The sequence below is a fragment of the Mucilaginibacter sp. UR6-1 genome (genome assembly GCF_020880975.1).
In the GTDB taxonomy this organism is placed as follows: Bacteria; Bacteroidota; Bacteroidia; order Sphingobacteriales; family Sphingobacteriaceae; genus Mucilaginibacter.
Window position 1 is genome coordinate 230686 of record NZ_JAJIWP010000002.1, and the last position, 57671, is coordinate 288356.

Annotated in this window: 47 protein-coding genes (2 of these 47 only partly in view); 29 read left to right on the plus strand and 18 right to left on the minus strand. The window is 42.8% G+C overall.

The features are described from left to right. From LJ707_RS06255 to LJ707_RS06270, 4 genes are all read left to right on the plus strand, one after another. On the plus strand, positions 1-99 hold the 3' end of the coding sequence (locus tag LJ707_RS06255; RefSeq protein ID WP_228949954.1) for a FixH family protein. 342 nt of this gene lie to the left of the window's left edge; the window shows 99 of its 441 coding nt (coding positions 343-441); its start codon lies beyond the left edge, outside the window; the stop codon is at positions 97-99. Next, complete coding sequence (locus LJ707_RS06260) at positions 96-782, plus strand: sulfite exporter TauE/SafE family protein (protein ID WP_228949955.1); 687 nt, start codon at positions 96-98, stop codon at positions 780-782. The genes LJ707_RS06255 and LJ707_RS06260 overlap by 4 nt, the downstream gene beginning before the upstream one ends. 96 nt (positions 783-878) lie before the next feature. Further along, complete coding sequence (locus LJ707_RS06265) at positions 879-1226, plus strand: hypothetical protein (protein ID WP_228949956.1); 348 nt, start codon at positions 879-881, stop codon at positions 1224-1226. Between the two features lie 80 nt (positions 1227-1306). Next, positions 1307-3082, plus strand: coding sequence for a hypothetical protein (locus LJ707_RS06270; RefSeq protein ID WP_228949957.1), 1776 nt, complete (start codon positions 1307-1309; stop codon positions 3080-3082). A gap of 70 nt (positions 3083-3152) precedes the next feature. On the opposite strand, the gene hemN is transcribed toward LJ707_RS06270, so the two are convergent. The 4 genes from hemN to LJ707_RS06290 form a co-directional block, all read right to left on the minus strand. Continuing rightward, on the minus strand, positions 3153-4520 hold the full coding sequence (gene hemN / locus LJ707_RS06275; RefSeq protein WP_228949958.1) for an oxygen-independent coproporphyrinogen III oxidase: 1368 nt from the start codon (positions 4518-4520) through the stop codon (positions 3153-3155). An 11-nt stretch (positions 4521-4531) separates the two neighbouring features. Next, positions 4532-5560, minus strand: coding sequence for a 2-hydroxyacid dehydrogenase (locus tag LJ707_RS06280; RefSeq protein ID WP_228949959.1), 1029 nt, complete (start codon positions 5558-5560; stop codon positions 4532-4534). A gap of 80 nt (positions 5561-5640) precedes the next feature. After that, the gene (locus LJ707_RS06285; RefSeq protein WP_228949960.1) at positions 5641-6690 is read right to left on the minus strand and encodes a response regulator; all 1050 of its coding nucleotides are present in this window, start codon (positions 6688-6690) and stop codon (positions 5641-5643) included. Next, positions 6687-7877, minus strand: a complete 1191-nt coding sequence (locus LJ707_RS06290) for a PAS domain-containing sensor histidine kinase (protein ID WP_228949961.1) — start codon at positions 7875-7877, stop codon at positions 6687-6689. The genes LJ707_RS06285 and LJ707_RS06290 overlap by 4 nt, the downstream gene beginning before the upstream one ends. A gap of 197 nt (positions 7878-8074) precedes the next feature. On the opposite strand from LJ707_RS06290, the gene LJ707_RS06295 reads away from it, so the two are divergent. The 3 genes from LJ707_RS06295 to LJ707_RS06305 all read left to right on the plus strand — a co-directional run bounded on the left by LJ707_RS06295 (position 8075) and on the right by LJ707_RS06305 (position 11930). Beyond that, positions 8075-8389 (plus strand): hypothetical protein, encoded by a 315-nt coding sequence (locus LJ707_RS06295; protein WP_228949962.1) that lies wholly within the window; start codon positions 8075-8077, stop codon positions 8387-8389. Between the two features lie 74 nt (positions 8390-8463). Continuing rightward, the gene (locus LJ707_RS06300) at positions 8464-9231 is read left to right on the plus strand and encodes a GLPGLI family protein (protein ID WP_228949963.1); all 768 of its coding nucleotides are present in this window, start codon (positions 8464-8466) and stop codon (positions 9229-9231) included. Continuing rightward, complete coding sequence (locus tag LJ707_RS06305; RefSeq protein WP_228949964.1) at positions 9231-11930, plus strand: hypothetical protein; 2700 nt, start codon at positions 9231-9233, stop codon at positions 11928-11930. Before LJ707_RS06300 ends, LJ707_RS06305 begins: the two co-directional genes overlap by 1 nt. A gap of 102 nt (positions 11931-12032) precedes the next feature. Here LJ707_RS06305 and LJ707_RS06310 read toward each other — a convergent pair whose 3' ends face one another. The 4 genes from LJ707_RS06310 to LJ707_RS06325 form a co-directional block, all read right to left on the minus strand. After that, positions 12033-12956: a helix-turn-helix domain-containing protein gene (locus LJ707_RS06310; RefSeq protein ID WP_228949965.1), complete on the minus strand. Its 924-nt coding sequence runs from the start codon at positions 12954-12956 to the stop codon at positions 12033-12035. 145 nt (positions 12957-13101) lie between these two features. After that, the gene (locus LJ707_RS06315; protein WP_228949966.1) at positions 13102-13677 is read right to left on the minus strand and encodes a hypothetical protein; all 576 of its coding nucleotides are present in this window, start codon (positions 13675-13677) and stop codon (positions 13102-13104) included. A gap of 357 nt (positions 13678-14034) precedes the next feature. Beyond that, on the minus strand, positions 14035-15588 hold the full coding sequence (locus LJ707_RS06320) for a hypothetical protein (protein WP_228949967.1): 1554 nt from the start codon (positions 15586-15588) through the stop codon (positions 14035-14037). Between the two features lie 35 nt (positions 15589-15623). After that, a complete protein-coding gene (locus LJ707_RS06325) occupies positions 15624-17273 on the minus strand; it encodes a glycoside hydrolase family 31 protein (RefSeq protein WP_228949968.1) in 1650 nt (549 codons plus the stop codon). Between the two features lie 292 nt (positions 17274-17565). Here LJ707_RS06325 and LJ707_RS06330 point away from each other — a divergent pair, with 292 nt between their 5' ends. Then, positions 17566-19812, plus strand: coding sequence for a GH92 family glycosyl hydrolase (locus tag LJ707_RS06330; protein WP_228949969.1), 2247 nt, complete (start codon positions 17566-17568; stop codon positions 19810-19812). A gap of 59 nt (positions 19813-19871) precedes the next feature. On the opposite strand, the gene LJ707_RS06335 is transcribed toward LJ707_RS06330, so the two are convergent. From LJ707_RS06335 to LJ707_RS06350, 4 genes are all read right to left on the minus strand, one after another. After that, entirely contained in the window at positions 19872-20837 is a 966-nt protein-coding gene (locus LJ707_RS06335) for a hypothetical protein (RefSeq protein WP_228949970.1), read from the minus strand. Between the two features lie 185 nt (positions 20838-21022). Beyond that, on the minus strand, positions 21023-22840 hold the full coding sequence (locus LJ707_RS06340) for a RagB/SusD family nutrient uptake outer membrane protein (protein ID WP_228949971.1): 1818 nt from the start codon (positions 22838-22840) through the stop codon (positions 21023-21025). 22 nt (positions 22841-22862) lie between these two features. Continuing rightward, on the minus strand, positions 22863-25976 hold the full coding sequence (locus tag LJ707_RS06345; RefSeq protein WP_228949972.1) for a TonB-dependent receptor: 3114 nt from the start codon (positions 25974-25976) through the stop codon (positions 22863-22865). Positions 25977-26006: 30 nt separating this feature from the next. After that, positions 26007-26558 (minus strand): discoidin domain-containing protein, encoded by a 552-nt coding sequence (locus tag LJ707_RS06350; protein ID WP_228949973.1) that lies wholly within the window; start codon positions 26556-26558, stop codon positions 26007-26009. 797 nt (positions 26559-27355) lie between these two features. On the opposite strand from LJ707_RS06350, the gene LJ707_RS06355 reads away from it, so the two are divergent. Next, positions 27356-27634, plus strand: a complete 279-nt coding sequence (locus tag LJ707_RS06355) for a hypothetical protein (RefSeq protein ID WP_228949974.1) — start codon at positions 27356-27358, stop codon at positions 27632-27634. 19 nt (positions 27635-27653) lie between these two features. On the opposite strand, the gene LJ707_RS06360 is transcribed toward LJ707_RS06355, so the two are convergent. Further along, complete coding sequence (locus LJ707_RS06360; RefSeq protein ID WP_228949975.1) at positions 27654-29954, minus strand: sensor histidine kinase; 2301 nt, start codon at positions 29952-29954, stop codon at positions 27654-27656. Between the two features lie 356 nt (positions 29955-30310). Between LJ707_RS06360 and LJ707_RS20345 the strand changes: the two genes are divergently transcribed. From LJ707_RS20345 to LJ707_RS06380, 3 genes are all read left to right on the plus strand, one after another. After that, positions 30311-32275: a sigma 54-interacting response regulator gene (locus tag LJ707_RS20345; protein ID WP_304610896.1), complete on the plus strand. Its 1965-nt coding sequence runs from the start codon at positions 30311-30313 to the stop codon at positions 32273-32275. 230 nt (positions 32276-32505) lie between these two features. Beyond that, on the plus strand, positions 32506-33360 hold the full coding sequence (locus LJ707_RS06375; RefSeq protein ID WP_228949976.1) for an alpha/beta hydrolase: 855 nt from the start codon (positions 32506-32508) through the stop codon (positions 33358-33360). Between the two features lie 97 nt (positions 33361-33457). Continuing rightward, entirely contained in the window at positions 33458-34372 is a 915-nt protein-coding gene (locus LJ707_RS06380; RefSeq protein ID WP_228949977.1) for a LysR family transcriptional regulator, read from the plus strand. A gap of 104 nt (positions 34373-34476) precedes the next feature. Here the strand turns inward: LJ707_RS06380 and LJ707_RS06385 are convergent, their stop codons facing one another. Genes LJ707_RS06385 through LJ707_RS06395 form a run of 3 tightly spaced genes read right to left on the minus strand, consistent with a single transcriptional unit; the run spans position 34477 to position 36863 of the window. After that, positions 34477-34779: a putative quinol monooxygenase gene (locus LJ707_RS06385; protein ID WP_228949978.1), complete on the minus strand. Its 303-nt coding sequence runs from the start codon at positions 34777-34779 to the stop codon at positions 34477-34479. Between the two features lie 40 nt (positions 34780-34819). Next, positions 34820-35623, minus strand: coding sequence for an alpha/beta fold hydrolase (locus tag LJ707_RS06390; RefSeq protein WP_228949979.1), 804 nt, complete (start codon positions 35621-35623; stop codon positions 34820-34822). A 25-nt stretch (positions 35624-35648) separates the two neighbouring features. Beyond that, positions 35649-36863: an MFS transporter gene (locus LJ707_RS06395; RefSeq protein WP_228949980.1), complete on the minus strand. Its 1215-nt coding sequence runs from the start codon at positions 36861-36863 to the stop codon at positions 35649-35651. 33 nt (positions 36864-36896) lie between these two features. Here LJ707_RS06395 and LJ707_RS06400 point away from each other — a divergent pair, with 33 nt between their 5' ends. After that, positions 36897-37241: a hypothetical protein gene (locus LJ707_RS06400; protein WP_228949981.1), complete on the plus strand. Its 345-nt coding sequence runs from the start codon at positions 36897-36899 to the stop codon at positions 37239-37241. Here LJ707_RS06400 and LJ707_RS06405 read toward each other — a convergent pair. Then, positions 37232-38122 carry an alpha/beta fold hydrolase gene (locus tag LJ707_RS06405; protein WP_228949982.1) on the minus strand — a complete coding sequence of 297 codons (891 nt, stop codon included), beginning with the start codon at positions 38120-38122 and terminating at the stop codon, positions 37232-37234. The two genes, LJ707_RS06400 and LJ707_RS06405, sit on opposite strands and share 10 nt — an antisense overlap. Positions 38123-38342: 220 nt before the next feature. On the opposite strand from LJ707_RS06405, the gene LJ707_RS06410 reads away from it, so the two are divergent. The 5 genes from LJ707_RS06410 to LJ707_RS06430 all read left to right on the plus strand — a co-directional run bounded on the left by LJ707_RS06410 (position 38343) and on the right by LJ707_RS06430 (position 42268). Continuing rightward, positions 38343-39368, plus strand: coding sequence for a proline iminopeptidase-family hydrolase (locus LJ707_RS06410; protein WP_228949983.1), 1026 nt, complete (start codon positions 38343-38345; stop codon positions 39366-39368). Positions 39369-39673: 305 nt separating this feature from the next. Then, a complete protein-coding gene (locus LJ707_RS06415; protein ID WP_228949984.1) occupies positions 39674-40546 on the plus strand; it encodes an alpha/beta fold hydrolase in 873 nt (290 codons plus the stop codon). A 168-nt stretch (positions 40547-40714) separates the two neighbouring features. Further along, on the plus strand, positions 40715-41125 hold the full coding sequence (locus LJ707_RS06420) for a nuclear transport factor 2 family protein (RefSeq protein ID WP_228949985.1): 411 nt from the start codon (positions 40715-40717) through the stop codon (positions 41123-41125). Between the two features lie 24 nt (positions 41126-41149). Next, on the plus strand, positions 41150-41770 hold the full coding sequence (locus LJ707_RS06425) for a pyridoxamine 5'-phosphate oxidase family protein (RefSeq protein ID WP_228949986.1): 621 nt from the start codon (positions 41150-41152) through the stop codon (positions 41768-41770). A 51-nt stretch (positions 41771-41821) separates the two neighbouring features. Next, complete coding sequence (locus LJ707_RS06430; protein WP_228949987.1) at positions 41822-42268, plus strand: DUF983 domain-containing protein; 447 nt, start codon at positions 41822-41824, stop codon at positions 42266-42268. 14 nt (positions 42269-42282) lie between these two features. Here the strand turns inward: LJ707_RS06430 and LJ707_RS06435 are convergent, their stop codons facing one another. After that, positions 42283-42462 (minus strand): hypothetical protein, encoded by a 180-nt coding sequence (locus LJ707_RS06435; protein ID WP_228949988.1) that lies wholly within the window; start codon positions 42460-42462, stop codon positions 42283-42285. Positions 42463-42968: 506 nt separating this feature from the next. On the opposite strand from LJ707_RS06435, the gene LJ707_RS06440 reads away from it, so the two are divergent. From LJ707_RS06440 to LJ707_RS06495, 11 genes are all read left to right on the plus strand, one after another. Beyond that, the gene (locus LJ707_RS06440; protein WP_228949989.1) at positions 42969-44462 is read left to right on the plus strand and encodes a reverse transcriptase domain-containing protein; all 1494 of its coding nucleotides are present in this window, start codon (positions 42969-42971) and stop codon (positions 44460-44462) included. A gap of 432 nt (positions 44463-44894) precedes the next feature. Then, positions 44895-45485, plus strand: coding sequence for an RNA polymerase sigma factor (locus tag LJ707_RS06450; RefSeq protein ID WP_228949990.1), 591 nt, complete (start codon positions 44895-44897; stop codon positions 45483-45485). Positions 45486-45638: 153 nt separating this feature from the next. Continuing rightward, entirely contained in the window at positions 45639-46832 is a 1194-nt protein-coding gene (locus tag LJ707_RS06455) for a FecR family protein (protein WP_228949991.1), read from the plus strand. 210 nt (positions 46833-47042) lie between these two features. Continuing rightward, positions 47043-50318: a SusC/RagA family TonB-linked outer membrane protein gene (locus LJ707_RS06460; protein ID WP_228949992.1), complete on the plus strand. Its 3276-nt coding sequence runs from the start codon at positions 47043-47045 to the stop codon at positions 50316-50318. 14 nt (positions 50319-50332) lie between these two features. Then, complete coding sequence (locus tag LJ707_RS06465) at positions 50333-51949, plus strand: RagB/SusD family nutrient uptake outer membrane protein (RefSeq protein ID WP_228949993.1); 1617 nt, start codon at positions 50333-50335, stop codon at positions 51947-51949. 10 nt (positions 51950-51959) lie between these two features. Then, positions 51960-53000: a glycoside hydrolase family 18 gene (locus LJ707_RS06470; RefSeq protein ID WP_228949994.1), complete on the plus strand. Its 1041-nt coding sequence runs from the start codon at positions 51960-51962 to the stop codon at positions 52998-53000. A gap of 22 nt (positions 53001-53022) precedes the next feature. Then, entirely contained in the window at positions 53023-54180 is a 1158-nt protein-coding gene (locus LJ707_RS06475) for a BT_3987 domain-containing protein (RefSeq protein WP_228949995.1), read from the plus strand. 8 nt (positions 54181-54188) lie between these two features. Continuing rightward, entirely contained in the window at positions 54189-55187 is a 999-nt protein-coding gene (locus LJ707_RS06480) for a BT_3987 domain-containing protein (protein WP_228949996.1), read from the plus strand. 210 nt (positions 55188-55397) lie between these two features. Beyond that, positions 55398-55787, plus strand: coding sequence for a hypothetical protein (locus tag LJ707_RS06485; RefSeq protein WP_228949997.1), 390 nt, complete (start codon positions 55398-55400; stop codon positions 55785-55787). 100 nt (positions 55788-55887) lie between these two features. Then, on the plus strand, positions 55888-57030 hold the full coding sequence (locus tag LJ707_RS06490; RefSeq protein ID WP_228949998.1) for an efflux RND transporter periplasmic adaptor subunit: 1143 nt from the start codon (positions 55888-55890) through the stop codon (positions 57028-57030). A gap of 88 nt (positions 57031-57118) precedes the next feature. Continuing rightward, a protein-coding gene (locus LJ707_RS06495; protein WP_228949999.1) for an efflux RND transporter permease subunit crosses the window boundary here: on the plus strand, positions 57119-57671 show its start. It continues 2609 nt past the right edge of the window; only the first 553 of its 3162 coding nucleotides appear in the window; the start codon lies at positions 57119-57121; its stop codon lies off the right edge, out of view.

Below are 57671 nucleotides of genomic sequence, written 5' to 3' on the forward strand. Positions count from 1 at the left end.
CCATTAACTGATTTTAAGCAAGGGCGGTGGCAATTGGTTATTAACTGGCAGCAGGGCAACAGGCAATACCTATACAAGCAAGAGATCACCTTACCATGAGCGACTGGCAGGTAGCGTTTTTTATAGGCCTTTTCGGCAGTGTGCATTGCATCGGTATGTGCGGACCGTTAATGCTGGCCGTGCCTTTTAAAAGGCGTTCGGCATGGCTGCTTGCTTTTGATAAACTGCAGTACCAATTGGGCCGTACCATAAGCTATGTTGTTCTCGGTTTGATTATCGGGCTTATAGGCAAGCAAATATGGCTGGCCAACATCCAGAACGGGTTGAGCATTGTAAGCGGTATACTCATCATATTGGCGGCTTTATCCCGCTTAATTAAACACTCATTTAAAAGTACAGGCATCGCCATAAAGTTGATGCAGCCGTTTAACAATATGCTGGTATGGGCATTGAAAAACCGTGCCGGGCATTTAATTACCGGTATGCTTAACGGCTTGCTGCCCTGTGGGTTTGTTTACCTGGCGCTGGTAGGCGCTGTTAACACCGGTACGGTTTTAAATTCAGCCGGGTTTATGTTTTGGTTTGGAATGGGCACCCTGCCGCTGATGTTCGCTGCCGCGCTTGGCAGCGGTTTTTTCACCGTATCATTAAGGCGAAAGTTGAATAGGGTGATACCATATTTTATGCTATGCCTGGGGGTATGGTTTGTACTGCGGGGCTTAGCGCTTAATGTGCCTTACCTTAGTCCGCCTGCAATGGATGCACCCGCATTATGCAAATAAAAAATGTGCGTAAGGTCACTTTTTGTTATGATGGCTGTCATGGTGCAGGTACGCGTTTATCCACAATTTTGAATTGTAAACAAAACGATAAATGTTATGGCAACTATAAAAACAATAACCCCGCATTTTGTAAGTGATAACCAACCGGCAACCCTGCATTTTAACTTGTGGGCTAAGTTTAATGAGTTTGCCGACGCGCAAAAAAGCAACCAAACCTTATGGTTTTTTTTAGTACTGATGGTGCATGGCGTGGTGTTTTTACCCATCCCGGCGGTACTGAGCTACTACTTTGACGGCTCTGCCGCGGTGTTAGCCGTAACCATGATCTGCTTTTTTGCAAACCTGATCGCCAATATGGCCGGTGCCGGTATACGTACCGTGCTCAAGCTGTTCGCGGCCAGTATTTTAATTCATGTGGCAATGATCATCATTGTAATAGTTTAACAAACAGGATTTAGTGTGGATGAATAAAAAAGCGGTTATCAGCCGCTTTTTTTATTGAATAATAATTGATTTAAATAACGATGCATAACTTTCATATCCCCGTTTTAGGGCTGGCCTTTTCCATTGATACACCGCTTAAAGTAGCTCGCTACGGTATATCCTCCACGGTTTCAATAGTTGATGATGAATTAACAGAACGTATGCGCGAGTTTCATATCCGCGAGCATAATGATGAGTATATATCCATCCATAAAAACGAACACGATCATCGTGCCCGGCGCATAAGGGCGTACCTTGATATGCTGAATACCTATGTTGCCCGGCAAATGGTAGCGCTAAAACAGCAGCCATTTGGCCGGGGTTACGATATTGACCGTTATTTTGATATGCTGCCCGATGGCTCACTTTTAAAGCAAAAATATGCTTTGATGCAGCACACCCATGATGCCGAACTTAAACACAAACTGGAGCAGCAACTGCGTAACGAGATGCAGCCCGGCAGCATCGATGTAAATATTATGGCTAAGGTTGATAAATTGAACTTTGATAAGGACGGCCACAGCACCGGCGAGGTTAATACCGATGCTTTAGCCGCCATGCGTGGTTTTGCACAAAGTGGCCTGAATGCCTCGGTCATACTATCAGCCGGCATGAACCCACGGTTGTATAGTTACCTTGAGGAGTTCCGTGATTTTTTTCCGGATGCTGATGGCAACATCCGCAAGCGGGTGATACTGAAGGTGAGCGATTACCGTTCGGCATTGATACAGGCTAAGTTTCTGGCCAAAAAAGGTATCTGGGTGCATGAGTTCCGTATCGAATCGGGGCTGAATTGCGGCGGACACGCCTTTGCTACCGATGGCTTACTGCTTGGCCCCATTTTGCAGGAGTTTAGCGAAAAGCGGGAGGAAATGTTTAACGAGTTGCAGGCCATGTATCTGCACGCACTGCATGGTAAAGGCTACAGCGCTATCAACAATCCGTCAACACGCATCAGTGTGCAGGGCGGTATAGGCACCGCTGCCGAAAATAGCTTTTTGCTGGAGCATTACGCGCTTGATGCCACCGGCTGGGGCAGTCCGTTTTTGCTGGTGCCCGAAGCTACCAATGTTGATGAGGAAACATTGCACCAATTAACCCATGCACAGCCGGATGACTTTTACGTGAGCGCGGCATCGCCGCTGGGCGTGCTGTTCAACAACTTTAAACCTGCAAGCATACAGCAGTTGCGGTTAAAGCGCATTATGGCCCATCGCCCGGGCAGCCCATGTACTAAAAAGTACCTGTGTACCAATACCGAGTTTACAGCCGAGCCTATCTGTACGGCATCGCGCCAGTATCAGCATTTAAAAATTGAACAGCTTATGGCCGCTGACCTGCCCGGAGATGAATTATACCGGCAGATACAGGAAGTGACCGAAAAAATATGCCTTTGCGAAGGACTGGCAGTATCGGCATATATTAAAAACAACCTGCTAAAACCCCGAGAAAACAAGGCGGTAGCTATTTGCCCGGGACCGAACCTGGCTTATTTTAAGGCCACATACTCGCTGGATGAAATGGTAAAGCATATTTACGGTAAGCTTAACCTGCTTAAAAATGTGAGCCGCCCCAACCTGTTCATTAACGAGCTTAACCTTTACTTGGAGTACCTGAACAAGGAGGTTGCCCGCTCGGTAAATAATATGACTGCCAAAAAGGAGAAATACCTTGACAAATTCAGGCAGCAGCTACAGCAGGGTATTGATTATTATAAGGCGCTGATACCGCAGATAAGCAACCAAACCCGCGAGTATTTGCAGGAGATGCAAACCATGCTACACACTTGCGAAGCGCAACTGAATGCCATAGTATAAACACAAAAAAAGCGGCCAAAAGCCGCTTTTTTAATTGTTAATTGATTGGGTTTGGGTTTTATTATATGTTTTATCCGTTCATGCTGAATAGTTGGGTTGATGGTTTATTTTGCCATATCTTTTCATCAAACGCCATACATATATTGCGTAAAAAGCGTTTGCCAAGCGGCGTAACTTTCAGGCACCGGGAGTTCAGTTCTATCAGGCCGTCATGCAGCAATGGCTCCAGCCGTTCAATGCTGTTCAGCAAACCCACAGATGGTTGGGCATCATGATTCCAGCAGGTTTGGCCCTTGCACATAATGTTCAGTATATGGCGGCGCAGCAGCATATCCTCGTTGGTAGATTGATGCAGTTTGATAAGCGGCAACCGGCCGGAATTGACAAGGTCAAGATACTCATCTATTTTTTTAGCATTCTGCGCGTAAGCATACCAGGAGTCGCTTATGGATGATACGCCAAGGCCGACAAGTAATTGGGTGTACTGATGCGTATAACCCATAAAGTTGCGATGCAGGCTGCCATTTTGCACGGCATGATACAGGCTGTCGGTACCCAGGGCAAAATGATCCATCCCAATATCGTGATAACCAATATTGGTGAACAGTTCGCAGCCCAGGTCGTACAATTTACGTTTCAAAAATGCATCGGGCAGATCCTTATCGGTGTAGCGGCGCTGGCCGGGTTTTATCCAGGGTACATGGGCGTAGCTGTAAAAAGCAATACGATCGGGCATCAGCAGGGCAACCTGTTGCAGGGTATCCGCCATGCTTTCTACGGTTTGCAAGGGCAAGCCGTATATCAGGTCGTAATTTACGGAGGTGTAGCCGATAGCGCGTGCCTCAACGGTTACTTTTTTTACCTGTTCAAAGCTCTGTATGCGGTTGATGATGAATTGCACCTTCGGGTCAAAATCCTGAATACCGAGGCTCAGCCTGCGGAAACCCAGATCATACAAAGTTTGCAAATGCTCCATCGTGGTATTACCCGGATGTGCCTCAAAACCAAATTCAGCATCCGGATGAATTACCGCATCATCAAGTAATCCTTCAATCAGCACCTGTAAATTTTGCGGACTAAAAAAGGTGGGGGTACCCCCGCCCAGGTGAATTTCCCGTATTACGGGTTGCGCATTAAATAGCGCTTTATACATGCCCCACTCCTTCAGTACAGCCTCAATATAAGGCAGCTCAACACCATGGTTTTTGGTAATGCGGGTGTTGCAGCCACAATAGGTGCACAGGCTTTCGCAGTAGGGTAGGTGTACATACAGGCTGATACCATCGTTGTGGTTAGTTTTCACAAATGATGCCTTTACGTCATGTTCCCAGTCAGCAGCATCAAAAGGTACATTATCCCAGTAAGGTACGGTAGGATAGCTGGTGTAGCGTGGCGCGGCAACATTGTATTTATCGGTAAGTGCTTCGGGTACGGGCATGGCTTAACATTTTAGGCGATGGTTTTAACAGGTATAATTTCGGCACGGCAGTTATTGGCGCAGGCACAGGCATTGCCGGTACATTTGTTTTGCTGCCACAGGTCGAGGTTTTTGATGGTTTGATCGCATATCTGCTGCAAAGCCTCATTGGTTAAAAATGCCTGGTGCGGTGTAACAATCACATTAGGATGAGCCATTAAACGGGTAAGCAGGTTATCCTTCTGCGCATCGTGTGTATGATCCTGGAAGAACAGACCTTTTTCGTTCTCATAAACATCTAACCCTAAATAGCCTATTTGTCCTTTGGTAATTGCCTGCAAGGCGGCCTCGGTATCTATCAACCCGCCGCGTGAAGTGTTAAGCAGCATAACGCCCGGTTTCATTTTGGCGATGCTTTGGGTATTAATAATGTGAAAAGTATCCGGTGTGAGCGGGGCGTGCAGTGATATAACGTCAGATTGCTTAAGCAATTCATCCAGCGATGCAAACTCAATATCGGGCAAGCGGTCGGGTTTGCTTACATCATAACCAATAACACGGCAACCCAGGCCTTTAAAAACAGCGGCTGTTGCCAGGCCGATATGTCCCAAACCGATCAAGCCCACGGTTTTGCCATAAAAGTTAAAACCGATCAGGTCATCCAGCTTAAAATCAAAATTAAGGCTGTGCCGGTGGGCTGTGGTAATATGCCTGCTAAGTGCAAGAGCAAGCGCCAGCGTGTGTTCAGCAATGGCTTGCGGTGAGTAGATGGGGACGTTGGTCAGTTTAATACCCCGTTCACCTGCGGTAATTTTATCAATATGATCGGTACCTACCGAGCGGGTGGCGATATATTTAATACCCATATCGGCCAGTTTATTGATAACCGGTGCTGAGGCATCATCATTGGTAAATATCACCACGGCATCCTTGCCTTGTGCATAGGCCGCCGTTTCAATACTTAAAGGATTGGATATAAGCGTTATATCATGCTTTTTTTGATTGGACTTTGCCAGAAATTCCTTTTCAAAAGCTTTTATACTGTAGGCTACAACTTTCATCTGTTAACTGCTTTGCTACAAAGGTAGGCTTGCGGTTACAGCTAAAACATGCGTGCCGTCAGCACAAAAAATGATATTCGTCAGTTTTTCATTTTTACAAGGCGGTTCATATCCAGTATGGTAATCTGGCTGCCTTTTTTTTCTATTGATCCTTCCTCCTTAAAATCGGTAAGGGTACGGCTAACCGTTTCAGTAGCCATGCCTGCCATAGCGGCCAGCTCATCGCGCGATACTTTGAACTGTGCCGGATCAGCCGATTGTTTGCTCAGGCGGATAAGCACCTGCGCCAAACGCTTGCGTACCGAGTTGTAAGCCAGTTCAATTAACTGTTCCTCTTTTCCGCGTACGTTATTGGCCAGTATGCGGATGAATTGCTGCCCGACATCAGGATATTTGTTGAGCAGGTTAAGCGTCATATCCCGGGGCAGCAGGCATACCGCCGAGTCTTCAACAGCCTCGGCGGTATCGGTGTAGTTTTCATCTAACAACAGGGCATGTATGCCCAGGTAATCATCAGCACGATACAGCCCCGTAAGCAATTCGCGGCCATCCTCGGCCATTTTAATGGTTTTTACACTGCCTTCCAGCACCAGGTATAAGCCTTGCGGGGCATCGCCATCATAATATAATATTTGTTTTTTCTTGATCTGACGCACTTTTCTGCCCGCTATCATGCCCTTTAATTCGGCCAGGCCCTGCCCGTTGCCGCTGGCCAGTTTTTCAAGCTTATCTATCGATTTGTTGTAGTATTCTTCCTGCCGCTGCTTCTTTTTCAGGCGCGATTCAATGGCGTTCAGCAACTCAATATCATCAAAAGGTTTGGTGAGGTAATCATCGGCACCCATCTCCATACCTTTCCTAAAGTCTATACGCTCAGCCTTGGCGGTCAAAAAGATAAATGGCGTGCCCGCTGTATCGGCGTTTTTACCCAGCATGTACAATACGCCGTAACCATCCAGCTCGGGCATCATAATGTCGCACAGTATCAGGTCGGGCTTATGCTGAAAGGCCAGGTCGATACCGGTTTTGCCATTATTGGCCTGTAAAACTTTAAAGCCGCTAAGCTCCAATATCTCGGCGGTACTCTCCCTGATGTCGTTGTTGTCTTCTATGATCAATATGGTTGTCATGCTTTTACAGGAAATGCTAAAGTGAATGATGTACCCTGGTTTATCTTGCTTTCAAAGGCAATTTTTCCGTTCATCAGCGCGGCATACCTTGCCACAATGTTAAGCCCCAGGCCGGTACCCGGTATGTTGCCGGTATTGTGCGCCCTGAAGAAAGCTTCGAACAAATGTTTCTGGTCGCTTTCGGGTATGCCGATGCCGTTATCTTTTATAACGATGATGAGCTCGTTATCAGTAAGCTCGGTATTGAATTCGATAAAAGTATGCTCGCCGCTGTATTTTATGGCGTTACTGATGAGGTTGATAATACAGTTGCGCAGCAAACCCTGGTCGAGGCTTACCAAGCTGGTGGTGCCGGTATGCTGATAAACTATGTTTTGCGCCTCTTTGGCTATGAGTTGCATCTCCTCGGTTATCTCTTCGGCAAACTTTACCACGTCAAACGGGGTAAACACAGGCTCAACCTTCCCGGCTTCCAGGCGCTCAAGCGACAAAAAATCATTCAGGATGCTGGTTAAATTGCCTATTGATGCCTTTATTTTGTTGATGTGCTTGGTAATGTTGGGATTATCAAACTGCGAGGCATATTTCTCGATCAATACGGCCGAAAGCTGAATTGCGCTTAACGGTGTACGAAACTCATGCGATGCCATGGATACGAAGCGGCTTTTTAGCTGCCCCAGCTCTTTTTCTTTTTCAAGAGAGAGGCTAACCTCCTCTTTGGCTATTTGCAGGGCATCAACTGTTTGTTTTAGGGAGAGCGTACGCTCCTCAACCTGCTGTTCAAGGTTGGCGGCATATTCGCGCAGGCGGTCTTCGGCTTCCTTTTCGCGGCTCATATCATGTATAAAACCGGTATATATTTTTCGGCCGGAGTACTGCACTTCGCTCACCGCCAGCCTGAAAGGGAATACCGAACCATCTTTACGTAAGCCCTTTACTTCGCGGCCAATTCCAATAATGTGGGGCTGGCCGGTATGTTGGTAACGGTGAATATAACTATCGTGCTGCTCCCTGTCGGGCGGGGGCATCAGCATGGCAATGTTGTGGCCAATCACCTCTTCTGGCTCGTACTGAAACAGCTTGCATGCCGATGGGTTGATCGACTCGATCCTGCCGCGATCATCAATGGTGATGATACCGTCAATAGCGTTTTGAATAATAGCGTTTAACAGGGCGGCGTTCTCCATGCGGTTAAAATATGATATTGCTCACAAATATCATAATAAGCAAGGTTATCCTGAAATGATAATGCTCAGCCCAAAAAGTGACCACGGTCATATTTAGATTTTAGGCATTCCTTAAATATGTTAATTATCGCCTATTACAGGGTAATATAATGCCATATTTTTTGGTTAGCCTGTTTTATCTTTAAAGAAAAAATCTCATGAAAAGAAACCTTATCATCGCAGCGCTTTGCTTTTTAAGCATAGGAGCAAGCGCAAAAAACAAAACTGACAAACACCGCAAAGCAATAAAGCCAGCCTGTACCGCTACTGTAACCAAAACCGGTACAGTAACGTATTTTTGTGAAGCTACAGGTGTAACAACAACATATAATATTTCACTGTCATGCTCCAGAACAAGCGAACAAAGCTGTGATAAAGCCAGTAAATTAGCTACTGAATGTGTAGAAATCAATTATGCTATAGCAGAAGTTATTAAGCTGGCAGAAATGGAAGATGCTTGCACGCCATTGTAATATAAAGGCACAAGCCGTAATTGTGCTTGTGCCTTTTATATATATAAAATCAAATGTTTATATACCTGATTTTTATGAAAAAAGCTATATTAAATGTAAAAATAATTTTTACATTTTCTTTTTTTATTCTTTCGATGAAGCTGCAGGCACAGAATATTAGTGCACGATATACTATAACTAAAAATGTATCTATTACAACCGGCGACAAAAAGAAGGAAGTATCTTTAAATTTAACAGGCAACTACTATCGCAAAGGGAACCGATATATTTTTTGGGAACAGGCTGACTATTTGAGTAAATATCAACAAGGAACTATATCTGTTAATATTGATAACGATTATTATATCTATAACTTAAACACCGATACTATTCAGGCACTTTATTATCATGACTATGACAGCCTGATCGTAAGGTACGGATTAAATACAAACGTTAAACAACCTAATGGGCTAAAGCAGCCCATGCGAGAAAATCCCTTTGAAAAAAATTATTCATTACCCTGGGTTATTTCGCAGGAAACAAAAATTATAAAAGGATTTAAATGTCAAAAGGCTACAGACAGGGACCAATGGGTGGTATGGTTTTGTCCTGATATACCGGCCGATGTCAGCCTTCATCGCCTGCGCGGATTACCCGGTTTGGTTGTTGAGGCTTATTCATTACCTACCAATGAAACCTTTTTGCTTACGGATTATAAACTGACAGCGAATATTGATGATAAGGTATTCGCTCGTAACGAGCTAAAAGGTCCTTTCAAAAAAGGTGCCCTACTTAAAAGTTTAAAAACCACCCCGGAAAAAACAAAAGCAGAAAAGCAACAGGAATTACTGAATCAAAATTAGTGATATTTAAAAAACTGCTGATCGTATTCGTTCTGTTCGTTTCAGGGCCTACTCTGAAGGCGCAAACCTGCACACTTAAATTCAGTGTGGTTGATACGGCTAATAATTCCATTCAAGATTATAATATTAAGATTAGTGGTAATGTAAGTAAGGTGATTTATCTCTTTTCATCCATTAATTCAGCAAATTATTATCTTAAAGATATTAAAACAAAAGCCGAGGATGATAGCCTGCATATCGCTGTAAGCCACGTTTCATATCAGGATACGGTTGTAAAGGTACCCATAACTAAAACAATAAATGTAGGTGCCATTAAACTCCATTTAAAAAACTATTCCCTTAACCAGGTGCAGGTAAAAGGGCCGAGTGTATGGCAGCAGGGCGATACAACCAATTATCGTGCTGATGACTTTAAGGAGGGCGATGAAAAAAAGCTAAAAGATGTATTAAAAAGCCTGCCAGGTTTTACTGTAAAGGATGACGGCTCATTGTTGTTCAGAAACAAGCGTGTTGGTAAAATTTTTATTGACGGGCAGGAAATCTTTGCTGATAATATCAGTTTACTCCTTAACAGTTTTCCGTCGGGCGTAATTGAGTTGGTTCAGGCCCAGGAAAATCAAAACAATAACCGTTTGCTTAAAAAAATTGGCGGCACAGAAACCTCTATAAATTTAACATTGAAAAAGGGCACCTTTAAAGCTGCTTTTGGTGACTTTGAAGCCGGAGCAGGGCAAAAGGGACGGTATAAGGTTACACCGGTAATATTTTCAATAAGTAAACAAATTAAGGGAGGATATATTGGTAATATAAACAGCCTTGGCGAAGGTATAGGATGGTCAATGTTGCGAAACATAAAAGGTGGGCAGGAGTATGAAGCCGAAAGGCTTTTATCACCTGATCAAACACCCGATCCGGTTAAAAACCTGCCCGAGCGCTATTATTTAAAAAACAGGTTGTTTGATAACCGGCTTGATCTGAGTACCAAGCTATCTGACAAGCTTTTGCTTAAAACTACCATTACCTCTATTTTTGATCGCCAAACACAGGGCACAGCCAGCAGCTTTAACTACTTTACCGGCTCCGTATATTCAACCCGTTCCGAAAGTAAGTACATTGAATTCAAACCGTCTATATTCAATTTTGGACAGGTTTATGATTATGGCATCAATGACAACAATACGCTACAGTTTAAAATAAACTTATTTGTTGACCGTAGCAAAAGTGTAAGTTCTTCAAAATTTGATGAAAATAATATAGCGCAAGCAATAAATGGCGCTATCAATAAAAACTGGTATAGTCCCACCTTGCAGGTTACACATACTCATTTAACAGCAGATAACAAGGCAGTAGTAACTTCTTTTTCATTTAACAGGCAATGGATACAGGAAAACGGAATGTTTTATTCAAAACAATGGCCACAAATATTTGCAATACCCGACTCGTTGTATAATAATCTTAGTCAACTTCCCCGGCATAGCACAAATAACTGGAAACTGCAGCAATCACGTTTTTTTAAATTTCGGAAATGGTCTGTTAATACGTTATTTTCAATTACCCATTCACAATTGCGGCTTGCGCCTAATTTGATCGTAAACGATTCTTTGAACTCTAATGCAAGTATTGCTCCTGCTTTTGTAAACAATTCCGGCACTTATAAATCAAGCAGTGTAACGGGGCAGCTTAACGGACGATATAAATACAGTAATAAACGTCAGCTATCATATAGAATTACCTTCGGGCTGAACAGGTTGCAACGTACCGAAGCGTTATCAGCACGTACAAACTTTTACCCGGAGTTTAACATGATCCTTTCTGGTGCTACAAACTTCTTGAAAGAACTAAACGATTATCTTACTATAAGTTATGATTATGTTCCACCGCAAGTTTATGAATTGTTTAGCATTAATTTACCCCAATTGCCCTCATTGATCCGACGAAATGCTGCTAACCGCCCCGGAATTAAATCATTTACCGCAAACTATTCATTCTCGTTATTAAAAAAGCAGGACCTATCATCGTTAAACATTAATACGTTTTATACAAGATATTTTAACAGTCCGGTTTTTGCTGTGGGTTATAATAATTTCTTGCCAATTATAACAGATTCTGTGGTTAATGATGGCAGAAATGAGTACGGCTTATCAGGTAATTTTAAAGTCCCATCTTTAGCACTCATGGCTGTAATTGAAATGGATGCCGGCTTTTCATCTGCTTCTTATTTTTTTACCAGCAATACCAGGATAGCACAGGGTACAAATTATCAGTTGAGCTTTAAAACATCTTTAAAAAAAAGCTGGCACAAAATGTATTATATAACATTAAGCGGTACCTATTCAGAAACAATTAACAGAAGTAGGGGGATAGCCACAGCGTCACTGCAGTACAATCGTTTCGGTACTCTTATTGGTGCAGTAAAGCAGCGATTGGTTTATAGTAAAAACTTTAGCGCCATTTTTAATGTGCAATTTGCAAATACCGGCCTATATGCCGACCGGCAAAAAGGTAGTTTTCTTTTGCTTGACAGCGAACTGAATTATAAGTTCAAGGCAACATCGCCGGTAACAATTACGCTGATAGGTGAAAACCTTACAGATCAAAGATATTATAACATAGCAAGTAACGGTGTAGCAAGCCAGTTAGTGAGTGCGATACCCTTGATAGGACGCAACTTTTTTGTTTCAGCAAAGTTTGTATTTTAAGTTGTTTGCCAACGGCTAATTATAGTATTGTAAATGTGATTAAAGATGCTTAACCTGAAAAGTGACCGGGAACATATTTTCCAGACTGAGCATGCGTGGTGCTTAAATAACCACATGCATCAATTGATATGATGTAGGATTGTAGCCCGTATATTGTTTAAAAAAGCGACTAAAGTGCGATGGGGTATCAAAGCCTAATTTATCCGCTACATCTTTTATTGACAGGTTTGCCGATACCAGCCAATGCCTGGCCTCGTTAAACAGGCGTTGATGAATATGATGCAGCGGACCAAGACCTGTTTCGTTCTTAACCACCTCGCTAAGGTATTTGGCGCTTACGGCTAATTTGTCGGCATACTCCTGCACGGTGCGCTTGGTTAAATAATGCTCATCGGCCAACTCCAAAAATTGTTTGGTTAACTGCACAGCGCGATTGTTGGCGTGCCCCACTACCGGTTGCTCGGTGCAAACACGGTAACCTTGCAGCATCAGTTCAATAAAGGTAAGGTATGCCATCTGCTCGTGAAATATGCGGGTACCATAAAGCTCCTTTTCCAGCTTATCAAAAAGTTCGCGCATCATCCTTAGCCGCTCGGCCGATAGCTCACAGTAGGGTGTAACCCTTTCGCCGGGCGTAATTATTTCAAGTATACCCGCTTGTTTAATCAGGCTGCTGCTTAATAATTTTTTATGGAATGACAGTATAATGATCTGTATACCGTCGGCACTATTCTGATAATCCGGTATTTGTGCGGGTGGGAGCAAAAGCATGCTTCCCGCGGTAAAGTTATGTATCAGGTTGCCTGCAATAATCTCGGTATAACCCTGCTTGCCTAAAAGCAGGTGGTAATGCGTTTCGTGGTAGTGGTGTTGTGCGTTTTCATTGGTATGGTGATGTATGGTCATCAGCTCATCCAGATGGCTTTTTACTTTAACGGCCTGATTATCGCCCGGCGCTATAATAGCGTGTGCGGCATCAGGTAATTTGGTATCAACAAAGTGATCTGTAAGGTAGCTTTGTTTCATATATATTATTTAGCTCAGCAAAAGAAGCGAGTAATACGCATATAAGTGGTAAGCGAATTCTCATAATAAGGTAAGCCAAATGTCATACAATGCAAAAAAGGCCCGCCTTACCGGCGGGCCCTAACTATATTAAACACTATTTAAATTATAAACCGAAGCTGTAAGCTACACGCAGGGCAAGCAGGTTATTGCTTTTGCCGTTATCGGTAAATTTAGAGTTGCCTTCAAAACGTACACCGGCATCAATGTAGTTGTTGCCGCCCACGTTAAACAGGTAACCTACCTGCGGCGCGTAAACAAACGCTGCTGATTTGGTTGCGCCTACATCGCTTTTGTTGGTCAGGAATGCGGCACCGGCTTCACCCTGTACATAAAAGTTTTGTACCGGGAAGTATTTTAAACCTGCCTTTGCTGGTATCAGTTGCAGATCCTCGCCGCTTACGCCATTAATTTCTTTAGCGAAGTAGTTTTGGTAACCGCCGTTAACGGTAACATATAACTGGTCCCTCAGTATCGGAAATTCAGCCTGAACTGATCCGCCTACGCTCCAGTTGTAGCTGTCTTTAAAGCTGCCTACAGGCAAGCCAAAGTCAGGACCAACACTTAAACGGATACCTGAACCTGTGGTGGTTGTTTTGCCGCCGTCTTGTGCGTTAGCATTGATTGAGAATAATGATACTATTGCAAGTGTCAGTGCACTTAGTTTGATTAAAGTTTTCATCTTGATATTATGATATTAGTTGCTGCCCCAAAAATTGAAGCAGGTTGTTTTGACAGGGTTTCGGAGCCGGCTTCGCGTTGCCCTGTCTTGTAATTCTATGGTTGTTTTTTGCTACATAGATTTAACACAACAAAAGTAAAATGAAAGCGGAAGGCGGGCAATTCCTAAAATTCGGTTATGCTAACCAATTTTTCCGGTAAGTGTCAGCAATTGGCAAGTAATGGCGGTTTAAGTACACCTGTTAGGCTTAAAGCGATTATTAGTGATGTATGCAGGCGGTCTTTATGTAAAATAAAATGGCCACCTGTTAGTACAGGTGGCCATCAATAATGCCGCGTTAGTTTGTATGCTTAAATTTTAATAGGCCGATTCATCAGCGCCTATATCAACCCGGTTGTTTACTTTGCGGGCGCCGCCATCAATATCAAATTCGCCCGTTTGTACTACATAAGTAGGCAGGCCCGCGTTAACTGATGCCGATGTGCTGCTTAAATGCAGGTTTGGCGATGGCAAAGTGCCTGATACGTAACCCGGGTTACCGTATGTTGAATTAGCATCGAGCCCTGTACCTGTTTTAAACGCCGCGAAGGTGGTATAGGTAGTGCTGTTTATGCCGCCCCAATCAAACGTTACGTTTGTTGCTGATGCCGAAGCAGAGTAATATTTGTTGTAGTTAAAGCTGAGCCCGGTTGAGGTGTAACCCAATGAGGCGATCACTACAATATTGCTCCTTGAGTGGATGATGTTGTTGATGAAGGACACATTAGCCATATTTTGCATGTGTATTTCGCCGCCCCAGCCGCCTTTGGAGTAATTTTGATAAAGGGTATTATTGCTCACGGTTGAATTGATCACCTTACCGTTTGATTGGTTGGAGCCGATAAGCAGCCCGGCCTCAATATTATTGTAAACAAAATTGCTGCGTATATTTATGCCCTCGGCATTGTTGTTATTGTTTTCGCAACCAACGCTTATACCGGCATAGTTCTCGTAGCTGGTATTGCCCTCAATATTTATCCATTTACCGCCGTCAACATAAATACCGCCCGATGTTGCCACCGGCGATACGCAGCGGTAAACCGTATTATACTTCACGTTACCGTTGCGGGCAAAGTTAACGTTGGCAGGCGCGCCTGTCCACGCGTAATGGCCGGTCATGTCAATACCTATATTTTTAATATCGTGTACCACATTACGTTCAATCAAAAAGTTCTCCACGTTACCGCCAAGGGTAAGGCCTTCGCTGTAGCCGGTATTGCAGTTGTAGATTTCGTTACCGCCAATGTAGATCTCGTTATATGAATTGGCCGTAGTGCCAAACAATACCAGCGGGTTGGCATTGTCGGCACTCGTAGGTATGGCCGATGAGTTAGTGGTCCAGCCGATGTTGTAAATTTTGCAATTGGTAATATGTACATCAGTGCCCGAGCCGGAAACATAAACGCCCGAGGCAAAGCTGCGCGTATTATTAGCTATGCGGATGTTATCTATTTTGATGTGGCTTTTGCTTGCTACGCCTATCATGGCGTTTTGCGCATCGTTGGTAGCGTTTACACCATCCAGTATAACAATGCCGCCGTTGTAATTGGTGAGTGTTATCCTTTCGCTGCTTGATGCGCCCGAGTTGGGCCAGTAAAGCCGCTCTTTGTAAGTGCCTGCCGCTACATAAATATTGCTACCTGCGCCATTGGTAGTTTTGTACAATGCAGCCTGTATGGTTTTCAATGCCGCCGCTGCTGTTAGCCCCGTGTTGGCATCATTGCCTGATGCCCCGTTAACATAGTAATTGGTTACCGCAAAGGTAGTTTTCTTCGAGTCGGTTTTCGCATCTGTTAGCGCAAGGTTTTCGCCGTTCTTTTTACATCCTCCCAGAGCGATGAGTAAAACACAGAGTAGTCGTAAATTTTTCATAATGGTTTATTTGGTTAATTGATGAATTTTTAACGTTACTTGCTCACCAGCTCAAAAACGGGCAACCTGTTCAGCGGTACGTCCTGCTCAATTTTTGCCGGGCCTTTTATGGTCTTGCCCTTGTCATCACGCCACTTGCCTTTGGGCAGGTATATGGTTTTTTTGTTTTCTTTAGTCAACGCCGGGGCTATCAGTAATTTGCTGCCCAGCATAAACTGGCTTTTTACTTCGGCATAACCCTGGTTTGGAAACTCGTACTCCATGCTGCGTACAATTGGCTGCCCTGTTGTGGCCGATTGTTTAGCCAACTGTAAAATATAGGGTGTGTGTTTCGTTCTGATGTCTACTGCTTGTTTTACCAGGGCAAGGTTGGGCTTGCTCAGCACCCGCCATGGCGCTACCGAAAACTGCATCATCGGCATCAGCGCCGAGCATTGTGCCGAGCGTACCACCAACTCCTCGTCAAGCTTATCTTTACCTATGAACGAGCCGTATTCGCCGCCGCCTATCATATCGGGGCAGGTAAAGTTGTAACCCAGTAAACCGGCCACGGTGATGTGGGGTATCAGCTTTTGCAGATCAACCCAGGTATGCTGCTTATCGCGCAGGCGCTGTACCAGCGGCTGACCGGCCATTTTCCACATGGCGCGGTATTCATTCAGCGGGTAATCCAAGCCTATCTCTCCCCATAAACGGCTGTGATCATTTGGCGTAGCTTTTTTGTAGGAGATCGCATCCGCAGGATAAAAATCGGCATCGCCCGCGTCAAATTTAAAACCATCCAAATGGTAGGCGTTCACCATGTGATCCAGGCGGCTTTTAAACCAGGCCTTAGCCTGCGGATTAGTAAAATCAAGCACGGCACTGTAGCCGTTCCACCAACTGATTATGGCAGGGTTAATAGCCTTATCCCAGTTGTTTTTTTCTTTTTGATCGGCACTGTATAAAAGCAGTTTCTTGCTTAATAACTCCCTGAACACCTCTGTATCCGGTGATACAAACGGACTGATCCACAGCATTACCTTAAAACCCATTTGGTGCAGGCTATCCACCATTGTGGTTGCGTTGGTAAACCTGTCCTTCCTGAAATCAAACCTGCCGTAATAGTCAGCCCAGTTATCATCTATCATCAGTACCCCGGTAGGGAAACCGTTGGCAACAATATCATGCGCGTACTTTAATATGTCAGCCTGGTTTTGGTTGTACACCAGCTCTATCCAGGTATTGTATTGTGGGCGACTGAACAATAACGTATCGGGCAGTTTGCCCTTTGTGGGGAAATGCTTTTTAGCGGCGTTTATAAAAGCCTCCTTCAGGCTATGCCCTGCGGAGTCTATTTCTACTATACGGCTGTTGCCCGAGATGAGCAATTGATCGCCTTTTACCGTAAATTTAAAAGGCTCATCGCTCCATATATATCTGCCCTTTGTTGAAAGCAGCAGCGGGCTTGCCTGGTTGGTGCCGGTGTTGGCGAACAAATCAAACGTATAACCATCTTTAAAAGGCATGGTGTGCGCCTCGTTAACCGCGCCGCCGTACCAATGCTCTCCTGCTTTAACAGGTATAGTAACCTCTTGCGCCCACACCATCCGGGTATTTGTTAGCAGGATAATTGATACTGCCAGTAATAACCGGGTAATTTTTAAAACGTTACAAGCAGGGGTAAGTGGTTTGTTTTTAGTCATGCCGATGGGGTTAAAAAAATGGTAGGCTTAATTATTTGTGATACAATAAAGTTGGGCTAAATCAACTGTTAAAAAAAGGCGCAAAGGTTATAATGGCCAAAATAAACGCAATGCAAACGTTTGCATAGGCTACGCAAACGTTTGTTCTATTTTAATAAAAACTGATAAATGCGCTTGCGTCACAAAAATTATATGCAATAGCGTTTTGGTAAACCAATACAGATCATAACTTTGGTTAATCGTTTAAGCAGCAATAAAGGTGCTGATAAATAACCACTGCAAAGCTATATTCATGATCAAACAAATTAAGCGTTGCCTGTCAGCGTTAACTTTACTTTCCGCTTTTGGTATGCCCGGCATGGCCCAGCAAAACTCAGGCGAGGGAAACCTGAAATATGTTGATACCCGTATCGGCAATGTTGGCGCACTGCTGGAACCAACGCGGCCTACGGTACAACTGCCTAACCAAATGATGCGCATGTTCCCGATCCGTAAGGATTACCTTGACGATCAGATCAGCAGTTTTCCGCTGCTTATTGTATCGCACCGTATGGGCGAGGCATTCAGTATAAAGCCCACAACCGAACCGGTTACAGCCAGGGCCTTTAACCAGCGCATGACGTATGACCATGACCTGGAAGTGATACGCCCCTGGTATTATAAAACTTATTTAATAGATCAGGATATCACCGTGGAGTATGTACCGGGTATAAAAACAGGTATCTATAAATTTGAGTTTCCCGCAAAAAAGGACAAGAACCTGCTGCTGGGCACCTACAATGGCGATGAATCAGCATGGAACATTACTTCAGGCAATGAGGTTACCGGTGTTGAAACCTATCATGATGATATTAAGATATACACCTATGGCGTATTCAGTCAAAAGGGTACGCCGGGCATCCTGAACAATGGTGCGCCAGCGGCCGGTACAACAGTTAGCGGTAAAAACATAAAAGCTTATATAAGCTTCGCTAATGCAACAGGTAACATAGTCGAACTGAAATACGCCGTATCTTTTATAAGCGCGGAGCAGGCAAAGGCTAATTTTAATGACGAGTTTAAGGGTGACCGTGGGTTTGACCAGTTAAAGCAATCAGGCGAACAGGCCTGGAGCAAGGTTATAAACCAGATAGACGTTAAAGGTGGTACCGAAGCACAAAAGCGCAGCTTTTATTCGGCCTTATACCGTTGTTATGAGCGGCCTGTAAATATAACCGAAGGCAATAAATACTACAGCGGTTATGATAAAAAGATACATGAGAGTAAACGTACCTTTTATGTAGATGACTGGACGTGGGATACCTACCTGGCACATCATCCGCTGCGTACCATCCTTAACCCAGCACAGGAAGAGGATATTCTGAACTCCTACGTGAACATGTATCAGCAAAGCGGCTGGGTGCCTACCTTCCCGGTGCTGTTTGGCGACCATGCCTGTATGAACGGTTTTCACTCTACCGTAAGCTTTTTGGATGCCTATAACAAAGGCCTGCGTAATTACGATACTAAAGCAGCTTATGAGGGTATGCGTAAAAACGCTACCCAGGCTACCATGATGCCCTGGATGAACGGCCCTAAAGGCCCGCTGGAAGATTTTTATTACGCTAACGGCTACATCCCCGCCCTGCATCCGGGCGAAAAGGAAACCGTACCCGGTGTGCATGGTTTTGAAAAACGCCAGGCAGTGGCTGTAACGCTTGGTGCCAGTTATGATGATTGGGCGTTGGCTCAGTACGCGAAAAACATTGGTAAAACGGCTGATTATAACCTGTTCATCAAACGTGCCGACAATTATAAAAAGCTGTGGAGCGATAAGGATATGCTGTTTATGCCAAAGGATGACAAGGGGCAATTCATCAACATTGACCCTAAGTTTGACGGTGGTATGGGTGGCCGTGATTACTATGATGAAAACAACGGCTGGACATACCAGTGGCAGGTACAGCACGATGTACCCGGTTTAGTAGGCCTGATGGGCGGCAAGCAAAAATTTGAAGCCCGTTTAGATCAGCTCTTCCGTGAGGGTTTAGGCCGGAGTAAGTATGAACTACAAGCCAAATTCCCGGATTTTACCGGTATTGTTGGCCAGTTTTCAATGGGGAATGAGCCAAGCTTTCATATACCATACCTGTACAACTTTACCGATGCGCCATGGAAAACTCAAAAACGCATCCGCTTTTTGCTGGATGTATGGTATAAGGATAATGTATTCGGCATACCGGGTGATGAGGATGGCGGTGGTATGACGGCTTTTGTGGTATTCTCGTCAATGGGTTTTTACCCGGTAACGCCGGGCAAACCGGTTTATACCATTGGCAGCCCGATGTTTGAAAATGTTACGGTTGATTTGCCCAATGGAAAGAAATTCAAACTGATAGCGAACAAAGCCTCGGTTGAAAACAAGTATATACAAAGTGCCAAATTGAACGGAAAGGCGCTAAACACCCCATGGTTTAGCCATACTGACCTTATAAGCGGCGGCACCCTCGAACTGGAAATGGGTCCGAAACCTAATAAGCAATGGGGTGTAGAACCCTGATAAAACAAGAAACGGCGCCCGATAGAGCGCCGTTTCTTGTTTTACTATATGGGCTACAATTAATATTTGATATCAGGAAAATCGGTTTTAGCCTTTTCTAACTGAACGGTCCAATCGTTACCCTGCTCATCTTTATCGCCAAAGGCGGTAAGGGCAAGCTGTTTCAGGTCAGTACCGGCGGCTCCGCTCCAAAAATGGATGAACTCGCCGTAATTCAAGTCGCGTGAATATTCGGGATATGTTTGTTTGCCGTTGTTAAACGTACGTTTCGGAAAGTACTTGGCTAACAAGGTAAAAAAGCCGTTCAGCGTTTTGGTTTTGCCGTGGTCGTTATAAATTGGATAAAACCAATCGCGGTACCAATGTGTGGCCGCGCGCGGAAAATCATCCGTGGTTTGCAGTTTAAGGTTATGCCAGCGTACGGCATCATCATTACGGCCAAGGCCCAGGTACACATCGTACTGGTATATTTCCATCCACTTACTGTCATGCCAAATAGAAAATGCCGGCGAGCCGTGCACACCTTTTGCGGCACCTTCAACAATGTGGCCTATCTCGTGGGTGCTCAGGTCAATATCATTACCCTGGCCGCTTACCCAGGCATTTGCATCGCCCGAGCCGCAATCTGTAACGTTATGAAAGTCATGGCTGTCATCCATATAGGTTGACGGGTGGCCGCCGGAGTATTTACCGGCATGGTATATGGCATACAGGCGAGGGTCATCGCCAAAGGCACCATAGGTTTTCTTGGTATATTCCCAAGCTTCGGCCATGTATTTCTTCGGCCATACAATATCGCGGCGTACATCCTTATCGTAATAGATCACCACGCTGTTATCATATGATATGCGCTCAAGGTTTTGTACATGCTCAAACCAATGCTCTTTCCAGGTAAGGGCGGGTGCATCAGCAGGTTCAATGGTTGCGCCGCCGTTGTTTTTGCTCGGGGTTACCGTTGTTTTTTTGCTGCAGCCGCTTATAACGGCAATGCCCAGCAGGGCGGCAGCCAAAGATGTTTTTTTCATTTTTTGCAGATGTATATGATTTAATTAATTGGTTGCGGTTAAGTTAATATAATGCTTTAAAATAACAGAACACGGATTGCGCTTTCCACATACGCAATTACCGTGTTCTGAAACAAAAATTAACTGTTCTTATAGCTTAACTATATATTAAGCTGCCCGTAAAGTTTACAGGCAGCTTTTTTAAATTACCAACCAGGGTTTTGAACCATCTTCTCGTTTTTCAATACTTCGTTATTTGGTATCGGGAATAGGTAATCACGTTTTTTAAACACACGTGTTTCAAGCAATACTTTATTGTAAAAAGTGTTGTCATTTTTTGTCATGTCCATACCGTAAAAATTACCCCCATCTGTTGTTTCTGCTATCTTCCAACGGCGGGTATCAAAGAAACGTACGTTCTCAAAGGCAAGCTCTACACGGCGCTCTTTACGTATAGCCTGACGAACAGCTTCCTGGCCAATCGGGATTGGCAGATCAGTTGATCCATATTGAGGAACTCCTGCACGCTGGCGTATTAGGTTAACATATCTCAATATATCAGCGTTGCCAGGGTCTGATTCATTCAATGCCTCAGCATAATCCAAATAAATATTTGCTAACCTAAGCAACAAGGCGCCCCGTCCACTTCCTGTAGGCGCAACATCTTTTCTAACACAATATCCGGTTGGAGATACGTCTGATGTGCTTTGTACACGCCCTGAATTGCCATTATAAAAAAAGTTGGTCACAAGTTCATAGCCTGAAAGCGGGTTAAACCAAAGGCTGTTGTTGTAAGTTATGCCCACATAAAAACGTGGCTCGCGATTTACCCACTGGTTGTAAGTGCTCCTGGTTTTAGTGTCAAATGGAGCTTGGTAATCCGAAAAACCTGAGGTTGTGTAGCCTGATGCCGGATCGTCGATACTACGGCCGTTTGCCATAAAATAAGCATCGACCATGGTTTGTGTAGCGCCTAATGATCCTGCTCCTTGAAATGCCTCATTCTCATTTGATGGCGACCCTACATGTTTAGGTATACGGTCATATTGGGTAAAGTTATTACTGTTCGGCCTGGCAAATATCCATTCGCTGTTCCAATCGGTATAAATTACTTCACGGCATGCTCTGTACGCAGCTTTGAATGGATCATCGTCGGAAACTGTATATAATTTGTATTTACCAGATGAAACAAATTCATCCAAAAAGGCTTTGGCTGCTGTTGCGGCTGCAGCCCATTTTGTTGCATCGTAAGTTTGGCTAACTAAAGCCACTCCATCTTTATTTTGCAAGGTAGAAAAATCACTGTTTCCGTTATATAACGGACTTGCTTTTAATAATAAGGCCTCAACTTTATACGCTTTGCAAATGCCTCTTGTAATCCGGCCAAACTGCCCCTGGTAAGGTGTGTTTGTAGCATCTAAAGTTTCGTATGCCTTATCTAATTCTGATACTACAAAGTCAATGCCTGTATCAAATGGGGTTCTTGCTAAACGAAGCTGATCAATAGGGGTATTAACATCCAGCAATTCCTGACCTAAAACCGGCACCGGTCCATACATACGCATCAGGTAAAAATAGTAAATTGCTCTAAGCGCTCTTGCTTCAGCTTCATACGCTGTTTTGGTGCTTTGGTCAACCTCTATTGGGTTAGCACTCTGGATATTCTGTATAAAGAAGGTTGCGTTACGTATTGCCGTATAATAGCGCGTCCAAAAGCCTTCAATTGTACCGTCGGTATTACTCCAGGTACTACTGTTCATATTATTGGCGTAGTTGAAATCCCAAGTGTACTTACCCTCATCAGATGCGGCTATCCACGGGCCTGAATTTTCATTACCTGTAAAGCGTTGGTTATGCTCATTTGGAACAGAATAGTAAATGTTGGCTAAAAAATTCCGTGTGTTTTCTCTGGATTGAAATATCTTATCCGTTGTAATTACATCATCAGGTACCTGGCTTATGTATTTTTTGCAAGAGCTCAAGCCTACCATCAACGCTAATCCGATGTATATATACTTTTTCATGTTGTTGTTGTTTACTTTATTATTAAAAATTAGCCTGTACACCTAAGGTTATTGTTCTGGTATTAGGGTAAGCTGTACCGTTACCTGTATTTAATTCAGGATCCCAAAGTTTAAAAGGGCTCCAGTAAATAAGGTTAACACCCTGCATGTAAATACGTGCATTTTTGAGTCCAATGCTTTTAAGCGTGCCTTGAGGTAACTGATAACCTAAATCGGCGGTTTTTAGACGAATAAAGTCAATATCCTTTACCCACCAGCTTGATGCTACTGAATTGTTTTTATTAGCTGCATTACCGTAAGCTAAGCGAGGGTAAAATGCGTTTGGATCAGGGTTCTCCGGTGTCCAGCGGCTTTCAGCTATGGCAAACAGATTACTACGCTCAGCACCGGTGCTGTTATTAAATGGTATTATACCATCACCACCCAACAATCTGTCAGCGCCTGAAACGCCTTGAAAGAACGCGCCGATGTAAAACCTTTTATATTGTAAGTTAAAACCTAAGCCAAAAACAGTGTTCGGCACATCCCCATTTCCTATGCGAGTAATATCATTGGCATTAATAACTCCATCGCCATTTAAATCACGATATCGTATATCACCCGGACGGACAGCACCTAATGGTGATTGATCAGGAGCGGCATTGATTTCTTCCTGACTTTGAAATAAACCGTCAGCAACATAACCAAATATTGCCAATGAATTTGTGCCGCGGCGTTCCATGTATGAATATGGTTGCTTAGCCTGGTCATTTTCAATAATTTTATTTCGGTTATAAGTAAATGTACCGCGCATATCTAAAGTAAAATCACCCATTTTAATCGGATTTAACTGAATAGTTGCATCGATACCTTTTACAGTCATGATACCAAGGTTAGCTGTTGGCGATTCTACCAAACCTATGTAACCTGGCAGCGATGCTCTTTGTAAAAAGATGCCTGTTCTTCTTTCGTTAAATAGATCAATAGTTACTTGTAACTGTGAATTTAGCGTATAGAACTCTAAACCCAGATCGCGTTTGTGTGATTCAGCCCATGTAACATCGGTGCCGTAGCTTGTAATGGCGGTACCATTATAATAGGTACTTCCCGGCATACCCCAACTGTAACCACCGGCTGAAGTGCTTACCAATGTTAGGTAACCGAAACGGCGGCCACCACCGGCACCATCACCTACTATACCATCTGAGTAGCGAAGTTTTGCAAAATTGATCACGTTTTTAATAGGCTTAAAGAAATTCTCTTCTGAAAATATCCAGCCGAAACCTATAGATGGGAATAATCCGTATTTTTTATTTGGAGCAAAGTTTTCTGAACCATTGTAACCAAAGTTACCTTCAACAAAATATTTGTCGCTAAAAGAATAAGTGGCCCTACCCACTATTCCTTGGCTGCGGAAAGGTAAAGATGAGGTAAGATCACCAGCAAAAGCACCTACTTCTTCGCGGCGGTTAAATAATAACAATCCTGTTATATGGTGTTTTTTGCTAAACTCCCTATCATAATTAAAAGAGGCTTCAGTATAAAATTGACGATCTCCACTATTAGCTCTTCCATATGATAGCACATCAGACCCTGTGCGTATTACTGAAACATTTGCGGAGCCGTCCTCATTATATGGATTAGCCCTGTTTATTACATAATTTGTACGATTACGGGTACGGCTTATAGTGTGATTATTATTTATATCAAACGAATATAGTATTGAAAACGATAGGCCGGGTGTTAATGATTTCAAATCCTGTGTAATTTTGGCATTAGACATGATCTGATTAGTAAAAATATTTTGGTAGCCGGTTTGGGTTATTAAACCATAAGGGTTAAGCTGTGCCCCTGCCGCACTAACACCAGGCAATAAGTTGCCCGGGTACATTTTAGGATATAAAACCGGGTTTGTTTGCATAACGGCGGCAAAAGCGTCATTAGGATTTACACCAGGGTAATTTATATTACCAATGTTACCCTGTATACCCAGATCAAATTTGGTTGAACTGGTCCAGTTCATGCTAACATTTGAGGTGAAATTATAACGCTTGAAACGGGTTGTAGCATCATAAGCGGCTAACGCATCTGTGCGTAATAAGCTTCCCTCATCATAATAAGCTCCTGATACATAAAAGGTAGTATTTTCTGAACCGCCCCTGGCGCTAAAGTTTGCCCTGCGGTAACGTGATGTGTTCTTAAATAATTCTTCCATCCAGTCAACATTCGGGTACAGGTATGGATCTTCGTTTAATATTGTTGAATTAATATAGTTGTTGCTATACTCCTTGGTTTGTCCGCTGGCTAAACGGGCCTCATTGCGTAGCTTCATATAAGTCACACCGTCAGTCAATTCAGGGCGTTTGGTAAATTGTGTAATACCCTCATTGTAATTAAACATAAGGTTAGTTTTACCGCTATTGCCTTTTTTGGTTGTGATAACAATAACACCATTTGCGCCTGCGATACCATATACCGCTGTTGCTGTTGCGTCTTTTAAAATAGTAAAAGATGCTAAATCTTCAGGATCAAGGTTATTTAGATCACGACCAAGTACTCCATCAATAACTACAAGCGGTGAAGAGCTATTAGCTGCAAATGTTGAAATGCCGCGTATCCAAAGATCGGCGCCATTTTGGCCGGGTAAGCCTGATCTTTGCACACCTACTAAACCACTAATACGACCGGCAAGTGTGGCGCTAAGATTAGCTACCGGTTGCTTCAGATCATCAAGTTTTACTGATGATTGTGCACCAACAACGCTTACTTTTTTTTGCTGACCGAAACCTACAATAGCTACCTCATTTAAGCTATTTGAGGCTGCTTGTAATGTGATGTTTAAATTGATTACATCTTTAATTACAGTAGTATATGTTTTAAAGCCAACATAAGTAACAGCAAGTGAATCACCGCGTTTTGCCTGGATGCTGAATTTACCATTTATATCGGTCATGGAGGCTTTATTGGCATTCATATTAGTTACCGTTACACCTGGTAGGGTTACATTTAGTTCATCCTTAACTGTACCGGTTATTTGCAGTTGTTGATCCTGCGCGCTTGCCTTAAAGGCAAGTAGCAAACACACCAGCATAAATGCCAGGCGCTTACCGTCCTTTAATACGGCAAGAAGCATATTGGAGAGTCGATTTAGGGACATAATTTCTTTTTTTGTTTGATGGATAATAGTTTATTGATCAAGTAGGGGGATTGCGATAACTCTAAACTCAGCCAACTGAAACAAGGATGAACCTCCATTGGCGGTAATGTTTATCCGGTAATAAGTATAGGCTGTGCCGTTCTCAAACTCATAGGTTAATGTTTTTCTACGCTCTGAATTAAAAGTCTGATCGGTTTGCGTATCAAGTGTTACCCAATTTTCACCATCGTTTGATGCTGTGATGGTCCAGTTCTTAGGGTCACGTGTTGGCGCATCATTGGCTGATGTTAAAGTGTAAGTAGTAACACATTGGGCTTTACGAAATGCTAACTGAATGTAGAGTGCAGGATTGTAGTTATTTAAGAACTTGGAGTCAAGATCGCCATCAATTACTTTAGGAGATCCCTCGCCTGCTGTTGGGCCGCCCGAATTATCAAAATTTACTGATAATGTGGCCGTACTTGTAACATCTTCCGGGTCAGGTGGCAGCAGGTCATAATGCCTGGCTTCATCCTTCTTACAACCCGAGCAAATCACCAGCGATAAACATAGCATTGCAAGTGCCCGCCTGGTTAACTTCATTAGATTCATAAGTTAATTTGTTAAGTGTTTAATAGTTAATTATTTAGAAAGTATTTGTGCCGAAAAAAAAGCACAAAAAGGTCATCATAGCGCCAAAATGGGCACGTTATTTTATAATGCAGCCTGGTATTTGCGCCAAGCATGCAGTACTGTAATGGTTTATAAGAAATAAGGCCCCATACCGGTCTGCAGCTTCAGATGCATCTTTGTTAAGGATGATCTGTATTATTGATGCCGGGGAGCAAAGTGTTTAAGTTGTTATTTAATCATAAGCAGTTGGTTTTCAAGTTTGTATTGGCGCATAAAATTTCTATATCATTAATAAAATAATTAAAACGTTTTATCAGAAAAAATGAACCAGTGTTGTTTATAGAATATTGATATGCGTAAATATAAAATAGTTTTAACGAAAGATAAAACGTTTAATCAATAAAATTTAATATTTATGTAACAAAAGCATAGCATTAACTGATTGTAGCTTAAATTTTATAGCAAAGCCTTAAAATCAATTGGCTATTTAAGGGATTTTATAATTTTCGTAATTTTATGAAGGGACTTACAGTCTTGATTTATGTAAAATATATCCGGTCGGGATAAATTGTTGTGTTAGGGTAAGTGAAATTCAATGCATTAATGAAATTTTAGTTTCATTTACAATAAGTGTTATCATTTATATTATAACAGTTATTACATGTATTATAGTTTTGGGCAATACATTTGAGGCCGTATTATATAAATTGCGATGATTAATATAACCCTCCATCCATCGTAAACAGAACAACTAAATATCCAAATAAATGATCACGATATATTACAAAGCAGGAAGCCATGATGTTACGGGCTGGAAAGAAAGACTGGACCGGATATCATTAAAATACGATTTTATTGACGACCATGATACAACAACACCACGGTTAGTTGATGGAGAAAAACAAGTAGAAGGCATAAAAGCTATTGATGATTATATTGAAAGCCAGGAGCAATTTGTGAACGGATGGTACGAAGACCGCTGTGACCGTTATGACTTTGACCCTGATGCCCCGGTAAAGATAAGAGGCATCAACCAGGATGAATAGCTTTTTTAATATCTGAAAATCAATTATTTAGCAGTTGTGCCTGGGTTGCGGCAACCTCAACAGGAAACTTTAAAGTAATGGCCAGTCCGTTATTGTTTTTAATTGTAAAAGTACCTTTAAGTTGGGCTGTCAGGCCTTTTAAAAGTGTTAAACCAAGTGTATTCGTTCTTGTCAGATCAAAATCGTTCGGCAGACCGATACCATCATCGCTGATTTGCATTTCTATGTATTGATCTTTTTGTTTAATGATGATCTTGATATTTCCGGTTCGGTTATTCGGAAAAGCGTATTTTAACGCATTGGTCACGGTTTCATTAAGTATAATGCCTACAGGGATGGCTTGTGATACGTCAAGAGATATATCATCAATATCGCAATCAATTAAAATTTTATTAGTTGCTCTATTTAACGAACTATTTAATGAATCTATTAGTTCGTTTATATATATAGAAAGGTTTATCTCCGCTATATGATCCGTTCTGTATAACTGGTCATGTATCAATGCGATGGACTGAACCCGGTTCTGACTCTCTATTATAGCCTGCTGTGCCCGTTTATTATAAGTATACACTGATTGCGACTGCAACAGGTTCATAACAATCTGAAGGTTGTTTCTTACCCTGTGGTTTACCTCCTTTAAAAGCAGGTCTTTTTCAACCAATAATTCATCCTTATCTTCTAAAAGTTCGTTCTTATCCTTTACCAGTTGTTGAAGGGCTGTGTTTTTTTGATCGATCTCTAACTTTTGCAGGGTGAGCAAAGCATTGCTGCGTTGCTTTAACCTGTAACGGCTATAGCTTAAAACGGTAATTATTAAAAGCATTACTGAGCCCGCAATAGTTACTTTTTGAATAAGTTGATTGCGCTTTAGTTTAATATCATTTATCTGTGCTTTTCGGGTAAGCAAGTCAATGTGCCTGCTTTTTTCCTGGGTTTCATTTTCAATATTCAATAATGATATTTGGTAGGTCTTTGCAATATTTTCTATTGAGTCTTTGATCTCCTGCCCTTTAAGATAATGCCCGATAGCGGACTTCATATCACCTTTCAGCACAACCAATTTGTAATAGCGGTTTTCAGCCGTTCTGATACCTGATATATAGTTCAGTTTATGTGCCATGGCGGCATACAAATCAGTATAATGATAAGCCTGTTTCGCCTGGTTAGTTTCTGAATAATAATTGGCAAGCGAATTATAGGCATTCATGATATCTGTAACATTGTGCGGAGGAATTCCTGCCAGCAGTTCCTTAACTTCCCTTGCATATTCGTCGGCCTTTGCAAAACGTTTTGCATAGGCCAGGTTGTTCAAAAAATCCACGTTTACGGAGAGCCTGTCCAGATCACTGTAAGCGCGGCTTTTCATATCATTAAGTATGTTTAAAGCTTTTGACAGGTTGTTTGTATGCGTATATTCTGTTGCCAATGCAGATGAAGCTACATTGATATAGTTCCGGTTATTATAACGTTTTGCTACCCTTAATGCCTCGGTAGAATATGGAATAGCCCGGGCATAACTTTGCATTTTACTATAGGTTAACGCGATAGAATGGTTAATGCCGCAAAATTGTAAAGTGGTATCCCTAACTTCCCTGGCAGTTTTAAGCGCCAGCAGGTTATACTTTAAAGCATTAGGGTAGTCGTTTAATTCGTATGATCTCCTGCCGATATGCCAGTAAATACCTTCAACGGTTCTGCGGCTAACACCTTTTCCTAAATTTAAAGCCTCAAAAAGTAATTTTAGTCCCTCAGTAGTTCGGTCTGCCTGAAATAGCAGATCCGCGTTTGCTGTCAGTAAAAAGGAAAGCCATAGTGCATTGCTGTTTTTCCTGAATATAGCTATTGCCTTGTTGATATAGTATATCCTGTTACTAAGGCTTACAGGGTCAGTAACAGGATAGTATTGAGCGATAAGGTGATATGATCTTGCCTGGCCATCACTATTCCGGTTTTTTTGCGAAAAAGCAAGTGCGTTCTCGGCGGTCTTTAAACCGGTTTCCCGGTCATTGCGTTCGTAAAAAGTTTCCGCGCTGAGCAGCATTGAATTGATGATTCCGAAATGATAATTAAGCTTGCGGCTGAGAGTTGCGGCCTGGGCTGCAAAATTAATTGCCGAATCAATGTCCTTTTTACCCTTTGTAGGTTTATAGATCATTAAATGCCCTATGGCAAGTTGTAGCTGAACTTTATTGGTATCATTAATACTTGTTGATAATTTTTGCCTTAGCACGGGCAATGGCAACTCATCCAGGTAACTGGTTTGCGCCTGTGTTGATATTGTAATAAGCAGCAAGAAAAGGCACAGCAGCGCGTTTTTCATTAGAGGTTTAATTACAAGTTCAAAAATTCAGGGATTTTGTTTTGCTAAGATAATATATAATAAAACAGCATAAGCAAAAGAATAATGTTTATCAGCAACAAACTGCAATTTATACGCCGTTTAAAACATTTATAATATTCCGGCCGCTATCCTGTTCCTGATCCGGCTTAAAGACTGCGGAGTTTTCTGATTGAATTTAGGATAGGTTAACTAATTGAATCTAAGAAAGCAACTTTATTTCCATTGGTGTATATAGCGTGGAGCGGTGCAGCCATTGCAGCCATTATAGTACATATTCAGTATATTCGTTAACTGAGATTTTTAAAGGCCTATAGTACTTGAGAGGTTATAATGCTATGAGTAAAAACATACTTATTGTTGAGGACGAATTTGTGGTTGCCAATGGGTTAAGGTTGACTCTGGAAAAGGCCGGCTACAGCGTAAACGGTATAGCAACATCTGCTGACGATGCAGACAGGATGTTGCATGCGCAGGCCGCAGACCTTGTTTTATTGGACATCGGCTTAAACGGTAAGCAAACAGGCATTGATCTGGCCAGGAAATTAAGGGCGGATAATATCGCTTTCATTTATTTGTCTGCCAACTCCGGTCAAAAAGTTTTGGAGCAGGCAAAAGCTACAGAACCATACGGGTTTTTGGTTAAGCCCTATCGGGAAAAGGATTTGTTGATTATGCTGGATATTGCCTGGTACCGCCACAGGCACAGTCTTGAATCGAGGTTACGCAATGAAGAGTTATTGCAAAAGCAACTCAGGGAGATAGCAAAAGACAGGTTGGATGCGCAACTTAAGCTATCTTTGATAGCCAGGGCGTTACAGGCCCATATTCCGTTTGATCTGTTCATATTCGGGCAAAGGCCTGTACGGCAATCTTTAATTATGGATACTGTCTATCTGCGAACAGGTTTTGATGAATATCAGCTTGTGGGAGAGCAAGGCATCAGCAACAATAAAGGCCAGCAACACAGTTTGCTTTCCCGGATCATAGGCAATGATATTACAGATGCTGACGAACCCGTTTTTCGTCATGACCTTATTGGAAGCGATACTGATGCCGGGTCAGTAGAAAAAGAGTTGTTTGATCGTTTTAAGGTACAGTCGTATCTTGTTTTTCCGCTAAGCTCAGATGGCAGCAGCACTGCATATTGTTATTTTTACAGCCGCCAACCCCAAATTTACAATCCGGGGCATATTGACCTGCTGAACCGCTTAAAACCATGCATCACAAAAGTTATTGCAGACATAACCGATCAGCAAACACGGCAAAATAGCCCGCTGATGCCCGATAGTGAGCAACAGCTTAATAATGCTCATACAGGCTTTTCGGGTATAATTGGACGGCACCCCCTGCTGCTGGCCGCGCTTGATATGGCCTTGCAGGTAGCTCCTTATAATACATCAGTGCTTATTCTTGGTGAAAGCGGTACCGGCAAAGAAAGGGTTGCGCAGGCCATACACAATATCTCACCACGAAAGAGCGGCCCTTTCATCAAGGTAAATTGTGCTGCCATCCCCGGCGCGTTGGTAGAATCTGAACTATTCGGGCACGAAAAAGGAGCTTTTACGGGCGCTGTAGAAAAAAGACCGGGCAGATTTGAGCAGGCAGATGGCGGTACTATTTTTTTAGATGAAATAGGCGAATTGCCGCTGGAAATTCAGGTTAAATTGCTGCGGGTATTACAGGAAAAGGAAATAGATACTATAGGTGGCAAGTCATCCAAAAAGGTAGATGTGCGGGTAGTAGCAGCAACCAGCCGAAACCTTGAGAAAGAGGTAGCGGCAGGTAACTTCAGGCTCGATCTGTATTATCGCCTCAATGTATTCCCGATCACATTGCCGCCGCTATGTGATCGTCAAAGCGATATACCGGCATTGGCCTGCTTTTTTGCGGATAAGTTTTGCAGAGAGTTCAATAAAAAATTTACCGGTGTAGCGCAGTCTATGCTGGATGAAATGTTGAGTTATAACTGGCCGGGCAACATCCGCGAACTGGAGAATGTGGTTGAACGTTCAGTAATTTTACATGAAGAAGGAACCGAACTGGAGTTAAAGCGCAGCCTGCCGGTAGCAGCAGCCAATGTTGCGGTTACGGCCGGCTTGGGCACATTTGATGATGTTAAACAGGTGCAGCGTGAAACAGAGCGCGTTTATATCATATCCATACTCAAAAAAGCGGGGGGCAGGATCCGCGGGGCGAACGGGGCCGCTGAGCTGCTGAACATCAAACCCACCACCCTTGAATCAAAAATGGCTAAACTTGGTATCAAAAAGGAAGATATACCGGGCGCAGGTAATGCCTGATTTTAAACAGCATTACTTTGTTTGAGGCAGGCAATTAACTCTGAAAATAGCCGTCTGCCTCCGATGTTTTAGGAGAACCACCCAGCCAACTCCATTAATTTCGGAGTGGATGTATTTGAATGGATTTATATGTTAAAATGCAAGTTGTTGATTTTCATTTTATTATAAGTATTTTTTCCTGATAGTTATTTATTGGCGGTAGTTGGCATGTTATTAATGCCTGCTACCGTATGGAACACACTTACAACCTTAAAACCTCCACTTTTCTTAACCGCAGCGGCCAGCATATATTTTATCGCAACTGGATACCGGGTGATGGCAAACCCAAAGGAATAGTTATCATCATTCATGGTCTGAACGCTCACAGCGGGTATTATCATAGCTTTGCTTTACAGTTGGTTGATATTAATTACCAGGTGTATGCCATTGATCTCCGGGGCAGGGGGCGGTCACAAGGTGAACGCTATTACATCTCTGATTATAATGATATTTTAAATGATATTGACCAATTGGTTGATATTGCAAAAGGCACCGATCCATCCCTGCCCGTGTTTATGCTGGGGCACAGTGCCGGTGGGGTGTTCGCCTCCGTTTATGCAGTACAGCATCAGGAAAAGCTTGATGGACTGATCTGTGAAAGTTTTGCCTTCCATCTCCCGGCACCAGCCTTTGCCCTCGCCACTATAAAGCTGCTCAGCTACATTTTTCCTCACCTGAGGTTGGTTAAACTAAACAATGCCGACTTTTCTCGCGACCCGGCCATGGTATATAAATTGAACAGCGATCCTTTATTGGCCGATGAAAAACAACCGGCCAAAACAATGCAGCAATTACTTCTTGCAGGCGGGTATCTGAAAAATAACATGTCAGTTATCCGTGTTCCTGTTCTCATCCTCCACGGGCTGGCCGATAAAGCCACCAAACCGGGCGGAAGTGAATATTTTATGGAGAAGGTATCCTCAGCAGATAAGCAACTAAAGTTATATGAGGGGCATTACCATGATCTTTTGAATGATAAAGATAAAGGGATCGTGATCAGCGATATTAAACAGTGGCTGAATGAAAGGGCGCCGGTGCCTGTGTAGTAAGTATCGTTTTATCCGCCTTAAGTTACTCACCATGGTTGCATGGTAAAAGCATATCTATTTACAATTTATATATAAAACCTAATCAATTAAAATTATGCTCAACCTTGAATGGCTCAGAACTTTTAAAGTGATATATGAAGCAGGTTCGCTGTCAGCCGCGGCCCAGGTGCTGTTTATTTCACAGCCCGGTGTTAGCCTGCATTTAAACTCTCTCGAAGCTTATACCGGCTATCGGCTTTTTGACCGCGATACACGCAATATGCTACCTACCGATAAAGGCACCATGCTTTACCACTACGTGATTGACTCCATTGGCCGGCTCGAGGAGGCTGAACAAATGTTTCAGCGGCGGTCAAAAATTGAAAAACCGACCATAAGCGTAGGTATGTATTTTGAAACCTTTCAGCATACGCTCGAGGCTCATGTAGCGCAGTTGCCTTTTAACCTGATCGCTCATTTCGGAGATTCTCCGCAAATTGTGCAGGAGTTACAAAATGGCACGCTTGACCTGATTCTTACACCTCATAAAAACCAGCAAAATAACCTGGAATTTACCCCGTTTTCGCAAGAGCGCCTGATCCTGGTATGCGGCAGCAATACGCCTGTGGAGAAATTGGAAGAGCTGGCCATCATAAGTAATAAAAGCAAGATAATGGACTGGCTGGGTAAACAAACCTGGTATACTACCGCTGATATGGACCCTTTGAAAAAGTTTTGGCATAAAAGTTTTGATAAAATGCCGGGCTTTAAGCCAAATTTTGTGCTTCCGTATTTCAGTTCTATCCTGCGTTGTTTGAGAAATGGTTGCGGGTTTGCCGTAATACCCGATTTTTTGTGCCGTAAGGACTTATGCGAAGAAACCATCCGTATTGCCTGGGAGGATGATAAGCCGCTTGAACAGGTACTTTATTTCGGCAAGCGTAAGAATGCCTATTATGCAGGTGAACTGAAACAGTTAGAAGAACTTTTGATAAAAAACTGGGTAAGCGGTAAGCCAAATTACGCTTAGGTAACATGCATTAAAAATAATGCCCGGTGTTACGGTTCTGATTATTCATGAACGTAACACCGGGCATTACTGCATTTGATAAGACACTAAATACATGGCGCGTTTTAGCGTATGATGGGCGTGGTAGTGATCACCTCGCGCGATTCAAGCAGCGGAACGATCTTACCCAGCATCAACCGTTTAAAATGCGCTGACGACTGATGTATCATTTGCGAAGTTTCATTCAAATATCCCTCAAAAAGTATGATCGTATTGGCATCGCTGTTACACTGATGTGCCTTGTAAAACAAGTTGCCGTTCTCCAAAACACTTTGTGTGGCTACCTTGCTCAGCAAATCGAACACGGTATCAAAATGGCCGTTCTTAACGCGCCATTTTGAAAATATATGGATTGGTTTTCCGTTCATAAAAATCAGGTTAAAAGTTTAGCCCGCTTACCATCAATATTTATTTTTCACCGGCTGCCTGCAATATCAGTTGAGCAACTTTTTGCGGTTGCGAAAGCATAACTACGTGGCTCGCCGGTACAGAAATAGTAGTAGCGCGTATCTTTTTAGCTGTTTCGCGTTCAATATCAGGGGCGATGGTTTTATCGTTCTCAGCAACTACGTAAAAGCTGGGTTTGTTTTTCCAGGCCGGGTTGGTAATGGCAGCCGTAAACGCGCTGAAGTGAAAGCGGCCTTGTCCCGCTGCTATCAGCTTAGCTTCATATAGCGGCAGATCCTGCGCGAAGTATTTGATCACCGCGTCTTCTTTCATGCGTATATACCCGTCAGATACTATAGGCTCGGCCAAACCCGGTACGTTGGGAATTTTCCTGATCTCGTGTGCTTCTTTTTCGATGCTTTGTACGCTTTGGCCTTCATCGGGCGCGTAGGCGGCAACATATACCAATGCAGTAACCTTGTCGTTATTACCCGCTTGGGTTATTACTGCACCGCCGTATGAATGGCCTACAAGTACCACCTTTCCGGGTGCTTCAGCAATAGCCCTTTGTGTAAAAGCTACATCATCAGTTAACGAAGTAAGCGGGTTTTGCACAGCAATGGTTTGGTAGCCCTTTTTTTGCAGAATAGGAATTACCTTATTCCAGGATGATCCGTCGGCAAAGGCACCATGTACCAGTACAATGGTCGGTTTACCGTCGTCAATAGATTTGTCAAGGCTTTTGATCAAGTCATACTTTAGCTTGAAGGACATGCACACAACCGCCAATCCAATGGCGGCAATGAGGGCTGATCTTGTTTTCATTTTCATAACAATTAATATAGAGTGATTAAATTTTTTGAAGTTTTTGATGCATGCCGGCGCGGATAAAATGGCCTCTGCTTTTGAGGTGTATAGCCGGTTGCCGCCAAACAAGGCGTGAAACCACCGCCAGTGCCATCACCAGCACCACCAAAAAGGCCATAGCCGCGCCCATATGGATATCAAGCAACGCAATAATTATCAAAGGGCCGCTGCCATATCCTGCAAATAGCACCGCGCTGCCCGTAGCCAATGGCTTTACAGAAGCAGGCATTCTTAGTATGCCGATGAAAATGGGTTGCGAACAACTGAAGCCGACAGACATGGCCGCCAGCAAGCACTCTGCAAGCCATAAGGGCAGGTTGGTCATCAGTATAATAAGGCCGGCAATGGTTAAGCCTAACCCGGCATACAAAATTTTTAGCACCCTGGTATCAAGGTGATAGCGATACAGCATAAAGGTGACCGCCAGGCCAGGCAAGCCAAATACCATCAGATCGTTAGCGATGTGATACTCGTTTTGACCGTATTGTACTGTAAAGTAGTTGCTGATCCAAACAAATACCCCCGAATGAAAAATGCCAGTTAGGTAAACGAAAAGATAGATGTACCTGCTTTTCCAAATTATTCTAAAAATATCAGTTGCCTTATGAGTTGGGTTTTGTAACTCCACCATAACCTTTCCGCGCTTTTTGTTTAAGCAGGCAGCCAGGATCAACATGGCTGTAAGTATTGCGATGATATGGTATAGTATCCGCCATCCCGCGAGCGCGTTTATCCATCCCCCGAGGCTTGGTCCGAAGGTCATACCCGCGCCTAATGCGAACATCACCATGATCAAGCTTCCTAAAGCTCCGCTTTTTTTACCTGCCGGGGCCAGCATCAGCGCGGATGGCAGCATCATACCTGTACCCAAACCGGTAAATGCCCTGATCAGCAAAAAGGCTTCAGCGGAGCGGGCCAGACTAAGCAATAAGGCGCCGGCGCATAACCAAATTAATGATAGCATGAACCATTGCTGTAATTTCATAAAATGATGAAATAGCACCATGGCTGCTGCAGCCAGCGCGAAGCACAGGGCAAAAACAGGAATAGCAAAAGCCGTTAAAGTGGAATTGAACTCCCTGGTTAGCGTTGGTTGCAACGGGGCAACACCATAGGCGTAAACCATGAGCAGCAGGCAGGCTATACCCGGTATTTGTTTGGGGATTTGAACGAAACTTTTTGTAAGTAAATGCTGCATTGTTTGAGTTGGTTAGCCATTGATATTTGGCTAATGCTCAAAGATAAAGCAGTGATAACCACACGTTATATCATCAAAATTGTATGTGTTATCAGTATAGTGATAAGTATTACGGCGATTTTTTTGGGGCTTGAAAATAGCAGCAAGGGTTCATCTATTTTGCCATTTGAGCACAAAAATCATTTATTAACCTATGGTAATGCCAGGCGTTTTAACAGGTTTGGCTTTGACCTGTATGAACAAGGCTATGAAATACTAAATATCGGCAATGAGATACCCCACTTTAATTTAACGGATCAGCACGGCAATCAATTATGCAATAAGTGTCACAAAGGAGATAAAAGGGCTAATTATTACCGTTACCGGTTTCAGGCGTGATGGATCTTTTTTATAAAAGCCCTTATCAGTTCCGCTATCGCGGTGCCGTATTCTTCCAGAAGAAAATGCCCGCCGTTATACAGATGTATCTCGGCATCAGGCAAGTCTTGCCTGTAAGCAAGTGCGCCGCTGCTCGGAAATATCACATCGTTTTTACCCCAGGTTATAAGGGTAGGTGGCTGGTTGTTGCGAAGGTACTGTTGCCATTGCGGATATTTTGGAAAATTACTTGCGTAATTGTTGAACAGTATTTTCTGAATCTCCTTTCTGCCGGGCTGCTCCATCAAAAAGTGGTCAAGTGTATAACTGTCAGGACTGATGGCATCCGCGGAATTTACGCCACATACATATTGTTCTTTAATGCCCTGGTAAGACATCATGTGGTTTACCGCGGCATCCAGTCCCGCTATGTCATTAGCTCGGGCCAGCGCGCCGATCTGTTGTACGGCGGGCCCTAAACCCTGCATGTAGGCATTGGCATTTTGTATGATGAGGCCCTTAACCAGTTCAGGCCGTTCAGCAGCGATCCTGAAACCGATAGGGCCGCCATAATCCTGCATATAAAAAACAATGTTTGTGAGGCCGAGGCTGTCAATAAATTGCTCCGTCAAATTGGCAAGTTGGTCAAATGAATACTCAAAAGTTGCCGGATCAGGGCTGGCGCTATACCCAAAACCGGGATAATCCGGGGCGATCAGGTGAAAGTCGGCAGAGAGCTGGCTGAACAGTTGGCGAAACATATGTGAAGAAGACGGAAATCCGTGTAATAGTAAAAGTGTTGGCTTGCCGGCTGTTCCGGCTTCCCTGTAAAATATATCAACACCGCCGATGTTTATGGTGCGGTACGCGGTACGGCCGGCATGGTCATTAGTATAAGTCATAAGTTATAAATGCTTTTATTATGGAATGGTCATATTAATAATGACGATGTTCAAAGTTATGGCCTTAGTGCAATTTCAGGTTGGTACAGCCCATCACTAATATGATAACTGTAATTAGATAAGTGATAAATAAACGGTACTGCATACAAAATTAAATAAACAACTTACCGGCTTATGCCGGCTTAATTAATCAATCTGCTTACTTTAAAAAACAACGTTTATGAAAAAACTATTTATTGCCCTGGCCATGCTTACAGTATCAGGCTGTAATAGTAACCAACAGGGCTCAGCACCTGCTGACACCGCGACTAAGGATACCGTTAAAACAGGCGGCAACAAACTGATCACAATTGATGGCAAATACAATGTCTGGACAAAAAAAGCGGGCAGCGGAAAGATCAAAGTGCTGTTACTGCACGGTGGCCCGGGCGTACCACATGATTACCTGGAATGCTTTGACGATTTTTTGCCAAAGGAAGACATGGAGATATACTATTATGATCAACTGGGCTGCGGCAATTCAGACATACCTGCAGACACAACGCTTTGGACCATCCCCCGTTATGTGGAAGAAGTTGAACAGGTACGCAAGGGGCTTGGGCTTGAGCAGTTTTATGTTGTAGGCCAGTCCTGGGGAGGCTTATTGGCTATGGAGTACATGAAAAAATATCAGCGCCACGTAAAGGGTGCGGTGATATCTAACATGACAGCCGGAATGAAAGATTTTACCGGTTACCTGGCTGTTTTGAAAGGTAAACTGTTTACACCTACCGAACGAGCTGCGTTTGACGCGCTTGACAAGGCCGGAAAATACGAGTCGGCTGAATATAATGAGCTTTTGATGAGTAAACTTTATACGCAGGTAGTGTGCAGGCTGCCTTTAAATAAATGGCCGGAGCCACTGTTACGGGCTTTCAAAAAAATGAACCGTAATATATATGTACAAATGCAAGGTGTAGACGAGTTTCATGTTACCGGAAATTTTAAGAACTGGGAGTTTTGGGACGACTTGCCAAAGATCAAAGTTCCGGTACTGGTTTTAGGTGCCGAGCATGATGAGATGAACCCGGAATCAATAAAAAAGGAAGGGTTGCTCATTCCCAACAGCCGTACTTATCTCTGCCCCGAAGGGAGCCATATGGCTATGTATGACGATCAGCAGCGTTATTTTACCGCATTGGTCAGGTTTCTGAAAGATGTTGATGAAGGTGCCTTTACGCCCGATAAAAAACAGAGGGGTAATTGATCATTTTAGTTTTACGATACTGATTGCCCCGTTATGCTGAGCCTGAACTAAAGTGGTAACGCCATATGATATATAAATTAAACTGCCCCTGATTTTTTAAACACGTTAATCCCGCCTGGGTAGCCTTCAGTTAACACAATTCTGATAACTGTTATCAGCCGGCTAATATGCAGGTTAGGATGGCTGATCCTACTTTTGAACAGGCATTGATCACCTCTAATTTGCCGGTTCGGGTACCGCTGATAAACCTGCTTTGCCAAGGATAATGCAAGTGTAAATAACATAAAAATTTAATTTATAAGATCATGAAAAATCAAACCACTTACAATTTTATTGACATTGCCGGGGTAAACATTTTTTACCGCGAAGCAGGGCCGAAGGATGCGCCAACCTTACTGTTACTCCATGGTTACCCGGCATCATCATTTATGTTCAGGAACCTGATCAATGACCTGTCTGACAAGTATCACCTGATAGCGCCTGACTACCCGGGTTATGGCAGAAGCGAGCAGCCACCCATAGCTGAATTTGCTTACACCTTTGATAATTTTGCAGCGATAATTGAGGAGCTGCTGCAAAAGCTCAATATTAACAAGTATAGCCTTTACCTGATGGATTATGGTGCCCCGGTTGGCTGGAGGATAGCTTCTAAACACCCCGAAAAGATAGATACACTTATAGTGCAGAACGGCTGCGCTTATATAGAAGGGTTGGAAACCTTCTGGGACCCATTCAGGGCTTACTGGGCAGACCATAATAATAAAGAGGCAGAAGCTACCCTGAGTACGTTCCATAACCCGGATGGCCTGAAATGGCAGTACACACATGGCGTAGCTGATACCTCAACCATTAGCCCGGATAACTGGGAAATGGATTTGCGCCACCTTGAAAGGCCCGAGAATGGGCAGATACAGCTTGACCTGTTTTATGATTACGGAACCAATCCGCCAAAATACCCGGAGTGGCAGCAATACTTCCGCGATCACAATCCTGAAATGCTGGTAGTTTACGGCAAGAACGATTATATTTTCCCGGTTTCAGGCGCGGAAGCATACAAAAAAGATGTAAGAAATCTTGAATTTCACCTGTATGATGCAGGACACTTTGCCCTGGAAAGCCATGGTGTATGTATCGGGGCAACCATCAAGGATTTCCTGGACCGCAAAGTAAGCCGTTAACCGTTTTTTAGCGTAAGCAGGGTAGGGCATAAGCGTTATCCTGCTTGCTTGTTTTACTAATAATGCATTTTTTGAACATTTGATCACCGGATAATCAGTACCGGCGTTGTATTGGCCTGTCGCTTTATCTATCCATAAATTATCAGTGCATTAGTATAACTTTATATTATGGAACAGAAACTACCGTTACCGCCTTTTAACCTGCAAACCGCACTTCAAAAGGTACAAATGGCCGAAGATGCCTGGAACAGTCGTGACCCGGAACGCGTTTGCCTGGCTTATACCATTGATACCGAATGGCGCAACCGTACCGAATTTATTAACGGGAGGGATCAAGTAAAAGCCTTTTTAACCGGAAAGTGGCAAAAGGAGTTGGATTATAAACTTAAAAAAGAGCTTTGGGATTTTCGTGATAACCGGATAGCCGTGCGCTTTGAGTATGAGTGGCATAACGAGGCCGGGCAATGGTACCGCAGCTATGGCAACGAGTTGTGGGAGTTTGATGAGAATGGCCTGATGCGGAAACGCTACGCAAGTATTAATGATTTGGCTATCAGTGAAATTGACAGGAGATTATAACACCTTTTTTGCTTTGGCGAACATATGAACTATGAAGAAATAGCATTTACCGATGCGGTAAAGAAACTGCAGGAACTACACGGAAGCCGTACAGCCTATGCCAGGATGGAACAAGGCCATCACGAGGACGGGTTTACGCAGGCTGAGGTCAATTTTATAAGCAGTCGCGACAGCTTTTATATGGCCAGCATCAGCGCAACGGGCTACCCTTATATACAGCACAGGGGTGGGCCAAAGGGCTTTATCAAAGTGTTGGATGACTTTACCCTTGGTTTGGTAGATTTTAGTGGTAACAGGCAATACATCTCAGTTGGTAATGCAGTAACCAACGCCAGGGTATCTCTTATTATGATGGATTACCCGCAGCGGGCCAGGTTAAAATTATTCGCGGATATGAAAGTTGTTGAAATTGCAGATGATCCCGGATTGTTTAAACAGCTTGACCCTACAGACTACAAGCACAAGGCTGAGCGGATGCTTGTATTTTCAGTAAAGGGCTATAATTGGAATTGCCCGCAGCATATTACACCGCGATATACACTGGCAGAGATTGAGGCGGCTTTTGCAGAACGTAATGGCTATGTTAAGCAACTTGAGGAGGAGATCAGGCATTTGCGGGCAAATGATTCAACTGATGGTCGGTAAATAGTGGTATATATCACCTTAATTTTTTTTAAAAACTATATCTGCAACCTTATGGAAAACCAAACCGGCAATTTAAATACTGCACAACCTTATGTGCACTCTGCATTCAAGGCTGCATTACACGGCAAGTGCCCAAAATGCCGTACAGGTAATATGTTCGCAGCTAATCCTCTCAGGTTTTTTGGCCAGAAAATGAATGAACACTGCCCGCATTGTAACTTTCAGTTTGAGATAGAGCCGGGCTATTTTTATGTTGCCATGTTTGTTAGTTACGCAATGAATGTGGCTATCATGGTTACATTTGCTATGGCCACTTACCTGCTTACCCATAGTTGGGATCCGTGGGTTTACCTGGCGGCAACACTGGTTCCGGCATTTTTGTTCTGGCCGTTTACATTTCAGTATTCGCGTATCATCCTGTTATTCTGGCTAACACCCGGTGTTCACTTTGAACCAGAACGAGCCAGGCCCGACTATCATCAGGCAGGCCCAAATTAGTTAATATCATTAGGTTATAGCAAGTAGGAAGGGACTGAGGTAACCACGGCGGTATACAGCTCCATTTCGGGCGAAAGCGTAAATGCTTTGGCACCCTCGAGGTTAACCGTTTGGTTTTTTACTTTGCTTAACAGGTTGATTTCATGGTGAACCTCCTTTATTTCTTTAATGTTGATACAAAGAAACAGAGGCACTGCGCAGTGTTTTTGCGCAGGTGAAGTTATTTGTAAAAAAGTTGAGATTTTTGATGTGCCCGAAGAGAGACTCGAACTCTCCCTGAGCTATACGAGTTCGAATCTCGTTTTGGGTATTAAATTAAAAAGTCAGTCGGGAGCTTACGGTAATAAGTATTTTTTTTACTAAGTAGTTGAAAACTTTTGTTTTAGCTGCAAATAATTAACTTTGAGAAATGCAGTCAATCGCAGGGGCCGGTAGATACGTTTATCAAAATTTGCTCAGAACGACATATGGTTCTGAGGGTGTGTAATTTCAAACAAGCAAGCGACTTCAGTAATTTCCTCAATGAGGCAATGAATGATGACCTTGTAGAGAAATGTAACCCAGTGTTGCATAGTATCTGTGTGTAAAGTTAAACAATTGATTTCCCGACGTGAAAGGGCGGTGTTAAGCACCGGTTACAGCATGTATCTGCCCGTAAGTAAGGCGAGCCCGTGTCACCTGTGGTTGCTGCATTTTTCAAATGAAAAAGGAAAAAGATTGGTTTAGATTAAAAAAATACCCGCACATTGGGCTACCCCTAAGAATGAGTGATCGGCCTTGGGTTGCTGGGTATGTGACTAACGAGGCGAAGATCGCGGGCCATGCGTTTTATCCGTTAATCCACCGCAGTAAAGTTGTTAGGAAATATCGTAAGTCAATAGACAAAAAAACTGGTGTACGTTCAGAACTAAGGGTTGCTACAAAGAAACCACGTGAATTATACTATGCCAATCATTTTGATGCATGCATTTATAGCTATTATGCAAAACTGCTAAATTTATCTTACGAGAAAAAACTTGGCCAACTTGCTTTAAAAAATGCTGTTACTGCATACCGCAAAATACCTTTTGATCCGACTAACTCTAATTCACCTAACAAATCCAGTGCGGATTTTGCCGGTGAAGTATTTCGATATATTTTAGATCACGAGGAAGATAAACTTGTGGCTATTACTTTTGACATCAAGGCATTTTTTGATACGCTGGAGCATTCTCGGTTAAAAAGAGCTTGGTGCCAAGTCAAAGACCAGCAATCACTAAATGACGCTGAATATAATATATTTAAAAGTATCACGAATTTTGCCTTCGTAAACGAAAACCAAATTTTCAATGTTTTCAAAAATTCGATTATCACACAAAGTCCTTCAGGTGTCAAAAAAACGAAAGCTGTAAAGCGTTATAAGCATTTGAAAGATGCTCGTGCAATTGCTTTTTGCGACTTAGCAGATATTGATCAATTACGTAAATCTAACCTCATTATTGGTAATAATGCGCCTGCCGGTCGCCCAAAAAAAACTAAAGGTATTCCACAAGGAACACCAATCAGTGCAGCATTAGCCAATGTTTACATGCTTCCGTTCGATTATGCCATAAATAATTTAATAACAGCAATAGGCGGTATCTACCGCCGGTACTCAGATGACATGATAGTAATCTGTTCAGAGCCGCATGCATCTTATGTTATTAACGCTTTTGATAAAGCGATTAAAGAACGGGATTTAGAAATCCAGCTTGATAAAACCCAAATATTTAAATTTGTACGTAAAAACGGCAAGTTTCACTGTGAACAACAATACGAGAAATGTCTACATCTCACAAAAAATCTGGAATACTTAGGATTCGAGTTTGACGGTCAGCGCTCCTATTTAAAATCGGCAAGCTTGGCATCCTACTACCGCAAAATGAAAAAGGCCGTTCAAAGATGTCGCTACTACTCAAAATCTGTGAAGAAGTCTAAAGCTGTAGGTCAAATTTTTCAAACGCGCTTATATAAAAAATTCAGCTATCTTGGTGCCAAGCGTAGGCGCATCTATATACAAGATAAATCCAACCCTACAAATTGGATAAAAACGGAATCCCATAATTGGGGAAACTACATATCTTACGCCCATTTAGCTACAAATAAATTGCCCAATAACAGAATTAAACACCAGATTAGGCGTCACTGGAAAATTTTAAACCAGCTAATTAGTTAATCCTCCGGCTTCTCCCTCGCATCCGCCATTCTTACTATCCTCGGTTCAAACTTGACCAGTACTTCCACCAAGTCATGCTGTGCGGCCATTACGGTGTGTATGTCCTTATAGGACATGGGGGCTTCATCCATATCGCTGCCCATTAAGGTATGTGCTTGTTAACCAGGTTTAGCGAAGTATCCGGCTTGCTTAAGCAGTTTAAGGCTTTTAACCATGTTTGCAGCAGAAAATCAACACTGCTGAGTAATGGTATATATGCTGTTTTTGTAAATATTGAGTGCCCGCACATCTATGTACAGCAAAATATAAATTAGCTTTAATTGAACTTGCACAGCTACAATAATATTTTTAATTTACCAAATCTTTAAATGTAAGTACAGTTTATCGGCGTTTCATTGTAAAAAGATATAGATATTATAATTTAAATTAATAATGCAACGGGATGCCGAAATATATCACAAAATAGAGGATCATGGTTTAATTGATTTATTAAATCAAGGTAATTACAGTGCTTTTAAAGAAGTTTATAATAGGTACAATAGTTTACTTTTTATTTACGCTTATCGCAAATTACAGGATAAAGAAGAAGCTCAGGATGTTGTGCAGGATGTTTTTATCAATATTTGGTCTAACCATGCTACGTTTAACATCAATACTACCCTCTCTGGTTACCTATATAAAGCAGTACTTAATAAAATTTTAAATATCATACGGCACAAAGGTGTTCGTGAAGGGTATATTGCTGATATTCAAAATCTGATAACCAATCAAACCGATACCACTGATTATCTTATCCGCGAGAAAGACATAGCCGCCCTCATTGAAAAGGAAATAGCATCCCTACCATTAAGGATGCGTGAGGTGTTTGAACTGCGTACAAAAGAATACTTATCCAATAAAGAAATTGCAGAACGGCTTAGCCTTTCAGAGCACACCGTAGCTACGCATATTAAAAAAGCATTGAGAATTCTTAAAGCAAAATTCGGAGCCAACGCTGTGCTCTTTTATTTGCTGATGTTTTAATAATATTGAGTTATAAATACACTCCACTTTTATCGTTTATAATTTTCTTAAAAAAAATATCAACCCAATACCCGACAGCCTTTTGTGAAGTGTCTTGTTATAGTAAAACGACGTATAAACCTACGTAATTCAACTATATCTAAGTATTAATTGATGGCGAATAAAAATGCTGCTGAGCTGTTTGAACGATTTAAGAAAGGTAAGTGCACCGATGCGGAGCAACAGCTTATTGAATATTGGGCACATCATTTAAATGAGGAAGGTGAGCATGATCTGACCGAATCAGATTTGGAGGATGCCCGGGTTACAATGTGGGCATCGATAGATAGCTCCCGATCAAATAATGTTAAACGCCTGTATTGGTCAGTTGCAGCAGCGGCTATATTGATATTTGCCTTGTTGGCTGTGTTACTTAAAAATGATATTATCAATAACAGAACAAAGTCATTCCCATCTGCCGAAAGCAGATTGGCTAATACCATTAAAGTTGGTGGCAATAAGGCCATACTCACGCTTTCAAACGGCAAAAAGGTGGTGTTGGATGATATAAAAAATTTCAGCATAACTGATGAGGATGGCATTAGCATTAATAAAACTTCTTCAGGTCAACTTATCTATACATTTACCAAAAAGAAGTATGGTAATGATAACTCCGCCGGATATAATACTATAACAACTCCTAAAGGCGGGCAATACCAGGTAAATTTACCCGATGGCAGCAAGGTGTGGTTAAATGCCGCAACTACCTTACGCTTTCCGCTTAATTTTCAAAAAAACGTAAGGCTGGTTGAGTTGTCGGGCGAGGGATATTTCGAGGTAAAGCACTTGAATGATGCTAATGGCCAAAAAGTTAGATTCATGGTTAAAACCATAGGTGCCGCGTCACAATCGGTAGAGGTATTGGGCACTCACTTTAATATTAATGCTTATAGTAATGAAAATGCTATAAAAACCACGCTGCTCGAGGGTAGCGTGAAGGTAAGCACCCTTTCAGGCACCGCTTCACCGGCATATAGTAAAATTCTGAAACCCGGAGAGCAATCCGTTTTAAATCAGGGTAAGATAGCTGTAATAAAAACAGATACGGAAGACGCTGTAGCCTGGAAAAACGGCTATTTCAGATTTAATGATGAAAGCCTTGAAAGCATAATGCGCAAGGTAGAACGATGGTATAATGTTGATGTACAGTACCAGGATGAAGCTTTAAAGAAATTATCATTTGCAGGAGTTACAACACGCTTTGCCAATGTGGCCGAATTGCTGAAAGTACTTGAATTAACAGGAGAAGTAAAGTTCAGGATAGATGGAAACAGTATAGTCGTACTCGGCAAAAAAAACCTTTTATAAACCAATAAATATTTAAAAATTATGAGCAATCCACCGTGACTACGCATACCCCGTGCCTTATATTGTAGTATTTGATTTTTGATTAAATATTTGATTTTAAGGTGTTTGTATAAAATTATGGAGTAACAAATTAAATTAATTTAAATGCGTACAATATTTACAAATATTTTTTATAATTCTGCTAACCGCCATTGGAAACCCCTGATAATTATGAAACTTATTGCCATTTTAGTTTTGGCTACCCTGATGCAGGTACAAGCCAGGAGCTTTGCCCAGCAAATTACCTTGAGCCAAAAAAATGTAACCTTAAAACAGGTTTTTATTGAAATAAATAAGCAAACCGGTTATAACATACTTTGGGCTTCAAAAAGCGTTAGCAACAACCGTTTGGTAAGCGTAAGCTTAAACCAGGCATCTATTACACAGGCATTAAACCAGTGTTTAAAAGATTTTCCGCTTACCTATACAATCAATGAGAAAACCATAGTGATCAGGGAACGCGATGAAACAAAAATAAATACTAAAGATGAAACCCCTTTTATTAAAATAACCGGTATGGTAACCGATGAAAAAGGTTACCCGCTGCCGGGAGCTACTATAAAAGTTAAGGGCACGGCCAATGCAGCCGTTTGTAATGATAAAGGCGAATACACCATAAATGCATCAAGCGGCGACGTTTTAGTTTACACCTACATTGGCTTTGTAACTACTGAGGTAATTATTGGCACGCAAACCAATATTAATGTAACCTTAAAGGAGATCAAGAACGAATTGGGTGGTGTAGTAATTACTGCCTTGGGTATCAAAAAGGAAAAGCGAACGCTATCCTACAACGTGCAGGAAATAAACAATGAGGAGCTCACCAAAGTAAAGGACCCTAATTTTGTTAATGCGCTTGCAGGCAAAGTAGCCGGTGCAACCATTAACACCAGTTCAACAGGCCCCGGTGGTAGTACAAGGGTTATATTGCGCGGTACAAAATCAATAGCGGGTAACAATAACGCCCTCTATGTGGTAGACGGTGTGCCCTTGCAGGATCTGAGTTCGGCGCAACCCGGTGATATATTTTCTGGCGCGGGCCAAACCGGTGACGGGATTTCTAACATCAACCCGGAAGATATCGAGTCCATATCTGTACTAACAGGCCCATCGGCTGCGGCGTTATATGGTAACAGAGGTGCCAATGGTGTAGTAGTAATCAATACCAAACGTGGTACAAAAGGCAGCTTCTCGGCAACCTTATCAAACACTACCACTTTCTCCAGTCCGTTTGTAATGCCAAAGTTTCAAAATACCTATGGCTCTGAAGAGGGGAGCTTTAGCAGTTGGGGCGAGAAACTTAAAATACCCACAAATTATGACCCTAAGGACTTTTTTCAGACAGGTGTAAATAACACTACAACTTTAAGCCTGTCTACAGGCACTGAAAAAAACCAGACCTACTTTTCAGCAGCGGCGGTTAATGCTAACGGCATCATCCACAATAATGATTTAACCCGTTACAACTTTACACTACGCAATACCAGCAAGTTTTTAAATGATAAACTTAACCTGGATCTGAGCGCAATGTACGTTAACCTTAAAGAGCAGAATATGCTGGCACAGGGGCAATATTTTAACCCGCTTGTACCTATTTATCTGTTTCCAAGAGGCGATGATATCCGTAAATACCAGGCGTTTGAAAGGTATGATGCCGAGCGTAACTTTAAAACGCAGTACTGGCCATTCGGCGATCAGGGTTTTCAGCTTCAAAACCCTTACTGGATAACTGAGCGCGACCTTTTTCAAAACAATAAGGACCGCTATATGCTAACAGCCAGCTTGCAGTATAACATCAATAGCTGGATGAATATTACCGCGCGGATAAAAACCGACCAGTCGTCGGCTTTAAACGAGCGTAAATATTACGCATCAACAGCCGGTTTATTTGCAAGCGCTGCCGGGGCTTACCACCGGTATAATATTTCATCGGGCCAAACTTATGCCGATGTGTTGCTGAACATTAACAAAACTTTTAAAGATTTCTCTGTTTCAGGCAACGTAGGCGCAAGTTTGCAGGATGATAAGTATGATGATGCTTCAATTGCCGGTAACCTGGGTAGTGTACCTAACTTGTTTAGTTATAATAATATCAATTTTTCGCAAATAAAGGCGCTGCAAAGCAGTTATCATAACCAGTTACAGGCTGTTTTTGCAACTACTCAAATTGGGTACAAAGGTCTTGTTTACCTGGATGCGAGCGCCCGTACAGATGCTCCCTCGCAACTTGCGGGTACTAACACAAAATACCTGTTTTATCCGTCAGTGGGTTTATCCAGCGTACTTACTGATGCACTGAAGTTTAAATCAGATATGCTGTCGTTCATGAAAGTACGCTTTTCATACGGTGAAGTAGGTAACCCGCCTGCTTATGGTATTACCATACCAACCTACCAGCTAACTACCGGATTTCCGAATTTGCTTACCGCTCTTCCGGTTGATCTGAAGCCAGAGCGTACCAAATCATACGAGGCAGGTGTTAACCTGGTTTTGTGGAATGGTAAAGTAAAAATTGATGGTACGGTGTACAAGTCATCTACCTACAACCAATTATTTAACCCTACAGTATCTGAATCTACAGGTTACAGCTCGGTATTTATCAATGCGGGCCGTATAGACAATAAAGGTATCGAAGTATCAGTAGGGTTGAAGCAGAATATAGGGGCAGTTAAATGGAATTCAACCATTGTTTACTCGTTAAACCGTAACAAGGTAGCTCAGTTATTGCCATCAACCGTGGTAAGCCAGTTAGGTACGGCGGTGTCACAAGATACGGTTGACCTTGGCGGCACAACAAGCTATAAAATGCTGCTTGCCAAAGGCGGCTCCATGGGCGATATTTATGTAAATACACTAAAGGTTGACGAGCATGGAATGATCTATGTTAACCCAACCAACTATACAGTTGCGGCCGATCAAAGTAGGTATATCAAGGCCGGTAATGCCAATCCTGATTTTACGCTGGGCTGGCGCAACGGCTTTTCATACCAGGGTATTGATGTTAACTTTTTGGTTACTGCCAGGGTTGGCGGCGTAGGTGTATCTATTACGCAGGCAATTATGGATGGCCTGGGCGTATCGCAAAACTCAGCCACTGCCAGAGATAACGGCGGCGCTATGGTAAACGGCTTCAAAGTTCCGGCACAGGCATACTACAGCGTTGTTGGCGGCGGCTCATCCGGCATCGGGTCTATGTATGTATACAGCGCAACCAATGTAAGGCTTGGCGAAGCTTCTATCGGTTATGATATTCCGCTAAACAAGTATTACAAGTGGATAAAAGGGCTCAATGTATCTGTAATAGGCCGCAACCTTTTTATGTTTTACAACAAGGCGCCTTATGATCCTGAAAGCACGGCCAGTACCGGTACTTACTACCAGGGTATAGATTATTTTATGCAGCCGAGTTTAAGAAATATAGGTTTTTCTGCCCGTTTAAAGTTTTAACATAGCATACAACCATGACAAAGATATTTAACGTTTTTAATAATAAAACAGCAGCCCTATGCTGTATAGGGCTGTTGTTATTACATAGCTCGTGTACTAAAAATTTCGAGGATTTTAATACCAACGAGAACCAGGCCACCGAAGAAATGCTGCAAACAGATAACCTCTCTACCGGATCTCTGATTGTACAAATGGAAAAGAACGTTTTTCCGATAGCGCAGCAGCCTATGTTTGGCGATGAGGTTTACCAGGTAATGCAAAACCTTGCCGGCGATTCATACGCGGGTTATATGGGCACCACCAACAACTTCTTATCGGGCGCAAACAATACCACCTATGCTTTGGTGCCGGGCTGGTACGGGCAGGCTTTTTCGCGTGCATTTGTTGGTGTAATGCCTGCATGGAAGCGAATAGCCAAATCGGCTAAAACCCAAACACCGGAGGTATATGCTATTGCCAATATTATTAAAGTTGAGGCATTGCACCGCACTACTGATATGTACGGCCCTTTGCCATATGTTAATTTCGGCGAAACAACATCGCAAGGCAGGTACGATAGCCAAAAAGATATATACGACAAGTTTTTTGATGAGCTTGATGAGGCAATTGAAATCCTGACAGATTTTAATACCCGTTTTCCAACCACCAAAACACTTACAAGCTACGATTTTATATATGGCGGCAACATCCCTAACTGGATAAAGTTTGCCAACTCACTTAAACTGCGCCTGGCCATGCGTATTGCCTATGCTGACCCTAATAAGGCCAAGGTTGAGGCAGAGGCTGCCGTGTCGCATAAAATTGGTGTTATGAGCAGCGCTACTGACATTGCCGCCTTACAACATTCGTCGTCATTGGTATACAATCATCCGTTATTTATTATTGCCAACCCTGATAACTTTAACGATACCAGGATGGGGGCCGTAATGGACTCATATCTTAACGGGTTAAAAGATCCTCGCTTACCTAAGTATTTTAATGCCGCAAGCGATGGTACGTACCGTGGCATACGCAGTGGCATCAATATTAACAACAAAGCCACTTATGCCAGTGGCACATTTTCAACCCTTAACATTGAAGCATCTGCAAATATTACATGGTTTAACCCGGCCGAAGCGTACTTTTTACGTGCCGAAGGAGCTATACGTGGCTGGAATATGGGTGGTACGGCCCAAAGCCTGTACGAGCAAGGTATAAAAACCTCGTTTGAGCTGAACAGCGTATCAGCAAGCGCTGATACCTATATCTCAAATGAAACCAACACGCCGGCTAACTATAGCGACCCGCGTAATGGAGCCAACAGTGCGTCAGCAAGCAGTTCTATAACTGTTAAATGGAATGATGCCGCATCATTTGAAACTAAGCTGGAGCGCATCATTACTCAAAAATGGATTGCCGTATATCCTGACGGGCAGGAGGCTTGGTCTGAATTCAGGCGTACCGGTTATCCTAAGATTTTTCCGGTTGTGGTAAACAACAGCCAGGGCCAAATAAGCACTGATGTACAAATACGCCGCCTGCCTTTCCCGGTTAACGAGTATCAGAACAACAGGGCCGGTGTAAACCAGGGTATTGCGCTGCTTGGCGGTAATGATAATGGTGGTACTAAATTGTGGTGGGACAAAAAATAATAATGTCAATATGAACAAGATTTTATATACAAACAGGCTATTGATATGTGCGGTGCTTTTAGCCGTAGCTGCAATATATACAAGCTGTAAAAAGCAAAATGAAGAACAGGCACTATCCGTTCAGAAACCTTATACTTATAACGATCAGTACTATAAAAACCTACGTGCTTATAAAGCATCGCCGCACCAGGTTTTTTACGGCTGGTTTGCAGGCTATGGCAATAAGGAGGGTGTAATAGCTGATTATAAACAATCAGCATCATGGGGAGAGCACTTTGCTGGTTTGCCCGACAGCCTTGATTTTTGCAGCTTATGGGGAGGTATACCTTCATTGAAAAAAAATGATTCGGTATCAACCTACAATCCTATAGCTTATGGCGAAATGCGCAAGGCAATGGAAGTACGCGGTATAAAAATGCTGGCCGTTGAAATTACAAGGATACAGAAACCGCAGTTTAAGGGCAGGTACCCATTAAACGATGAAGGTATACAAGCCTATGCGCAATGGTTAATAAACCAGGTAAAGGATAATGACCTGGATGGCCTTGATCTGGATTACGAACCGGAAGGGGACTGGTTGCAAAACGAGAACTTTAACAAGTTTATAGAAATTTTAGGAAAGGAATTCGGCCCTAAATCGAGTAATCCTGATAAGTACCTGGTTATTGATTATTACAACCAGGCCCCTTTAAAGGAAGTTGAACCTTACATTAACCTTTTGGTAAACCAGGCCTACGGCATTGGTAGTGCATCGGGCTTACAAAGCCGGTATAACGGCGTTAGTAGTTGGTGCCCGCCGGGCAAGTATATTGTTACAGAAACTTTTGGTGATTACTGGCAAACCGGCGGCGTAGCGTTTACAGAGGCCGACGGGAACACACTGTCAGCAAACGGAAGGCGCCTGATGTCATTAGAGGGTATGGCGCGCTGGAATCCAACACAGGGGGCTAAAGCCGGATGGGGAGCTTTTTATTTTGAAAGGGATTACAACAACGGCCCCTTTCCGTTTGTAAGGGCAAGCATACAGGCAGCTAACCCGGCTATACGTTAACCTATCCAATTAAAAACCAAAGATGAAAAAATCAGACATAATACTAAGGATAGGCTTTTTTGTAAGCTTATGCCTGGCCATATTAGTAGCCGCGGGCTGCAAAAAATCAGTAGAATTTAAAGATGTTATATTAATTACCGGTACCGAAAACGGTAAATTGTTACCTTTTACTGTTGAAAATGCGCCCGCTACTTACGCGCTCACAGCTACCGCTACCGGAAAAGTAACCAATGATGTTACCATTAATTTTGCGGTTGATACCGGGATGGTGGCAAACTACAATGCAGAGGTATCCGGCAAGTACTTTGCAGCGCCTGCCGGCAGCTATGAGTTATCTGCCAATTCAAGCATGATAAAAGCAGGTAATAATGTTTCAGACCCCATAAATGTAAAAATACTCTCGCTTGACAGGTTTGTAACCGGCCGCACTTACCTTATACCGGTAACTATAAAAAACGTTTCGGGCTCAAACAGCGTGCTTGAAGCCTCACGTACTGTTTACCTGAAAGTATCGCGTATTATTGATTTCAATTCTATCGATATATCCAATCCAAGCTTTTATGCTACCTATAAGTTTCCGCAGCCATACACTAACATAAGCCAGTTTACTTTTGAAATTAAATGCTTTGTAAATGATTTTCAGCCGCGTATTAACCGCCTGTGTAACTGGGGGCCGGCCAATGAGGCGTATCCAAACCTGCTGCGTTTTGGCGAATTCGGGAGCGACCCTAATCAACTACAATGGGTAGCACCGGGTGGCAGCGCTTTTTCGAGCACAAGGTTTGCCACTAAAACATGGTACACGGTATCATGCGTGTTTGATGGCTCAAAATACATAATGTATGTAAACGGAAAGCTCGACTCATCATTTGATGGATCACCAAGAACGTTTGAACTGGGTGCGCTTGAGCTGGGCATGTCCTATGCCGGTTATGAGTACAGCCAAAGCATTAGCGCGAGGATATCTGAGATTCGCCTGTGGAACAAGGCTTTATCACGAACCGAAATAGCAAGCGGTATTTGCGGTGTTGATGCCAAATCAGAAGGCCTTGTAGCTTACTACAAAATGAATGAGGGCTCAGGCAATGTATTTTATGACCGTACAGGCAACGGGCGTGATATGACCTGGCCTAAAAGTACAGTTTGGTTAATGGATGATAACAACAAATGCGCGCAATAATTCAGGTTATGAGAAACAAGATAAAACACTGCAAAAATTTCGGTTTTTTGGCGTTGCTGTTGGTTATAACCGCAAGCGCCTGTAAAAAGAATGAAACTTATGATATTACCGGTGACAACGTGAACCGGGTATATGTAACTTCAGCCAGCAACCTGGTTAAAAGCACAAACAGTTACAATTTTACAATTACCAATACAGTAATAGGCTCAGTTGGTAGCGTAAACGCGGCAGTGCCCGTGCGCACAACCATGCCGGCGGCCGGTGCCTTAAAAGTTAGCTTTGCTGTTGATAACAACCTGATTGATGCTTACAATACGGCTAATAACACCAACTATGTAGCACTGCCGGGCGATATTTTAAATTTAAATACGGCTTCGGTAAACGTGCCCCAGGGGCAGCAGCAATCGTCAGATTCGCTTAAAATTGCAATACCCAATGAAAAGCTATCGCAGCTTACTGAAAATACTTATTTACTGCCGGTTAAAATTGCGGCCGTTACCGGAGACGCGGCTACCCAGGTAAGCACCAATAAAAACGTATTTTACGTGGTGGTTACCGTCAGGGTATCAACATCTCAGTTATATGAATCGCCTACCGGGGCGGATATGACAGGGGATATTATTGCTAATCGCGGTAGCTGGAGCGCAACCATAGATAAACCATTAATACTTGGTAGCCCTGCCGATCTTTTTGACGGAAATACGGGCTCGTTTTTTTACTATACCTCAGCCAACAGTACACTCGTTACCGACTTAAGTGAAACCGTTACCGGTATCAGTGGCATCCGGATTAAAAATTATTTCGGCTTTTATGGCATCACAAACGCAAAGGTGCTTATCAGTACAAATGGCACTAACTGGACTGACCTTGGCACAGCAACACTGGGCGGTGGTGAAAGCCAGTATATTAAACCCTATAAGCCGTTTAATGCTCGGTATATCCGCCTGGATATAACGGACTGGCAAAATAATTTGATTGCACTTACAGAATTTGATCTATATAAATAGATATGAATTTGTCCCTTGGTTAAGGACTATACTTGGTTAATTGTTTAATTAGAGCGCTCCGGAAATTTTCGGGGCGCTTGTTATTCAATGCCATGCCAGGCTTGACCGGAGCTGCCAGCAAAACAATATATTTTTGTTATCTATTTTACACATTTGTTACGAAACAATTTTCGCTTAGCCTTATTTTATTAATAAATTTGTAATTTTAAGATGCACAACAGATTTGCTTACATATTTATATCGGTAGTATGCTGGTTCAGCATCGCTATTGTGTTGCCTATTTCCGGTGCGCTTATCAAAAACCAATATGTAGCAACATCATCTTACAAATACAATAACGACCGGATTAGTGCCGATAACGTTTCTACTGTATGTAATGATGATGCTTCTGAATCTACCAATCAAAAAAGACTCGTTGCCCGGTTCAGGGTAAGGTTTCTTTTAAACCGCTCTGTTGAGCTTAATGCGATTTTACAATCCGGAGGTGCTATCCCCGGCTTTGTATCGGCACATATTAAACACTTGTTTACACGCTATTTTGTACGCAAGGCTTCATTGCCTGGCTATTATAGCTTTCTGTTCAGGCTTAGTCCATTCTAAATCTATTTCTTTTTCTACTGATCAATCCGCTTTTCCGCGGGTGTGTGTTGCTTAATTTTTGCGCTTTGCGCTATTTTATTTCAGCTTTAACTATCAAACAATGAAAAAGTTAAATGTTTTAGGCTATGCTATAGCCATTGCTTTGGCCTCCGCGGTCACGGGTTGCTCGTCAAGTGCAGCTACAGATGAAAAAACGGCCGATGCCGATACCCTCCAGTACCCTGTAATGACTTTGACGGCTACAGATACAATCTTAAAAAAGTCATACGTTGCCGATATTCAGGCACATAAAAATGTCGAGATAAGGGCGCGTGTAAAAGGGTTTCTTGAAAAAATATATGTTGATGAAGGTAAGCCGGTAAAAAAGGGCCAACTTTTATTCAAGATAAACGACCAGGAGTTTAAAGTGGAACTTTCAAAGGCAAAGGCCGCTTTAAGCAACGCCGTGGCCGATGCCAAGGCTACCGAACTGGAGGTTGACCGCATTAAAATGCTGGTTGAAAAAAAGGTGATCTCCAAATCAGAACTGGAAGTAGCCCAGTCAAAATTAACAGCAGACAAGGCCACGATTGATGAAGCTCGCTCTATGGTGCAAAGCGCCCAAAACCAGCTTACCTATACCCAAATACTGGCACCTTACGATGGTATTATTGACCGCATACCGCTAAAAGCAGGCAGTCTTATTGACGAGGGCACACTACTCACCAGCCTGTCCGACATCAGTTCAATGTATGCTTACTTCAGTTTTCCTGAAAACGAATACCTGCGTTATGTGCGTACCATGAAAACCTCGCCCGATAAAACCAGCAGCATGGTATCTCTTATATTGGCTGATGGCGTAGAATTTCCGCAAAAAGGGCAAATAGAAACCATCGAGGGCGAAATAGAACAAACTACCGGCTCAATAAACTTTCGTGCCCGTTTCCCTAACCCGCAGGGGCTGCTAAGGCACGGTGCCACCGGCAAGCTATACATTTCAACAAAGGCCGATGATGTTGTGATGGTACCGCAGCAGTCGGTATTTGATATTCAGGATAAAAGTTACGTTTACGTGGTTGACAAGGGTAACAAACTGCACATGCAGGCATTTACTCCGCTTACCCGTTTCTCTCATTATTACATTGTAAAGGATGGCCTCAAAGCAGGCGATAAAATCCTGTACGAAGGTACTCAGAACGTACGCGACGGAATGGTGATCAAGCCAAAACAAGTAGCAAAGGATGCTTTTATAGCGATGCAATAAAGCAAAGCCATCCTTTATCAATTTGTATTTGCGCGCTTTTAATTAAAGGTGCGCCTGAGTTTTATTGTTCACATTTTTCTGAAACGATATGTTTGAAACCTTTATTAAGCGGCCCGTGCTGTCGCTTGTCATTTCCCTTATAATTACTTTACTGGGTGTGCTGGCCCTGGTTACACTGCCGGTTACCCAGTTTCCTGATATTGTGCCGCCCTCGGTAACCGTAACCGCTAATTACACAGGTGCTAATGCCGAGGTATGCGCCAAAGCTGTAGCCACCCCGCTTGAGCGGGCCATTAATGGTGTGCCCGGCATGACGTATATGTCCAGCGTGTGTAGTAACGACGGTTTGACCGTAATCCAGATCTACTTTAATGTGGGTATTGACCCGGATCAGGCTGCGGTTAACGTGCAAAACCGCGTATCCACCATTATAGATGAGTTGCCCGAAGAGGTAATAAAAGCAGGTGTTACCACCGAAAAAGAGGTGAACAGTATGCTGATGTACCTCAATGTAATGAGCGACGACAAAAATATGGATGAGAAATTCATCTACAACTTTACCGACATTAATGTATTGCAAGAGCTTAAACGTATTGATGGCGTTGGCCGTGCCGAGATTATGGGTGCTAAAGAGTACTCAA

Bases quoted from the DNA above. Each gene is read 5' to 3' on its own strand.
- LJ707_RS06410 (WP_228949983.1), top strand. From the start codon at position 38,343: ATGAAAAAACTATTTATTGCCCTGGCCATGCTTACAGTATCAGGCTGT.
- LJ707_RS06450 (WP_228949990.1), top strand. From the start codon at position 44,895: ATGCAACGGGATGCCGAAATATATCACAAAATAGAGGATCATGGTTTA.
- LJ707_RS06390 (WP_228949979.1), bottom strand. From the start codon at position 35,623: ATGAAAACAAGATCAGCCCTCATTGCCGCCATTGGATTGGCGGTTGTG.
- LJ707_RS06360 (WP_228949975.1), bottom strand. From the start codon at position 29,954: ATGAAAAACGCGCTGCTGTGCCTTTTCTTGCTGCTTATTACAATATCA.
- LJ707_RS06325 (WP_228949968.1), bottom strand. From the start codon at position 17,273: ATGACTAAAAACAAACCACTTACCCCTGCTTGTAACGTTTTAAAAATT.
- LJ707_RS06490 (WP_228949998.1), top strand. From the start codon at position 55,888: ATGAAAAAGTTAAATGTTTTAGGCTATGCTATAGCCATTGCTTTGGCC.
- LJ707_RS06270 (WP_228949957.1), top strand. From the start codon at position 1,307: ATGCATAACTTTCATATCCCCGTTTTAGGGCTGGCCTTTTCCATTGAT.
- LJ707_RS06480 (WP_228949996.1), top strand. From the start codon at position 54,189: ATGAGAAACAAGATAAAACACTGCAAAAATTTCGGTTTTTTGGCGTTG.
- LJ707_RS06285 (WP_228949960.1), bottom strand. From the start codon at position 6,690: ATGACAACCATATTGATCATAGAAGACAACAACGACATCAGGGAGAGT.
- LJ707_RS06300 (WP_228949963.1), top strand. From the start codon at position 8,464: ATGAAAAAAGCTATATTAAATGTAAAAATAATTTTTACATTTTCTTTT.
- LJ707_RS06260 (WP_228949955.1), top strand. From the start codon at position 96: ATGAGCGACTGGCAGGTAGCGTTTTTTATAGGCCTTTTCGGCAGTGTG.
- LJ707_RS06290 (WP_228949961.1), bottom strand. From the start codon at position 7,877: ATGGAGAACGCCGCCCTGTTAAACGCTATTATTCAAAACGCTATTGAC.
- LJ707_RS06405 (WP_228949982.1), bottom strand. From the start codon at position 38,122: ATGACTTATACTAATGACCATGCCGGCCGTACCGCGTACCGCACCATA.
- LJ707_RS06385 (WP_228949978.1), bottom strand. From the start codon at position 34,779: ATGAACGGAAAACCAATCCATATATTTTCAAAATGGCGCGTTAAGAAC.
- LJ707_RS06485 (WP_228949997.1), top strand. From the start codon at position 55,398: ATGCACAACAGATTTGCTTACATATTTATATCGGTAGTATGCTGGTTC.
- LJ707_RS06460 (WP_228949992.1), top strand. From the start codon at position 47,043: ATGAAACTTATTGCCATTTTAGTTTTGGCTACCCTGATGCAGGTACAA.
- LJ707_RS06455 (WP_228949991.1), top strand. From the start codon at position 45,639: ATGGCGAATAAAAATGCTGCTGAGCTGTTTGAACGATTTAAGAAAGGT.
- LJ707_RS06430 (WP_228949987.1), top strand. From the start codon at position 41,822: ATGGAAAACCAAACCGGCAATTTAAATACTGCACAACCTTATGTGCAC.
- LJ707_RS06350 (WP_228949973.1), bottom strand. From the start codon at position 26,558: ATGAAGTTAACCAGGCGGGCACTTGCAATGCTATGTTTATCGCTGGTG.
- LJ707_RS06425 (WP_228949986.1), top strand. From the start codon at position 41,150: ATGAACTATGAAGAAATAGCATTTACCGATGCGGTAAAGAAACTGCAG.
- LJ707_RS06280 (WP_228949959.1), bottom strand. From the start codon at position 5,560: ATGAAAGTTGTAGCCTACAGTATAAAAGCTTTTGAAAAGGAATTTCTG.
- LJ707_RS06380 (WP_228949977.1), top strand. From the start codon at position 33,458: ATGCTCAACCTTGAATGGCTCAGAACTTTTAAAGTGATATATGAAGCA.
- LJ707_RS06265 (WP_228949956.1), top strand. From the start codon at position 879: ATGGCAACTATAAAAACAATAACCCCGCATTTTGTAAGTGATAACCAA.
- LJ707_RS06440 (WP_228949989.1), top strand. From the start codon at position 42,969: ATGAAAAAGGAAAAAGATTGGTTTAGATTAAAAAAATACCCGCACATT.
- LJ707_RS06345 (WP_228949972.1), bottom strand. From the start codon at position 25,976: ATGTCCCTAAATCGACTCTCCAATATGCTTCTTGCCGTATTAAAGGAC.
- LJ707_RS06355 (WP_228949974.1), top strand. From the start codon at position 27,356: ATGATCACGATATATTACAAAGCAGGAAGCCATGATGTTACGGGCTGG.
- LJ707_RS06320 (WP_228949967.1), bottom strand. From the start codon at position 15,588: ATGAAAAATTTACGACTACTCTGTGTTTTACTCATCGCTCTGGGAGGA.
- LJ707_RS20345 (WP_304610896.1), top strand. From the start codon at position 30,311: ATGAGTAAAAACATACTTATTGTTGAGGACGAATTTGTGGTTGCCAAT.
- LJ707_RS06340 (WP_228949971.1), bottom strand. From the start codon at position 22,840: ATGAAAAAGTATATATACATCGGATTAGCGTTGATGGTAGGCTTGAGC.
- LJ707_RS06335 (WP_228949970.1), bottom strand. From the start codon at position 20,837: ATGAAAAAAACATCTTTGGCTGCCGCCCTGCTGGGCATTGCCGTTATA.
- LJ707_RS06330 (WP_228949969.1), top strand. From the start codon at position 17,566: ATGATCAAACAAATTAAGCGTTGCCTGTCAGCGTTAACTTTACTTTCC.
- LJ707_RS06295 (WP_228949962.1), top strand. From the start codon at position 8,075: ATGAAAAGAAACCTTATCATCGCAGCGCTTTGCTTTTTAAGCATAGGA.
- hemN (WP_228949958.1), bottom strand. From the start codon at position 4,520: ATGCCCGTACCCGAAGCACTTACCGATAAATACAATGTTGCCGCGCCA.
- LJ707_RS06395 (WP_228949980.1), bottom strand. From the start codon at position 36,863: ATGCAGCATTTACTTACAAAAAGTTTCGTTCAAATCCCCAAACAAATA.
- LJ707_RS06470 (WP_228949994.1), top strand. From the start codon at position 51,960: ATGAACAAGATTTTATATACAAACAGGCTATTGATATGTGCGGTGCTT.
- LJ707_RS06415 (WP_228949984.1), top strand. From the start codon at position 39,674: ATGAAAAATCAAACCACTTACAATTTTATTGACATTGCCGGGGTAAAC.
- LJ707_RS06400 (WP_228949981.1), top strand. From the start codon at position 36,897: ATGCTCAAAGATAAAGCAGTGATAACCACACGTTATATCATCAAAATT.
- LJ707_RS06420 (WP_228949985.1), top strand. From the start codon at position 40,715: ATGGAACAGAAACTACCGTTACCGCCTTTTAACCTGCAAACCGCACTT.
- LJ707_RS06475 (WP_228949995.1), top strand. From the start codon at position 53,023: ATGAAAAAATCAGACATAATACTAAGGATAGGCTTTTTTGTAAGCTTA.
- LJ707_RS06310 (WP_228949965.1), bottom strand. From the start codon at position 12,956: ATGAAACAAAGCTACCTTACAGATCACTTTGTTGATACCAAATTACCT.
- LJ707_RS06375 (WP_228949976.1), top strand. From the start codon at position 32,506: ATGGAACACACTTACAACCTTAAAACCTCCACTTTTCTTAACCGCAGC.
- LJ707_RS06465 (WP_228949993.1), top strand. From the start codon at position 50,333: ATGACAAAGATATTTAACGTTTTTAATAATAAAACAGCAGCCCTATGC.
- LJ707_RS06315 (WP_228949966.1), bottom strand. From the start codon at position 13,677: ATGAAAACTTTAATCAAACTAAGTGCACTGACACTTGCAATAGTATCA.